Genomic DNA, 56,705 nt, shown 5'->3' with positions numbered 1-56,705 from the left:
GAATTTGCTCAGACCGGCTGGCTGGCTTACCCGCCGCTTTCGGGAATTGAGTACAGTCCGGGCGTTGGCGTCGATTACTGGATTTGGGCACTTCAGCTCTCCGGTGTCGGTACAACCCTGACCGGTATCAACTTCTTCGTGACCATTATCAAGATGCGTGCCCCTGGCATGACCATGTTCAAGATGCCGGTATTTACCTGGGCATCTCTGTGCGCCAACATCCTGATTATTGCATCATTCCCAATTCTGACCGTCACCATCGCGCTGCTGACCCTGGACCGCTACCTGGGCACCCATTTCTTTACCAACGATATGGGTGGCAACATGATGATGTACATCAACCTGATTTGGGCCTGGGGTCACCCGGAAGTGTACATCCTGGTTCTGCCGGTCTTCGGTGTGTTCTCCGAAATCGCAGCAACCTTCTCGCGTAAACGTCTGTTTGGTTACACCTCACTGGTGTGGGCAACCGTGTGTATTACCGTTCTGTCGTTCATCGTTTGGCTGCACCACTTCTTCACCATGGGTGCTGGCGCGAACGTAAACGCCTTCTTCGGTATTACGACCATGATTATCGCAATCCCTACCGGGGTTAAGATCTTCAACTGGCTGTTCACCATGTACCAGGGCCGTATCGTGTTCCACTCAGCAATGCTGTGGACTATCGGCTTCATCGTCACCTTCTCCGTGGGTGGGATGACCGGTGTACTGCTGGCGGTACCGGGTGCTGACTTCGTTCTGCACAACAGTCTGTTCCTGATTGCGCACTTCCATAACGTTATCATCGGTGGTGTGGTCTTCGGCTGCTTCGCTGGCGTAACCTACTGGTGGCCAAAAGCGTTCGGTTTCACCCTGAACGAAAAATGGGGTAAACGCGCATTCTGGTTCTGGATCATCGGCTTCTTCGTTGCATTTATGCCGCTGTACGTGCTGGGCTTCATGGGTATGACCCGTCGTCTGAGCCAGCAGATTGATCCACAGTTCCACCCAATGCTGATGGTTGCAGCGGGCGGTGCCGTGCTGATTGCTTGTGGTATCGCGTCTCAGCTGATTCAGTTCTACGTTTCTATTCGCGACCGCGATCAGAACCGTGACCTGACCGGTGACCCATGGGGTGGCCGTACGCTGGAGTGGGCAACCTCTTCTCCACCACCGTTCTATAACTTCGCTATTGTGCCGCAGGTCCATGAACGCGACGCATTCTGGGAAATGAAAGAAAAAGGTGAAGCGTACAAGCAACCTGCTCATTACGAAGAGATCCACATGCCGAAAAACAGCGGTGCGGGCATTGTTATTGCCGCCTTCGCAACGGTATTTGGCTTCGCAATGATCTGGCACATCTGGTGGATGGCGATTGTTGGCTTCGCCGGCATCGTAATCAGCTGGATTGTGAAGAGCTTTGACGAGGACGTAGACTACTACGTACCAGTCCGTGAAGTCGAAAAACTGGAAAACCAGCATTTCGATGAGATTTCTAAAGCGGGGCTGAAAAATGGCAACTGATACTTTGGCGCACTCTACTGCCCACGCGCATGAACATGCGCACCACGATACAGGACCGACGAAAGTCTTCGGTTTCTGGATCTACCTGATGAGCGACTGCATTCTGTTCTGCTGTCTGTTCGCAACGTATGCCGTTCTGGTGAACGGCACTGCGGGCGGCCCGGCCGGCAAGGACATCTTTGAACTGCCGTTCGTTCTGGTAGAAACCGCGCTGCTGCTGTTCAGCTCCATCACCTACGGCATGGCGGCTATCGCCATGTACAAAAACAACAAGAGCCAGGTTGTCTCCTGGCTGGCGTTGACCTGGCTGTTTGGTGCTGGCTTTATCGGGATGGAAATCTATGAATTCCATCACCTGATTATGGAAGGCTTCGGGCCGGATCGTAGTGGCTTCCTGTCTGCGTTCTTCGCACTGGTCGGGACCCACGGTCTGCACGTAACGTCTGGTCTGATCTGGATGGCAGTACTGATGTTCCAGATCTCCCGTCGTGGCCTGACCAGCACTAACCGCACGCGTATCCTGTGCCTGAGCCTGTTCTGGCACTTCCTGGACGTTGTGTGGATCTGTGTGTTCTCTGTTGTATATCTGATGGGGGCGATGTAATGAGTCATTCAAACGATCATGGCGCTTCCCACGGTAGCGTAAAAACCTATATGACAGGTTTCATCCTGTCGATCATTCTGACGGTGATCCCGTTCTGGATGGTGATGAGCGGTTCTGCGTCTAAGCCGGTTATTCTGGGTGCAATCCTGGTAACCGCGGTGATTCAGATTCTGGTGCATCTGGTTTGCTTCCTGCACATGAACACCAAGTCCGATGAAGGCTGGAACATGACGGCTTTCATCTTTACCGTGATTATCATCGCTATCCTGGTAGTCGGTTCCATCTGGATTATGTGGAACCTTAACTACAACATGATGGTTCACTAAGAGCGGCGAGTATGTTTAAGCAATACCTGCAAGTCACGAAACCAGGCATCATCTTTGGCAACCTGATCTCCGTAATTGGGGGGTTCCTGCTGGCCTCTAAAGGCAGCATCGATTACACCCTCTTTATCGCTACGCTGGTCGGTGTGTCGCTGGTTGTTGCATCCGGTTGTGTATTTAACAACTACATCGACATGGATATCGACAAGAAGATGGAAAGGACTAAAAATCGGGTGCTGGTTAAAGGCCTGATCGCCCCTTCCGTCTCGCTGGTGTACGCCACCTTGCTGGGTATTGCTGGCTTTATGCTGCTGTGGTTTGGCGCTAATCCTCTGGCCTGTTGGCTGGGGGTGATGGGGTTCGTCGTCTATGTGGGCGTTTACAGTCTGTATATGAAACGCCACTCCGTCTACGGAACGCTGATTGGTTCTCTCTCCGGCGCTGCGCCGCCGGTGATTGGCTACTGCGCCGTCACGAACGAGTTCGACAGCGGTGCGCTGATCCTGCTGGCTATCTTTAGCCTGTGGCAGATGCCGCACTCCTATGCCATCGCGATTTTCCGCTTTAAGGATTATCAGGCAGCGAACATTCCGGTTCTGCCGGTCGTGAAGGGCATTTCCGTGGCTAAAAACCACATCACGCTGTACATCATCGCCTTTGCCGTGGCAACGCTGATGCTCTCTCTGGGCGGTTACGCCGGGTACAAATACCTGGCGGTAGCGGCTGCGGTGAGCGTCTGGTGGCTCGGCATGGCCCTGCGCGGCTACAAAGTGGAAGATGACAAGGTCTGGGCACGTAAGCTGTTCGTGTTCTCCATTGTCGCTATCACTTCGCTGTCGGTGATGATGTCCGTGGATTTCATGGTGCCTGATTCACACAACCTGCTGACTTACGTCTGGTAAGTCACACCAGGTGAATAAAAGGGTGCTTCGGCACCCTTTTTTATTCATCGAATCCATTAATAACGCATGTAATATTTGTTAAATAACCCTTTATTTACCCCGCCCCTTCCCCGCACTACACTATGGCCTGCTTTTGAATTGAGGTGGTAATGAACGATTATAAAATGACGCCAGGCGAATTGCGCGCGACCTGGGGTTTAGGGACTGTTTTCTCGCTACGGATGCTTGGCATGTTTATGGTCCTGCCTGTTCTGACCACGTACGGCATGGCGCTACAGGGTGCCAGCGAAGCGCTGATTGGCCTGGCGATTGGCATCTACGGTCTGGCTCAGGCGGTATTTCAGATCCCGTTTGGCCTGCTCTCGGATCGGGTTGGCCGCAAACCGCTGATTGTCGGCGGCCTGCTTATTTTTGTGCTCGGCAGCGTGATAGCCGCCCTCTCCCACTCCATCTGGGGAATTATTCTTGGTCGCGCCCTGCAGGGCTCTGGTGCGATTGCCGCCGCCGTGATGGCGCTGCTGTCAGACTTAACCCGTGAGCAGAATCGCACCAAAGCGATGGCGTTTATCGGCGTGAGCTTTGGCGTCACTTTCGCGATTGCGATGGTGCTCGGGCCTATCATCACCCATAAACTCGGTCTGCATGCCCTGTTCTGGATGATTGCCGTGCTGGCGACCGTCGGTATTGCGCTGACCCTTTGGGTGGTGCCGGACAGCAAAAACCACGTCCTTAACCGTGAATCCGGGATGGTGAAAGGCTGCTTCAGCAAAGTGCTGATGGAACCGCGCCTGCTTAAACTTAACTTCGGCATTATGTGTCTGCACATCCTGCTGATGTCGACCTTTGTCGCCCTACCCGGTCAGCTTGCCGCCGCGGGCTTCCCTGCCGCGGAGCACTGGAAAATCTATCTGGTGACCATGCTGATTTCGTTCGTCTCGGTCGTGCCGTTCATCATCTACGCCGAAGTGAAACGCAAGATGAAGCGCGTCTTCATTGGCTGCGTGGCGGTGCTGCTGATTGCCGAGATTGTGCTCTGGGGATCCGGCCCGCACTTCTGGGAACTGGTGGCCGGCGTGCAGCTCTTCTTCCTGGCCTTTAACCTGATGGAAGCCCTGCTGCCATCGCTAATTAGCAAGGAGTCCCCGGCCGGCTATAAAGGCACAGCAATGGGGATCTACTCCACCAGCCAGTTTATCGGCGTGGCTATCGGGGGCTCGCTCGGCGGCTGGGTGGACGGCCTGTTTGATTCGCAAACCGTGTTCCTCGCAGGCGCACTGCTGGCGATGGTCTGGCTGCTGGTCGCCAGCAGCATGAAAGAGCCGCGCTACGTCAGCAGTCTGCGGGTCGAAATTCCTGAGGATGTAGAGATTACCGACGCGCTAAAACAACGTCTTGAGGCAACAGAGGGGGTAAGTGAAGTGCTTATTGCCCCACAAGAGCGCAGCGCTTACGTCAAAATAGACAGTAAAGTGACTAACCGCTTCGAAATCGAGCAGGCTCTCAAAGCCTGAAAAAATGCCCGGTAAAACCGGGCATTTTTGTCTTAATCGCGGAAGTTCTTGAACTGGAACGGCTGCCCCAGATCGCCGCCACGTACCAGCGCCATAACGGCCTGCAGGTCATCGCGGGATTTACCGGTCACACGAATTTCTTCACCCTGGATTTGCGCCTGAACCTTCAGCTTGCTGTCCTTGATGAGCTTAACGATCTTCTTCTGAACCGTGCTCTCAATACCCTGCTTCAGTTTGGCTTCGACAAACCAGTTTTTACCGCTATGCACAAACTCGTCTGGTACATCCAGTGAGGTGCCTTCAATACCGCGTTTAAGCAGCTTGGCGCGCAGAATATCCAGCAGCTGGTTAACCTGGAAATCAGATTCGCTCAGGACCTTAATGGTCTTATTCGCATCGTTCAGCTCGAAAGTTGCCTCAACGCCACGAAAGTCGAAACGTGACTCAACTTCACGGCTTGCGTTTTCAACGCCGTTGCGGACTTCCTGGATATCAACTTCGGAAACAATATCGAAAGATGGCATCTTTTCTTCTCCCTTCATTTTTGTTGCGTTGCATAATACCCGCTACAAGGCAGATACCCCAAATAATTCGAGTTGCAGCTATCCCTGGCCGCTCACGTGAGGAAACACCGCACAGATGTCACAGGGTTTACTCAACAGAAGCTTAGCTGACGGCGCTATACTTAGGCCGTAACACCTGGCGCAGTTGCAGGTGAGGAGGAACAATGAAAATTACAGTGCTCGGATGCGGAGCCCTTGGACAGCTATGGCTGACCGCGCTTTGCAAGCACGGACATGAGGTACAGGGCTGGCTGCGCGTGCCCCAGCCCTATTGCAGTGTGAACCTGATTGACGAAGACGGAAGTATATTCAACGAATCACTCACCGCGAACGATCCGGATTTTCTGGCGCAAAGCGATCTGCTGCTGGTCACGCTCAAAGCATGGCAGGTATCAGATGCGGTAAAGACGCTGGCCGCGCAACTTCCCCCAGACTCCCCTATCCTGCTGCTGCATAACGGCATGGGAACCATTGATGAGCTGAAAAGCATCCCGCATCCCTTGTTGATGGCGACCACCACGCACGCTGCACGCCGCGATGGCAACATTATCGTGCATGTCGCCAGCGGCGTAACGCACATGGGCCCCGCCCGTACGCAGGATGGTGACTACAGCTATCTGGCGGATGTTCTGCAGAAGGTGCTGCCGGACGTGGCCTGGCATGACACTATCCGCCCGCAGCTGTGGCGCAAGCTGGCGGTTAACTGCGTGATCAATCCGCTGACGGCGCTGTGGAACTGCCCGAACGGGGAACTGAAAAATCATCCGCAGGAAATTGCCACCCTGTGCGCGGAGGTCGCCTCGGTTATCGAACGTGAAGGCCTGCATACCTCGGCGGAGGATTTACGCTATTATGTTGAGCAGGTAATTGAAAGTACTGCAGAAAACATCTCCTCGATGTTGCAGGACATTCGGGCATTACGCCACACAGAGATTGATTACATCACGGGCTATTTGCTTAAACGCGCCCGCGCCCACGGCATTGCCGTGCCGGAAAATGCCCGTCTGTATGACCTGGTTAAACGTAAGGAGAGTGAATATGAGCGCGTCAGCACTGATCTGCCTCGCCCCTGGTAGCGAAGAGACAGAAGCCGTCACCACCATTGATTTGATGGTGCGCGGCGGCATTAACGTGACCACCGCCAGCGTCGCCAGCGACGGTAATCTGACCATCACCTGTTCACGGGGCGTAAAAATCCTCGCCGATGCACCGCTTGTGCAGGTGGCCGACGGGGATTACGACATCATCGTACTGCCGGGCGGCCTGAAGGGCGCGGAGTATTTTCGCGACAGCCCGCTCCTGGTCGAAACCGTCAGGCAATTCCATCTGTCGGGGCGCATCGTTGCGGCAATTTGTGCCGCAGCCGGCACGGTTCTGGTGCCGCATAACATTTTCCCAATCGGTAATATGACCGGTTTCCCGGGACTGAAAGAGACCATTCCTGAAGAGCAATGGGTGGATAAACGTGTGGTCTGGGATCCGCGCGTCAATCTGCTCACCAGCCAGGGGCCGGGTACCGCGATCGATTTTGGACTGAAGATTATCGACCTGCTGGTCGGGCGTGAGAAAGCCTACGAGGTGGCGTCGTCGTTAGTGATGGCGGCGGGGATTTATAATTTTTACGAAGCGTAGCGTGTAAAGAAAGCCGGGTAAGCGAAGCCGCTACCCGGCAAACGGTTAAGGGCGATAGACCTTCACATTTGCAAAGCCCTGCTCGCGCAGATACAGTGCCTGCAGACGGCTCATCACCCCGCGCTCGCACCACAGCAGATACGTTTTGCTCTGGTCGAGATCGCCGAATTTGGTGCTCAGCTTGTAGAACGGCAGGGAAACCACGTCCACGCCTTCAACCTGCAGCGGTTTGTCATCCTGTTCATCAATGGAACGGATATCCAGAATCGCGTCGTTGGCACCGAAACCGCTGACGGTTTCAACTTCAACCACTTCCTGCTCGGTCTGCTGGGCAATCTCGCGGATATCGATGTTGGTCGCTTCCGCCACCACCTTCTCCAGAATGCCGAAATCGAAGTTCTCTTCTTCGGCTTCGATTTTCGCCTTTACCGCTTTGACGGTCGGGCTTTTTGAGATCACACCGCAGTATTCCGGCATGGTGCGGGCAAAATCTTCGGTACCGATTTTGCGCGCCAGATCGATGATGTGCTCTTTATCGTAGGAGATCAGCGGACGCAGGATCAGGGTATCCGATACGTTGTCGATAAGACGCAGGTTGGTCAGGGTCTGGCTGGAGACCTGGCCCAGCGCTTCACCGGTGACCAGCGCCTGCACGCCGTAGCGCTCCGCCACTTTGGACGCTGCACGCACCATCATGCGTTTCAGCACCACGCCCATCTGACCGTCGTCCACTTTTTCAAGGATTTCGCCGACCACTGGCTCAAAGTTGATCGCCACAAAACGCACGCGGTGGGAGCTGCCGAAGCGGTTCCACAGATAGTGCGCAACCTGACGCACGCCGATTTCATGCGCCGCACCGCCCAGGTTAAAGAAGCAGTAGTGTACGCGGCAGCCGCGGCGCATCAACATATAGCTGGAAACACCGGAGTCGAAACCGCCGGAGATCAGCGACAGGACATCTTCCTGCGTGCCGATTGGGAAACCGCCGATACCTTCATAACGGCCTTTCACCAGCAGCAGGCGATCGTTTTCGATCTCCAGGTTAACGGTCACGTCCGGGTTAGTCAGGCGCACGCGCGCGCTCTCAACGTGCTGATTGAGGCCGCCACCCACATAGCGCTCCACTTCAATGGAGCTAAACTCATGCTTACCACGACGCTTCACGCGCACGCAGAAGGTTTTGCCTTCAATCTGATCGCGGTACTGCACCAGCGCTTTTTCAAAAATGTCATGCAGGGAGGTGTAAGGAACGTCTTCCACTTCCAGAATATGGTGAATGCCCGGAATACGGGTCAGCGCGTCGCGAATATCCTGACGTTTGTTTTCATCTTTCGCGCGAACCTCAACGTGGTCCCAGTGACGCACCACGGCGAGCGTTTCGTCGTAGTGTTTTAATACGTTACGAATGTTCCCGGTGAGAATTTTAATAAAGCGCAAACGCACAGATTGGCTTTTGATGGTGATTTCAGGGAACAATTTAATGATAAACTTCATGGCGGCAATGTTTCTTAGGCAAGCTTAAGGCTTGTAATGGAAAATGAAATATACACAAAATCATTCAGGTGGCATCAACGCGGCGAGTCACAGCCCCCCGCAAGCTTACGCGAGTAAGTAACGGAAAGGCGCAAACGTAGCCCAAACAGAGACAACCTGAAGGATGACGTGTATAGCAGCCCACACCCGTGGCTGCATCCAGGCGCGCAAGTATATCATCTTCACGCCGCTCCTGTGCACATTGCGCGTTATTTGATAATTGCCCCGAGTCCGTTACCATGTCGGGGCTGAGAATATAAGAGTCAATTCACTATGCCGAAGAAGAACGACGCACCGGCCAGTTTTGAAACTGCGCTGAGTGAGCTGGAGCAGATTGTCACCCGCCTTGAGAGCGGCGATTTACCGCTGGAAGAGGCGCTCAATGAATTCGAGCGCGGCGTACAGCTGGCGCGCCAGGGGCAGGTCAAACTGCAGCAGGCCGAGCAGCGCGTGCAGATCCTGCTGTCCGACAGCGAAGACGCTAAAACTACGCCATTCACACCGGACGCCGAGTAAATGGATTTCGCCAACGAGCTTCAGGCATGCGTCGCGCGTGCCAACGATGCGCTGCGCCGTTTTATTGAGCCACAGCCTTTTCAGAACACTCCACTGGTTGAAGCCATGCACTATGGCGCACTCTTGGGTGGAAAGCGCCTGCGTCCGTTTCTGGTCTACGCCACGGGCAATATGTTTGGCATCAGCGCTAACACGCTGGACGCCCCGGCGGCGGCCGTTGAGTGCATCCATGCCTACTCGCTGATCCATGATGATTTGCCAGCCATGGACGACGACGATCTGCGTCGTGGCCAGCCTACCTGCCACATCAAGTTTGGCGAAGCGAATGCCATTCTGGCGGGGGATGCCCTGCAAACCCTGGCGTTCTCGATTTTGAGCGATGCGCCGATGGCCGAAGTGGCCGACCGTGACCGTCTGTCGATGATCTCTGAACTGGCAATGGCCAGCGGCGTCGCCGGTATGTGTGGCGGTCAGGCACTGGATCTGGAAGCGGAAGGACGTCAGGTTAATCTGGAACAGCTGGAGCGTATTCATCGCCATAAAACGGGCGCATTGATTCGTGCAGCCGTTCGTCTGGGCGCCCTGAGCGCGGGTGAACAGGGGCGCAAAGCCCTGCCGATACTGGACAGATACGCAGAAAGTATCGGTCTGGCATTCCAGGTTCAGGATGACATTCTGGATGTGGTGGGCGATACTGCAACATTGGGTAAACGTCAGGGTGCGGATCAGCAGCTTGGCAAAAGTACCTACCCCGCCCTGCTGGGTCTTGAGCAAGCCCAACGTAAAGCCCGGGATCTGATAGAGGATGCCCGCCAGTCGCTGAATCAACTGGCCGCGCAATCACTGGATACTTCGGCACTGGAAGCGCTAGCGGACTATATAATCCAGCGTGATAAATAAACACACTATCTCGATGAGCCTTTGATGAGTTTTGATATTGCCAAATACCCGACACTGGCGTTAGTTGACTCCACCCAGGAGTTACGCCTGTTGCCGAAAGAGAGCCTGCCGAAGCTGTGCGATGAGCTGCGTCGCTACCTGCTCGACAGCGTAAGCCGCTCCAGCGGCCATTTCGCCTCCGGGCTTGGCACGGTAGAGCTGACCGTGGCGCTGCATTATGTCTATAACACGCCGTTCGATCAGCTCATCTGGGATGTCGGCCACCAGGCCTATCCGCATAAAATTCTGACCGGACGTCGCGATAAAATTGGCACTATTCGTCAGAAAGGCGGCCTGCATCCGTTCCCATGGCGTGGCGAGAGCGAGTACGACGTATTAAGCGTTGGGCACTCCTCCACCTCAATCTCTGCGGGTATCGGTATTGCGGTGGCAGCCGAAAAAGAGAATAAACAGCGTCGTACCGTCTGCGTCATTGGCGACGGGGCGATCACTGCCGGAATGGCCTTTGAGGCCATGAACCACGCGGGCGATATCAAGCCAGACATGCTGGTTATCCTTAATGATAACGAAATGTCGATTTCCGAAAACGTGGGCGCGCTGAACAACCATCTGGCGCAGCTGCTCTCCGGCAAGCTTTACTCCTCGCTGCGCGAAGGCGGCAAAAAAGTCTTCTCCGGCGTACCGCCAATCAAAGAACTGCTTAAACGCACCGAAGAACACATCAAAGGCATGGTCGTGCCGGGTACGCTGTTTGAAGAGCTGGGCTTTAACTATATTGGTCCGGTGGACGGGCATGACGTTCTGGGGCTTGTCACCACGCTGAAAAACATGCGTGACCTGAAAGGCCCGCAGTTCCTGCATATCATGACCAAAAAAGGCCGTGGATACGAACCGGCGGAAAAAGATCCCATCACCTTCCACGCGGTACCGAAATTCGACCCGAGCAGCGGTTGCCTGCCCAAAAGCAGCGGCGGCATGCCGAGCTATTCAAAAATCTTTGGCGACTGGCTGTGTGAAACCGCCGCTAAAGACAATAAGCTCATGGCGATCACCCCGGCCATGCGTGAAGGTTCTGGCATGGTGGAGTTCTCCAAAAAATACCCGGACCAGTATTTTGACGTTGCCATTGCCGAGCAGCACGCGGTGACCTTTGCGGCAGGCCTGGCGATTGGCGGTTATAACCCGGTTGTCGCCATTTATTCCACCTTCCTGCAACGCGCCTACGACCAGGTGATCCATGACGTTGCCATCCAGAAGCTGCCGGTCCTGTTTGCTATCGACCGCGCAGGCATTGTGGGTGCTGACGGCCAGACGCACCAGGGGGCATTTGATCTGTCGTTCCTGCGCTGCGTCCCGGATATGGTCATCATGACGCCAAGCGATGAGAACGAATGTCGTCAGATGCTGTTTACCGGCTACCACTATCAGGATGGCCCTAGTGCGGTGCGCTACCCGCGCGGCAATGCCGTCGGCGTTGAACTGCAGCCGCTGGAAAAACTGCCGATAGGTAAAGGTCTGGTGAAGCGTCGCGGTGAGAAAGTGGCGATCCTGAACTTTGGTACGCTGATGCCGGAGGCCGCGAAAGTGGCTGAAGCGCTGAATGCGACCCTCGTGGATATGCGCTTTGTGAAGCCGCTCGACGAGACCCTGATCCTGAGCATGGCGGAATCTCATGACGTGCTGGTCACGCTGGAAGAAAACGCCATCATGGGCGGTGCGGGCAGCGGCGTAAACGAAGTGCTGATGGCTAACCGTAAAGCCGTGCCGGTACTGAACCTTGGTCTGCCGGATCATTTCATTCCACAAGGCACCCAGGACGAAGCCCGTGCGGCGATTGGCCTGGATGCGGCCGGCATTGAGTCGAAAATCCGTTCCTGGCTTGCCTGATCCCTCCCCTTTTCCGCTCCTGCTATGCTTAAACGTATTGTTTAAAAAAGCAGGAGCGGAACCATGCAATACACGACATTAGGAACAACAGACCTTCAGGTTTCCCGACTTTGCCTGGGATGCATGACCTTTGGCGAGCCAGACCGGGGAAATCACGCCTGGACGCTGCCGGAAGAGAGCAGCCGCCTTATCATCAAACGCGCACTCGACGGCGGGATTAACTTTTTTGATACTGCCAACAGTTACTCCGACGGCAGCAGCGAAGAGATTGTCGGCCGCGCCCTGCGCGATTTTGCCCGCCGTGACGATGTGGTCGTCGCCACCAAGGTATATCACCAGGTGGGTGATTTGCCTGAAGGTCTTTCCCGTGCGCAAATCCTGCGATCCATTGATGACAGCCTCCGGCGCCTGAATATGGATTATGTCGACCTGCTGCAGATCCACCGCTGGGATTACAACACGCCGATTGAAGAGACGCTGGAAGCCCTTAACGATGTGGTTAAGGCCGGGAAGGCGCGTTACATCGGCGCATCATCTATGCACGCTTCGCAGTTTGCCTCAGCGCTTGATCTTCAGGCGCAGCACGGCTGGGCACGGTTTGTCACCATGCAGGATCACTACAACCTTATCTATCGCGAAGAAGAGCGCGAGATGCTGCCGCTCTGCTATCAGGAAGGCGTAGCGGTGATCCCATGGAGTCCCCTGGCGCGCGGACGCCTCACCCGACCATGGGGAGAGACCACCGCCCGCTCGGTGTCGGATGCGTTCGGTAAAACCTTATACGAAGGTACGGAAGCCAGCGATGCGTTGATCGCCGAGCGTTTAGCGGGGATTGCCGATGATACCGGTGCCACGCGTGCGCAGGTAGCGCTGGCGTGGCTGCTGAGCAAACGCGGAGTCGCGGCACCGATTATCGGTACATCGCGGGAAGAACAGCTGGACGAGTTGTTGAGTGCCGTTGATTTAACGCTGACGCCTGAGCAAGTCGCCGAACTGGAAACGCCGTACCAGCAGCATCCGGTGGTCGGGTTTAAGTAAGCCCTCGCCCTGCCCGTCTCCCAAAAGGAGAGGGAACAAAACCCCTCGGCCGGGTAAGCGCAGCGCTACCCGGCAGACGAATCACGCAAAGTGGTCGTAACCCTTCCAGTCAAGCGTAACCGGCGCGCCATCACGCACAAATTTCAGCCCTTCACTTTCCGGCATAATCTGTCCGATACAGGTAAACTTCGCCCCAAGGTGAGCTAGCGCCACGTCCAGCGTTCCCCGGTTCAGTTCCGGTACGGTAAAGCACAGCTCATAATCTTCGCCGCCGGAGAGCGCCCAGCGCAGAGCCTGCTCAGGTTCCACATGGCGAAGCAATGGCTCTGACAGCGGGAACAGATCCAGATCTACGCGCGCGCCCACACCGCTGGCTTTCAGAATATGGCCGAGATCGGAGATAAGCCCGTCAGAGAGATCGATAGCCGAGCTTGCCCGCTCGCGCAGCGCCTGGCCGTGCAAAATACGCGGCGTTGGGCGCAGATGGCGTTTCACCAGATATGCCGCATCGTCGGCATCCTTGACGCGTAAGCGGTCCTGGAGGATCGCCAGCCCTGCGGCGCTGTCGCCCGGCGTGCCGGTCACGTAGATCCAGTCACCCGGCTTTGCGCCCGAGCGTTTCAGCGCCCGGCCCAGCGGGACATAGCCGTGGATCGCAAGCGTCATCGACAGCGGCCCGGCAGTGGTGTCACCGCCAATCAGCTGCATATCGTAGTAGTTGAGCTGATCAAACAGCGCATCGCTAAAGGCTTCAAGCCAGTCTTCATCCACCTCGGGCAACGTCAACGCCAGCGTCAGCCACGCGGGATCGGCGCCCATGGCCGCTAAATCGCTTACGTTGACCGCCAGCGCTTTATACGCCAGATCGGCGGGATCGATATCAGGTAAAAAATGACGTCCGCACACTAAGGTGTCGGTGCTGATTGCCAGCGTCTGTTTTTCGGGAATATTGAGAAGTGCGCAGTCATCGCCAATGCCGGTTTCAACATCAAGACGAGAGGTTCTGACACGGTCGAAATAACGGGCAATCAGGGAGAATTCGCCGCATGCCATACGTTATGCCTCAGCAAATTAAATAAAAAAACCGGAGCCGCACTGCCCGGCAGGCAATGCAAAACTCCGGTTTGCGGATCACTTTTTGTGGGGACGGATCGCAGGTGCGGCTTTATCCAGCACGCCGTTTACAAATTTATGGCTGTCTTCAGCGCCGAAGGTTTTCGCCAGTTCGATCGCTTCGTTGATGGCCACTTTGTACGGCACATCATCACGTTTAGACAACTCAAACAGCGCGATACGCAACACTGCTTTCTCAACCTGACCCAGCTCTTCGAGCAGACGGGACAGGTATGGCTTCATCAGACCATCGAGATACGCGCTATTAGTCGCCACTCCCGACAGCAGTTCACGGAAGTACAGAACGTCAACGTCTTTCACGTCCTGTTCTGACAGGAACTGGTATTCAACATCAGCGATGTCGTTCTGGGACAACTGCCAGGAGTAAAGTGCCTGGACGGCACATTCACGGGCGCGGCGACGAGCAGCAGGTTTCACGGAATTCCCCTTACAAAAAAATCAGGCCTTAATGGCTTTCAACACATTGATCATTTCAAGCGCGGTCAGTGCAGCTTCTGCACCTTTGTTACCGGCTTTGGTACCAGCGCGCTCAATGGCTTGTTCAATACTTTCGGTAGTCAGCACGCCAAACGCGACAGGAATTTCTGCATCCTGCGCAACGTGTGCCAGACCATTGCTTGCACCGCCTGCAACGTATTCGAAGTGTGCAGTGCCGCCACGAATAACGGTACCCAGCGCAATCACCGCGTCGTATTTACCGGTTTTCGCCAGCGCGCCCGCTGCCAGTGGCAGTTCATAAGCACCTGGAACCCAAACAACGGTAATGTTGTCATCTTTAACCTGGCCGATACGTTTCAGGGCGTCAATGGCACCTTCCAGCAGGCTGTCGTTGATGAAGTTGTTGAAACGCGCAATGGTGATGGCGACGCGAGCGTCCGGGGTAGCTACAGCAGCTTCAATAATGTTCATACTCTTCCTTTACGGGTTCATTTGGCCCCGCAGGGGGGCGGATTTTATCATAATACTTTGCGCACTGCTTCCCTATTTCAGGAGCAATTACGCTGGCGTTAAATGGAGGCAGACATCCGGGCCCACCGGACGAATCTCGCTAAATTTGAGTTTCGGTGCATCACCAAGTTTTTCAAGACCCGGCAGCACAAACAGACCACGCGCATCGTTACCCAACAGTTTAGGTGCAACGTAGACAATCAGCTCATCCACCAGCCCGGCCTGCAGCAGCGCGCCGGCCAGCGTCGGCCCCGCTTCTACCCAGATACTGTTCACCTGTTGCTTACCAAGCAGCATCATCAGCACCACTAAGTCGAGGTGCCCGTTATGCTCTGGCACCATGATGCTGCGTACGCCTTGCGGCCATTCACGCGCATCGTCATGCATGCGTGCAATCCAGGTTTCGCCCGGCTGTTGCACGATGCGGTGCGCTGGCGTGATGCGATTCTGGCTATCGATGACAATACGCAGCGGCTGACGCAGGTTTTCCTGCGGGTAGCACGCCTGGGTATCGGCATTCAGTTCATCCCAGCGCACGGTCATGGCAGGATTATCAGCCAGAACCGTTTCACTGCTGGTGAGGATAGCATGGCTTTGCGCGCGCAGACGTTGCACATCGCGCCTTGCCTGCGCAGAGGTGATCCACTGGCTCTCGCCGTTCGCCATCGCCGTACGACCATCCAGTGAGGCCCCAAGCTTAAGCTGAATGTACGGGAACCCGGTGCGCATGCGCTTCAGGAAGCCTTTGTTGATCGCCTCAGCATCCTGCATCATCAGGCCGTGACTGACGTCAATCCCTTCCTGCTGCAGTCGATACAGGCCGCGTCCGGCAACCTGCGGATTGGGATCCTGCATCGCCGCGACAACGCGCGCGACACCCGCCGCAATGAGTGCTTCGCAGCACGGCGGGGTACGGCCGTGGTGGCTGCAGGGTTCCAGCGTCACGTAGGCCGTTGCACCGCGCGCCTTTTCGCCGGCCATACGCAGGGCATGAACTTCGGCATGGGGCTCACCGGCACGGTAGTGAAACCCTTCGCCCACGATCTCGCCATCGTTGACAATGACGCACCCGACGTTAGGGTTGGGATGGGTGGTAAAACGACCGCGCTGCGCCAGCTTCATGGCTCGCGCCATGTAAATCTCATCCTGCATGAGCTTAATCCTGTAAGCGGGCGATCTCTTCGCCAAACTCTTTGATATCTTCGAAACTGCGGTACACAGAGGCGAAGCGGATATAGGCGACCTTATCGAGCTTTTTCAGTTGCTCCATCACCAGGTTGCCAATCATCTTGCTTGGCACCTCGCGCTCACCCAAACCACGAAGGTACGATTTTATGTGGTTTAACGCCATTTCGACGTCATCTGCACTGACAGGGCGTTTTTCCAGCGCCTTGAGCATCCCGCTGCGCAGTTTCTCTTCGTTAAACGGCTCACGCACATCGTTACTTTTTACCACGCGCGGCATTACCAGCTCTGCAACCTCAAAGGTCGTGAAACGCTCGTTGCACACCAGACATTGCCGGCGGCGGCGTACGGAAGACCCTTCGCCCACAAGGCGAGAGTCGATAACTTTGGTATCCACAGCGGAGCAGAATGGGCAATGCATACGGTATCCCTGTTATGTGGTTAACTGATTTTCATTTTACCCTGATCTGGCCTGACAACAAAGGAAGAGCTTTTTGAGACAAAGGATCTATGCCTGTTGATGCGATGCTGGCTACCATTACGGAGATCCGTTATTTCAAGGAAATAAACGCAATGACAAGACGTTACCTGAAAATATTGCTGGTGGGGAGTCTGTTTACCCTTAGCGCCTGTGCACAGCAAACCGAAGTCCGTCAAATGAAACAAAGCGTGAATACGCTCAATACCGCGATGGACAAACTGAACAAAGAAACTGTGAAGATCACCCAGCAAAACGCGCTGAATGCCAAATCCAGCAGCGGGGTTTATCTGCTGCCCGGGTCTAACACCCCGGCGCGCCTTAACAGCCAGATTGGCACGCTGAAAATGTCGCTGGTTAACGTGGCGGCCAATGCGGATGGTACTCGCGCAACATTACGCATTCAGGGGGAATCCAACGATCCTCTGCCAGCCTTTAGCGGCACCGTCGAGTGGGGGCAGATTCAGGGCACCACCGAGAACTATCAGGAAGTGAACGTGAAGAGCCAGCTGTTCACCGCACCCGCCAGCGTGCTGGCCCCGAGCGATGTTGACATTCCGATCCAGCTGAACGGACTTACGCCGGATCAGTTAGGTTTCATCCGCATTCACGATATCCAGCCCGCCGCGCAGTAATCCCCTTTCAGCGGAGTGCAATGTCACTCCGCTAACATTTACAATCCGCAAAGATTGGCAACAGAAATCATTGCCGCTACAATCCCCGCCGTTTAAAGTACGCAAACGTGAACGCAATCGATTACGCGTGTGAGAGATATGTGAAACAACACATATTTTTGTGAGCAAGGATTCCTATAATAGGCTCCGCAGAAACACGAAATATTTAGAAACGCAATTCGCGCATTTTTCACTCCCGGAAGGGAATTTCAATCAGTGGCATGATTATGAAAAAAACATTACTCGCGGCTGGCGCCGTGCTGGCACTCTCCTCCACTTTCACTGTTAACGCAGCGGAAAACGATAAACCACAATACCTCTCCGACTGGTGGCACCAGAGCGTTAACGTGGTCGGCAGCTATCACACCCGTTTCGGACCACAGATCCGCAACGATACCTACCTGGAGTACGAAGCCTTCGCCAAGAAAGACTGGTTCGATTTCTACGGCTATATGGATGCACCGGTCTTCTTCGGCGGTAACACCGATGCGAAAGGTATCTGGAACCACGGTTCCCCCCTGTTCATGGAGATCGAACCCCGCTTCTCCATTGATAAGCTGACGGGCACCAGCCTGGCGTTTGGTCCATTCAAAGAGTGGTACTTCGCGAACAACTACATCTACGACATGGGCCGTAACGCGTCCGGTCGTCAGAGCACCTGGTATATGGGTCTGGGTACCGACATCGATACCGGTCTGCCAATGAGCCTGTCCCTGAACGTCTATGCGAAATACCAGTGGCAGAACTACGGTGCCGCGAACGAAAACGAGTGGGATGGCTACCGTTTCAAAGTGAAATACTTTGTGCCAATTACCCAGCTGTGGGGCGGTAACCTGAGCTATATCGGTTTCACCAACTTTGACTGGGGTTCAGACCTGGGCGACAACGACTTCCGTGATCTGAACGGTAAGAAAGCGCGTACCAACGACTCCATCGCCTCCAGCCACATCCTGGCGCTGAACTACGATCACTGGCATTACTCCGTTGTTGCGCGTTACTGGCACAACGGCGGTCAGTGGAACGATGACGCAAGCCTGAACTTCGGCAATGGCGACTTCAGCGTACGTTCTACCGGTTGGGGTGGTTACCTGGTTGTCGGTTACAACTTCTGATGTGAAAGAAGGCAAAAACGGACAAAGCCAGCTGATATGCTGGCTTTTTTATTGCTTCACCTTACGCAGAAAATCCGCCAGCGATCGCTCCGCGCTTTCGCTAAAACGCCTCTGCGTGAGCGTAATATTCAGACACCTGTCGAGCCGGAAGCAGCGGTAGTCATCTCGCCGTTCACACCACGCGGCCAGCAGCCAATGCTCTCCCCAGAAGAACAGCCCCAGCGGCTGAATGTCGCGCCATGTCAGATGCCCGGCTTCATCACGATAATGCAGCGCCAGTACGCACTGGGCAGAAATAGCCTGATGAATAACATCAAAGTCGCTGCGCGAATGCGGCTGAAGCGCAATATCCGGCGCATATATCCGCGTCTGCTCCGCCTTACGTCGGCTCTCCTCGGGCAGGATCGCCAGCACCTTCTCCTGCGCCGACTCAAGCTCACGCGAGAGCGAGTCGCCGCCCCAGGTTTTCAGCAGACGGATGGCGACCATCAGCGCTTCAGATTCTTTGTTCGTCAGCATCAGCGGAGGTAAGTCAAAACCGGACATCAGCCGATAGCCGCTTCCCGCCTCCCCTTCCACCGGCACGCCGGAAAGCGACAGGTCGCGGATATCACGGTATACGGTCCGTTCCGATACGCTCAACCTGTCCGCCAGATGCGCTGCCGTTGTCAGACGCCTGCCTCTCAGGATCTGCACAATCTGAAACAAACGGTCAGCGCGTCGGGTCATATCGTATTCAGCTCTCAGGCAGGTTGATGGAGGCCGACGCGATTACCTTCGCTGTCGGTAAACAAGGCTATGGTGCCAATGCCACGCGGCAATTCCAGCGGGCCAAACACGCACTCGCCACCCGCAGACGCGATGCGATCGAGCGTTGCCGCCAGGTTGTCAGTATGCAGGTAAATAATAGCGCCCTGTACGGACGGTGTAATGCCCTCAAATTTTGCCAGCGCGCCGCCGGTGGCCGGATCGTCATGCGGGAAAACGGCTAACTCAGCCACATCCATCTTCTCTCGTCTCAGCTGTACCTGCATCACGGGCTCATAAAATTTGATAGCGCGATCCATATCGGCGACCGGAATTTCAAACCAGTTAATTACACTCTTCATACATCCTCCTGCCTGTTGTTTGGGTTCGAAAAGAGTCTACGACAGGGCTCCTGACAGCATACTGTCAGGAGTGTTTGGCAGGAGCAGATAAAAAAAATCCCGGTCAACAGACCGGGATTTCGGGAACGAACGACACGTCGTCTTACGGCAGAATAGACGGCTGATCCGCCCCTTCTTTCTCGACTTTCTGCTGGAGCAGGTGCTCGCGCTTCATGCCAAGTTTCAGTGCCAGTGCGGAGGCGACGTAGATAGACGAAGCCGTACCGATAGAGACACCGATCAGCATGGTCAGCGAGAAGCCTTCCAGTACCGGGCCACCGAAGAGGAACAGCATCAGGATCACCATCAAGGTGGTTCCGGATGTGATCAACGTACGGTGCAGCGTCTGGGTCAACGACACGTTAAAGATTTCGTACGGCGTACCGCGACGGATCTTACGGAAGTTTTCACGAATACGGTCAGATACCACGATACTGTCGTTCAGTGAGTAACCGATAACGGACATCAGGGATGCCACGATTGTCAGGTCAATCTCAATGTGGAACAGAGACAGTATGCCCATGGTGATCACCACGTCGTGCGCCAGGGCGATAACCACACCCGCCGCCAGTCGCCACTCAAAGCGGAAACCGACATACACCAGAATGGAGATCAGAGCCACCAGCAGCGCCATCGCACCGGTTTGCGCCAGGTCAGCACCTACGCTTGGCCCGACGAACTCGATACGCTTAACCGTCGCATGCTGGTTGGTTGTTTCGTTAACCACGTTAACAACCTTGCTGCCCAGCTCCTGGCTGCCGTTCGCATCGTGCACCGGCGGCATACGCACCATGATGTCACGGCTGCTGCCGAAGTTCTGCAGCAACGGCTCTTCAAAGCCCGCTTTCTGCAAAGACTGGCGCATCTGGTCCATATCGACCGGTTTTTCCAGGGAGATCTCAATTACCGTACCACCGGTGAAATCAAGACCCCAGTTAAAGCCTTTCACGCCCATCACGATAAGGGAGAGGATCAGCAGTAAACCTGAAATGCCGAAAGCCCAGTAGTCCCAGCGCATAAAGTCCCAGACTTTACGGCCGTGGTTCAATTGTTCAACAGTATATTCCTGTGCCACAACGCACTCCTCAGATAGACAGCTTTTTGACGCGCTTGCCGCCATACAGCAGGTTCACGATGGCACGGGTGCCGACAATAGCGGTAAACATTGACGTTGCAACACCGATACCGGTGGTGATCGCAAAGCCTTTGATAGCGCCAGTCCCCACTGCATACAGGATAAGAACCTTAATCAGTGTTGTTACGTTCGCATCGAAGATGGAGCTGAATGCCCCTTTGTAGCCTTCGTCAATCGCCTGCTGAACAGAGCGACCGTTGCTTAACTCTTCTTTGATACGTTCGTTTATCAGTACGTTGGCGTCGACCGCCACCGCAAGGGTTAAGACGATACCGGCAATCCCCGGCATGGTCAGCGTCGCCCCCGGCAGCAGAGACATGATGCCGATAATCAGCACCAGGTTCGCAACCAGTGCGCTTGTCGCAATCAGACCAAACTTCTTATAGAAGAAGATCATGAAGAGGATGGAGACCACCAGACCGGCCAGACACGCTTCCAGACCCTGCTTGATGTTTTGCATCCCCAGCGTTGGACCAATGGTACGTTCTTCAACAATCTGAATCGGTGCAATCAGCGCACCGGCACGCAGCAGCAGCGAAAGCTGACGCGCTTCGTTCGGGTTGTTGATACCGGTGATACGGAAGCTGTTACCCAGACGAGACTGGATGTTGGCGATGTTAATCACCTCTTCCTCTTTCACCAGCACCGCGCGGCCGTTTGCATCTTTCTTACCGCTGTCTTTGTACTCCACAAACAGGGTCGCCATCGGTTTACCGATGTTGTCCTTGGTGAAGTTAGACATGATGTTACCACCCGCGCTATCCAGCGAGATGTTAACCTGCGGCTGGTTGTATTCGTCCTGGCTGGATGTGGAGTCGGTGATGTGGTCACCGGTCAGGATCACGCGTTTGTACAGCACAACTGGCTGACCTTCGCGGGTCTGTTTCACTTCCGAATCACCCGGAATACGGCCAGCGGCGGCAGCGGACTGATCGACGTTGGAGTTAACCAGACGGAATTCCAGCGTGGCAGTTGCCCCCAGAATCTCTTTCGCACGTGCCGTGTCCTGAATACCCGGGAGTTCCACCACGATACGGTCAGCACCCTGACGCTGTACCAGTGGCTCAGCAACCCCCAGCTGGTTTACACGGTTACGCAGAATATTGATGTTCTGCTGAACGGCGTATTCACGGGCTTCTTTCAGGCGAGCATCGGTCATCACCGCGCGCAGCTGGTTGCTGCCCTGAGAGGTGATCACGAGGTCACGGTGACGTTGAGTCAGGTAATCTACAGCCTGATCGCGCGCCGCGCTGTCGCGGAACGTGATGCTCATACCGTAGTTATCTTCTTTACGAACGGTAGTGTAAGCGATGCCTTTTTCGCGCAGATCGCTGCGCAGGCTGTCGATGTTTTGTTCCTGCAGTTTGCCGAGCGCGGTATCCATATCCACTTCCATCAGGAAGTGAACACCGCCACGCAGGTCAAGACCGAGTTTCATTGGCTCTGCATTCAACGCAGCCAGCCAACGCGGGGTTGCAGGAGCAAGGTTAAGCGCCACGACGTATTTATCACCCAGCACGCCCATCAGCACTTCGCGAGCGCGGAGCTGCGTGTCGGTGGTGTCGAAGCGAGCAAGAATTGCGCCCTCTTCCAGAGCCACAGACTTAGCGGTAATTTTTTCTTCTTGTAACGATTTCTGGACCTGGATCAGCGTTTGCTCACTGGCGGCGACACCGCGCGCGCCAGTGATTTGAACAGCCGGATCCTCACCATACAGGTTGGGAAGCGCGTACAGCAGGCCGACGAGAATCACGGCGACCAGCATGATGTACTTCCACAAAGGATAACGGTTTAACACGGCAGTTCCCTTTGGGAAAAGTTGGGATTACAGCGCCTTCATGGTGCCTTTCGGCAGAACGGCAGCTACGAAGTCACGTTTGATAACCACTTCAGTGGTGTCGTTCAGGGCAATAGCAATGTAGCCACTTTCAGCCACTTTGGTTACGCGACCGACCAGACCACCGTTGGTCAGCACTTCATCACCTTTGGCAATGGAGTCCATCAGCTTTTTGTGCTCTTTGGTACGCTTCTGCTGTGGGCGCAGGATCATGAAGTAGAAGATCAGACCGAACACAACCAGCATCAGAATCAGAGACATCGGGCTGCCCTGCGCCGGAGCACCTGTTGCCGCTACCGCATCAGAAATAAAAAAGCTCATTCAAATTCCCTCATTATTAAAATTAATCAACGTTCAAAGGTGGAACGGTTCGACCCTGACGTTGGTAAAAATCGGTCACGAAGCTCTCTAATTTACCCTCTTCAATAGCCTTGCGTAAACCAGCCATTAAGCGCTGATAATAACGAAGATTATGAATGGTATTGAGACGCGCGCCCAAAATCTCATTGCAACGATCAAGATGATGCAGGTACGCGCGAGAATAATTGCGACAGGTGTAGCAATCGCACTCGGAATCGAGCGGGCTGGTGTCACTCTTATGCTTCGCGTTACGGATTTTCACCACGCCATCGGTCACAAACAGATGACCGTTACGCGCGTTGCGGGTTGGCATAACGCAGTCGAACATATCAATGCCGCGGCGCACACCTTCAACCAGGTCCTCAGGTTTACCCACACCCATCAGGTAACGGGGTTTATCTGCCGGGATTTGCGGGCAGACATGCTCCAGAATGCGATGCATGTCTTCCTTCGGTTCACCCACAGCCAAACCGCCGACAGCGTAGCCATCAAAACCTATCTCTACCAGACCTTTAACAGAGATATCGCGTAAATCTTCGTAAACACTGCCCTGGATAATACCGAACAGCGCATTTTTGTTCTGCAGGGAGTCAAAGCGGTCACGGCTACGCTTCGCCCAGCGCAACGACATCTCCATGGAGCGTTTCGCGTAATCCCAGTCGGCCGGGTATGGCGTACATTCGTCGAAGATCATCACGATATCAGAGCCGAGATCGTACTGAATCTCCATAGACTTTTCAGGATCGAGGAAAATCGGATCGCCGTTGATCGGATTACGGAAGTGTACACCCTGCTCGGTGATCTTACGGATGTCGCCCAGGCTGAAGACCTGGAAACCACCGGAGTCGGTCAGGATCGGGCCTTTCCACTGCATGAAGTCATGCAAATCGCCGTGCAGCTTCATGATCTCCTGACCAGGACGCAGCCACAGGTGGAAGGTATTGCCGAGGATAATCTGTGCGCCAGTGGCTTCCACTTCTTCCGGCGTCATCCCTTTTACGGTGCCGTAGGTGCCCACAGGCATAAACGCGGGGGTTTCCACCACGCCGCGATCAAACACCAGGCGGCCGCGACGTGCGCGACCATCGGTGGTATCGAGTTCAAATTTCATTTTTTCTCCGACGTCAGAAAAACAGTCCAACGTTGTAAAACGGTGCCGCGGACTTATTCCCCGACACGCTCATTCAAAGCCTGCGGATTGTACGTGATAAACATCGCGTCCCCGTAGCTAAAAAAGCGATATTTTTGTTCTACCGCAGACTTGTACGCCGCCATGGTGTGCTGATACCCCGCAAAAGCGGACACCAGCATAATCAGCGTTGATTCAGGCAGATGGAAGTTGGTTACCAGGGCATCAATCACGTTGTACTGATAGCCCGGGTAGATAAAGATCTGCGTATCGCCAAAGAAAGGCTCAATCAGGTCATTTTTGGCGGCCTGCGCGGCGCTCTCAAGGGAGCGTACCGACGTGGTGCCCACTGCCACAACGCGGTTACCGCGTGCTTTGGCGGCCAGAACGGCATCCACCACCTCTTGCGGCACTTCGGCATATTCGGAGTGCATGATGTGGTCTTCGATGCTGTCCACGCGCACCGGCTGGAACGTACCCGCACCGACATGCAGGGTCACGAAGGCCATCTCGATACCTTTCGCGCGCAATTTTTCCAGCAGCGGTTCATCAAAATGCAGGCCCGCCGTCGGCGCGGCGACCGCGCCAGGTTTCTGGCTGTAGACGGTCTGGTACAGCTCGCGGTCAGCCTCTTCGTCCGGGCGCTCGATGTAAGGGGGCAGCGGCATATGGCCGATCGCGTTCAGGATGTCGAGCACCGTGCGCTCGTCATTGAACGCCACCTCAAACAGCGCATCGTGACGCGCGGTCATGGTTGCACGGATGCTCTCATCATCGCCAAGCAGCAGCTCTGCACCCGGCTTCGGCGCTTTAGAGGCGCGAATATGTGCCAGAATACGTTTATCATCAAGCATACGTTCGACCAGCACTTCAATCTTGCCGCCGCTGGCTTTACGGCCAAACAGACGCGCCGGGATCACCCGGGTATTGTTAAAGACCAGCAGATCGCCAGGGTTGAGCTTGTCGAGCAAATCGGTGAAAGTACCGTGCGTCAGCTCGCCCGTCGGCCCATCCAGTGACAGCAAACGACAGCTACTGCGCTCAGGCATTGGGTAGTGAGCAATCAGGGATTCAGGTAGTTCAAAGGAGAAATCGGCGACGCGCATGACGTATACTCGTGACTTAAAAACAGGCGGCATAGTCTAGTGCTCACACCCTTTTGCTGCAACAACTAGCCGCCCCTGGACAAATAAAACGCATGAATTTTCTCGCTCACCTGCATCTTGCTCATCTCGCTGACAGCTCTCTTTCCGGCAATCTGCTGGCCGATTTCGTGCGCGGTAATCCCGCCGACGCGTACTCCGCAGAGGTTGTCGACGGGATTTTTATGCATCGCCGTATCGACGTACTGACCGATAACCTGCCGGAAGTCCAGGAAGCCAAAGCGTGGTTCCGCCCTGAAACGCGGCGCGTCGCACCGATCACGCTCGATGTAATGTGGGACCATTTCCTCTCGCGGCACTGGGAAACACTCTCTCCTGAGATGCCCCTAAACGCGTTCGTGCGCTATGCCCACCAACAGGTGTCCATTATTTTGCCGGATTCGCCGCCGCGCTTTGTGAATCTGAATAACTATCTCTGGTCAGAACGCTGGCTTGAGCGCTATCGCGAGATGGACTTTATACAGAATGTGTTAAACGGGATGGCGAGTCGCCGACCGCGACTCGACGCGCTGCGCGATTCCTGGCATGACCTGGACGCCCACTACGAGGCGCTGGAGACACGGTTCTGGCAGTTCTACCCGCGTATGATGACCCAGGCGAAAAACAAACAGCTATAACAGAAATGCCATTGATAGGTGAAAGCTTGCTGAACGATTGTTAGCGCCTCTTTGTCTTATCAATGAACACTCTCTATACTGGGCGGCGTTGCGTTCCAAATAACCTTAGTATCTACAGGAGAATCACATGGTTCTGGTAACTCGTCCGGCTCCGGATTTTACAGCTGCAGCAGTTCTGGGCAACGGTGAAATCGTTGAAAACTTCAACTTCAAACAGCACACCAACGGTAAAGCGACCGTTCTGTTCTTCTGGCCAATGGACTTCACTTTCGTTTGCCCGTCTGAGCTGATCGCATTCGACAAACGTTACGAAGAATTCCAGAAGCGTGGCGTAGAAGTTGTAGGCGTCTCCTTCGACTCTGAATTTGTACACAACGCATGGCGTAACACCCCTGTCGACAAAGGCGGCATCGGTGCGGTGAAATACGCAATGGTTGCGGACATCAAACGCGAAATCCAGCAGGCTTACGGTATCGAACATCCGGACGCTGGTGTTGCACTGCGCGGTTCTTTCCTGATCGACGCAAACGGCATCGTTCGTCACCAGGTTGTTAACGATCTGCCACTGGGTCGTAACATCGACGAAATGCTGCGCATGGTTGACGCGCTGCAGTTCCACGAAGAGCACGGTGAAGTGTGCCCGGCTCAGTGGGAAAAAGGTAAAGAAGGTATGAACGCGTCTCCGGACGGCGTTGCTAAATACCTGTCTGAGAACGTATCCAGCCTGTAATCGGCACGGTTTACGGAAAAGGCCCGCATTAGCGGGCCTTTTTGTTTTGTACGATCTCACTTTCACACGTTAAAACGCGAAGCACGAGCACCCCAGCACGCCCCAGAATGCCTGGTCATCAGATACCGGGATATCCGATTGCCGCGCAATGCCGTGCGCATGGCCATGCACCCCGCAGCTACCAATGCACTGGTGCATCTGTACCACCGCCCCCACTTTACTGGCTGCAGGCGGCGCAGAGCGGTAATGCCCCGGGACTTTCACGACCGGTGACCACGCCGGCACAACCGGGATCGGCGGCGGTGACAGCGGACTGAAATGACCGGCGGCATACACGACCTTGCCATCCACAACGGTCAGCACCGATTCAATGCCCTTGATCTCCTCTTCCGTCACGCTGAAGTAATCTTTCGACAGCACCACAAGGTCCGCAAGCTGCCCTTCAACCAGACGGCCTTTTTTACCCTGTTCGCTGGAAAACCACGCGCTGCCTGCGGTCCACAGCTCCAGCGCTACCTCACGCGGCAGGCGGTTATTGTCGTCATACATCGCCAGGCCGCCGACGGTTCGCCCGGAGACCAGCCAGTAGAGCGCCGTCCACGGGTTATAGCTCGCCACACGGGTTGCGTCGGTACCTAGCCCAACCGGCACGTCCAGTTCCAGCATTTTCGCCACCGGCGGCGTGTGTTTCACCGCCTCTTTGCCGTAGCGGTCGACGAAATATTCGCCCTGGAACGCCATACGGTGCTGTACCGCAATACCGCCCCCCAACGCTTTGACGCGCTCGATATTACGCTCGGTAATGGTCTCCGCATGGTCAAAGAACCAGTGCAGGCCGTTAAACGGAATCTCACGGTTCACCTTCTCAAAGACATCCAGCATCCGGCTGATGGATTCGTCATAGGTGGCATGCAGCCGGAACGGCCAGCGGTTTTCCACCAGGTGGCGCACCACGCGTTCCAGCTCGTCTTCCATCCCTTGCGGCAGATCCGGGCGCGGCTGGAGGAAATCTTCAAAATCCGCCGCCGAGAAGACCAGCATCTCTCCTGCCCCGTTCGCACGATAAAAGTCTGTGCCCTGCCCCGGTTTGAGCATATCGGTCCAGCGCTCAAAATCCTCCAGCTCCTGTTTAGGGCGCTGGGTGAAGAGGTTGTAGGCAATACGCACCGTCATCTGCTCTTTGGCGTGCAGTTCGGCAATCACCTCGTAATCTTCCGGGTAGTTCTGGAAGCCGCCGCCGGCATCAATGGCGCTGGTCAGCCCCAGACGGTTAAGCTCACGCATAAACTGGCGCGTGGAGTTAACCTGCTGCTCAATGGGGAGTTTCGGTCCTTTTGCCAGCGTGGCGTAGAGGATCATCGCGTTAGGTTTAGCGATCAGCAGCCCGGTCGGGTTGCCGTGGTTATCACGCACAATCTCCCCGCCCGGCGGGTTTGGCGTCTCTTTGGTGTAGCCGACAGCTTTCAACGCAGCGCGGTTAAGCAGGGCACGATCGTAGAGGTGCAGGACAAACACCGGCGTATCCGGTGCCGCCTCGTTAAGCTCTTCGATGGTCGGCATCCGGCGTTCGGCGAACTGAAACTCGCTCCAGCCGCCCACCACCCGAACCCACTGAGGTGAAGGTGTACGATCGGCCTGATCTTTCAACATCCTTAGCGCATCCGCCAGCGACGGTACGCCTTCCCAGCGCAGCTCGAGGTTGTAGTTCAGCCCGCCGCGGATCAGGTGCAGGTGCGAATCGTTAAGCCCGGGGATCACCGTACTTCCCTTCAGATCGACAATCTGCGTTCCCTGTGTCGCATAGCTCATAATGCGATCGTGGTTGCCCGTCGCCAGGATCTTGCCGTTAGCAATAGCCACCGCTTCCGTGAGCGGCTTTTCGCGATCGAGGGTATGGATCTTACCTTTGGTTAAGATCAGTGTGGCAGTTTGAGACATAACGTACTCCTTTCAGCCGAATCAGGCTTTTTTGAGCCATCCGGCAAACAGACGGGTCACGATGGGCATCCACAGCCAGACCACCAGCGCGACCACACAGGCATCGTTAATCAGATGCAGCAACAACGTACCTTTCAGGCCAGGAAGCAACGCACCGGTGACCAGCGGTACCAGGTTGGTACTGGGAAAGATAACCAGCAGGGTAATGAGAAACTGTTTCCACTGTTTAGGCTTACGCACGTGAGGCTCCGGTGGGGTAAACCAGAACGCCGCCTCGGTACGCACTTCGGTTTTATCGCCTTCCGCCAGCAGCGGTTCAATCTCTTTTACCAGCGCATTACGGGTATCGGACTGGGTCCACGCAGAGAGGTGTTCGAGGGTGTCGAAACGGATTATCACCGTCCACAGATGTTGTCCGTCGGTCGGGCGGATGACGTTCGCGCCAAGATGTCCCGGAAATTCCGCCGCGATGGGCATGATCTTACCCAGCCACTGTTCGTATCGCTCAGCCTGACCCGGCAGCAAGGTGTGGGTGATCACCAGCGTGACATGCGATGTGTGCGCCATAATAGTTTCCTGGTCATTAATGGGCGGGAGAACCCCGCCCTGAAAGGTTTACGCTTTGCGTTCTGGCGCGCCGTGAACGAGGGTGTAGGCATAGTCAACGCCCATGCCATAAGCACCGCTGTGCTCACGGACCAGGTCCATGACCGCGTCGTAAGTGCCTTTGCGAGACCAGTCGCGCTGATACTCAAGCAGCACCTGCTGCCAGGTCACAGGAACCGCGCCCGCTTGAACCATACGGTCAATCGCACGTTCATGGGCATCTACGGAGGTACCGCCGGAAGTATCGGTCACTACATAAACTTCAAACCCTTCATCCAGAGCCATCAGCGCCGGGAAGGTCAGGCAAACTTCGGTCCACAGGGCTGAGATGATAAGTTTCTTGCGGCCCGTTGCTTTCACTGCCGCAACAAACGCATCGTCTTCCCAGGAGTTCATAGAGGTACGTTCAATCGGTTTAACCGCCGGGTGAACCGCCAGCAATTCTGGCCAGATGTATCCGCTAAAGCTTTTTGTTTCGACAGAGGTGTAGATAACCGGAACATCAAAAATTTTGCCTGCTTTTGCCAGAGCCACCGTATTATTCTTTAATAACTGACGGTCAATATTTGCCACGCCAAAAGACATTTGCGGTTGGTGATCGATAAAAATCAGTACGGAATTGGACGGGTCAATCAGTTCACGAATAGACATAAAAGTACCTTTTAATCAATGTGTTAAAAGCCAACGTTTTGGTGTGCTATATGAGAAAGGGCCCTGACTGATAAAGCAATTTGAGTATAGCGAGAATTGATTGAGCGGATAGTAAAGATATTTGTCCCCTCTGTTGAAATTAACCGAACAACTTAGGGGAATTTTCAGCAACCGGGAAATAAACCGGTTGCTGATGACGATTAATTTCCGAACCAGACGGAGGCGGAAATGGCCGGTAAGGAGAGAATGCCTTCCTGAATCGTGCCTTTACCCTCTTTGCGTTGCCACGCCTTCACGTGCAGCAACGGAGAGTCATCCAGCACCACTTCACAGGCTTCTCCGCGGTTGATGGCGACCAGCACGCGTTGCTGGTTGTAGACGCGGGCAAACACCACCACGTTATCGTGGGCATACACCACCTGACAGCCACCGTAACGCAGCGCCTGGTTCTGTTTACGAAGCTTAGCCAGACGCTGGTACAGGCTGAGCAGCGCATTGTCCTGCTTCGCCGGGTCCCAGGAGAAGGTTTTGCGGCAGAAGGGATCGTTGTTCCCCTCCAGCCCCACCTCATCACCGTAGTAAATGCACGGCACGCCAGGCCAGGTGAAGAGCCAGGTAACGGCCAGCGGCAGGCGCGCCACATCCCTGCCAAGCAGGGATTTAAAACGTGCGGTATCGTGGCTGTCCAGCTGGTTAAACATCCGCAACTGCTGCTGATGCGACAGGCTGGCGCGGTAGTTATCCATCCATGCCATACAGGTTTCGGCGTCGATATGCTGCGGATCGTAGGAGATATCGGTGTTCGCCAGAAATCCCCATAGCGGGAAGGTAAAACCGCGGTAGTTCATGGCCGAATCTTCTGCATCGGCTTGCAGCCACTGGCGCGCATCGCCAAAATGCTCGCCAAAGACAAAGGCCTCCGGCTGCGCGGCTTTCGCTGAGCGGGTGATACCTGCAACGTGCTGAAGGTTATTACGCGCTCCGCCCGCTTCACCCAGCATATGCACCACGTCAAGACGCCAGCCGTCCATGTTCCATGGCGCCTTAAGCCAGTGGCGGACAACGCTGTCTTCACCGCCGTAGATTTCGTTGACCAGAGAAGGCGACTGGAAATCCAGCTTCGGCAGGCTTGGGTAGCCCAGCCAGTCCAGCGCGTAGCCCTCTTCATTAAAGCTGTACCAGTTACGCTGCGGCGAATCCGGGTTATGGCATGCCCCGCTCATCGACTGGTTATGACGGTCAAACCACGCGTGCGAATCCCCGCTGTGGTTGAACACGCCGTCCAGAATCAGGCGCATCCCTTCGTTTTTAGTGTTCTGTCGCAGGCGCAGCAGCGCCGCATCGCCGCCAAACTGCTCATCAACATGACGATAATCTTCGGTGTCGTATTTATGCACGCTCGGGGCTTTAAACACCGGGTTAAGGTACAGCGCCGTCACGCCCAGTTTTTTCAGGTACGGGAGTTTTTCGCTGATCCCGTCGAGATCGCCACCGTAAAACGTCGAGCCACCCGCCTGCGCGGTCAGCGGTTCATCCCATGCTTTGAGGATAATGTCGTGACCTGCTGCGTGGTGGTAATAAACCTTGTCCTGGTCTGCAGTGCGCTTTTCGCTGCGGGCAAAGCGGTCCGGGAAAATCTGGTAAAACACCTGATCGTTAACCCATTGCGGGCCATTGTCCGGGTAATCGACGGCAAATTGCTCCAGCCGGGCCGGCGGAAAACGGCTAAACCCCTGCGGGGTAAACCACAGCTGGCGGTTATTCCACAGCAGTTTAAAACTGTAGCGACGACGCGGCTGTCCACGGGTTAAATCGATGTTTGCCCGCCACGCCGTGATCCCGGGCTGCGGCTGGCTGCGCTGCTTATGCATTTTCAGCGCGGTCTCTTCGTTATCAATTTCGGCGCGTAGCGTCACGCGTTCAGGCTGATTTTCCCCCGCCAGCCAGAGCGTAATCACAAGGTTGTCTTTGTTTTGCTTAACAAATGGGGCAACCGGAAGGTGCCAGGCGTTTAACATCACGAATCCCCTTTGATGAAATTGACGTCACCTTGCCACAGGGTGGTTAAGGTTAGCTCATCATGACGAGGTTTATTGAGGGAGGAGGACGGGGGAGGAGGCATCAGCGTGAGCGGATGCCTCCTTCCAGTCCCTCTGCGGGGAGAGGGAAGATTACTGTGCCTGCGCCAGCTGACGGTCGCGGCGGCATTTGAACATCCAGCCCAGCAGCAGCAGGACGATCCACGCACAGCCCACGTAAAGGGAGATACGGGTATCCGGATGATAGCCAATCAGGGCGATGATAAAGACCAGGAAGACCAGACCGACAGCGGTTGTCACCACCCCACCCGGCACTTTGAACTTCAGCGCTTTCGCCTCTTCCGGTGACAGACGGCGACGGAACGCAATCTGCGACAACAGGATCATGATCCACACCCACACGGTCGCGAAGGTCGCCAGCGACGCAATCACCAGGAACACATTCTCCGGCATGATGTAGTTCAGGTAGACCGACAGCAGCAGGGCTACGGTCATCACCATTACCGTCACCCACGGCGTGCCGCGACGAGAGGTTTTGGCAAACACCTTAGGCGCACTGCCCTGCTCCGCCATTCCGTGCAGCATGCGGCCCACGCCAAAGACGTCACTGTTGATTGCCGAAAGCGAGGCGGTCAGCACCACAAAGTTCAGGATGCTGGCGGCAAACGCGATGCCCATATGCTGGAAGGTCAGCACAAACGGGCTGCCGTTAGTGCCCACCTGGTTCCACGGGTAGATGGACATAATGACGAACAGCGTCCCCACATAGAACACCAGAATACGCATTGGCACTGAGTTGATGGCGCGCGGAATGGATTTCTCCGGGTCTTTCGCTTCCCCGGCGGTAATGCCGATAATCTCGATCCCGCCGTAGGCAAACATGACCATCTGCAGCGACATCACCATACCGAGCCAGCCGTTGCTGAAGAAGCCGCCGTTGCTCCAGAGGTTATGGATCCCCGTTGGCTGACCGCCGTTGCCGATACCCCAGATGATGATCCCGAAGCCCGCGATAATCATGATGATAATGGTGGCAACTTTGAAGAAGGAGAACCAGAACTCCAGTTCACCAAACACCTTCACGCTCATCAGGTTGACGGCACAGATGATCAGCACCACGCTCAGCACCCAGATCCAGTGCGGAACCGCGGGGAACCAGACGCCCATGTAGATGCCAAAGGCGGTAACGTCGGCAATAGCCACAATCAGAATTTCGAAGCAGTAGGTCCAGCCGGTGATGAAGCCCGCCAGCGGGCCTAAGTTTTCCTGCGCATAGCGCGAGAACGAACTGGCAGACGGATTGTGAACCGACATCTCCCCGAGGGCGCGCATGATAATATACGCGGCCACGCCACCGATGATGTAGGCCAGCAGAACGCTGGGACCGGCCATTTTAATGGCATCTGCCGAGCCATAAAAAAGACCGGTACCGATAGCGGATCCCAGCGCCATAAAGCGAATGTGGCGGGTGCTGAGTCCACGTTTGAGTTTGTTAGTGCTTTCCATTTAAATCTTGCCATTCAACTCGAAAAAAACAAAAAACCACGGGGCCTTAAGCCCCGTGGTTAAACAGTTTGTTGCCGTTGATTAATGGGCGTTCGATGCGACCTGACGCCCTGCAGCACGATCCCAGATAATGGCCAGAACCAGTGCAACAACGGTAGGCATCAACCAGGCCAGGCCTTGCTCGGACAGCGGCAGACGCTGTGTCCAGGCTGGCAGTATTTGCGCAAAGGCGGATGCTTTAATCCCGTCAAGGATACCAAAAATCAGGCTGATAAACATGGCTGGCGCAATAATTCGCGACGAGTTGTTCCACCACGGGCGGGTGAAGCTCAGCACCACCAGCACAATACACGGCGGATAGATGGCCGTCAGCACCGGGATAGAGACCTGAATCAGGTGGCTCAGACCGAGGTTTGACACCGCCATGGAGAAGATGCCCAGGATAAAGACCAGCGTGCGGTAAGAGAGCGGCAGATACTGAGCAAAGAACTCAGCGCAGGCGCAGGTCAGCCCCACGGCGGTGACAAGGCACGCCAGGAAAATCAGTACCGCCAGCAGCAGGCTACCCGCACCACCAAAGGTGTGCTGTACGTAAGCATGGAGGATCGCCGCGCCGTTGGCATTTTGATCGACCAGTATGGCGCTATCTGAGCCCAGGCGGAACAGCGCCAGGTACAGCAGCGTCAGCCCCACACCGGCCATCAGGCCAGCCCAGATGGTGTAGCGAGTCAGCAGACGCGCTTCCGTTACGCCGCGGGAACGTGCGGCATTCACGATAACAATACCAAACACCATTGCGCCCAGCGTATCCATCGTCAGGTAGCCGTTCACAAAGCCGTTGGAGAACGCGGCGTTTTTATAGGCGTCCATCGCATCGCTAATCGGGCCTGCGGGCCAGACGATGGCCGCAACCGCCAGCACAATCAGCGCCACGATTTTCAGCGGAGCCAGGAAGTTACCCACGGTATCCAGCAGCTTGCCCGGATAGAGGGAAACCAGAATCACAATCGCGAAGTAGATCAGGCTGTAGATAAACAGCGGCATCGCGCCATCGCCAGTGAGCGGGGCAATCCCCACTTCGAAGGATACGGTCGCGGTACGCGGGGTCGCAAACAGCGGGCCAACGGCCAGATAACAGACGGTCGCCAGCAGAATGCCGGCCACTTTGCCAATCGGGGTGCTGAGGCTATCAACGCCACCACCGACTTTCGCCAGCGCGACGACGGTCAGTACCGGCAGACCCACAGCAGTAATCAGGAAACCAAACGCAGCGGTCCAGACGTGTTCACCCGCCTGTAAGCCAACCATTGGAGGGAAAATGATGTTGCCTGCGCCAACGAACAGCGCAAATGTCATAAAGCCCAGCGCGATGATGTCACGCGATTTTAAGTGATGGGTCATAAAACCTTACTGCCTGTGGATGTGGTGTTGAAAACATTGAGATTTTCGCTATCCCTGACGGGACGATACAGCGGAAAATTTGCTCAATTTCAGCGGGATATGCTCCCGTCCTGGCGTGGAGAAGAATAGTTTTTCGATTTACCACGCAAATACAGTCGGTATGACAGTATCTGGGGCGCAATTTAAACGCTTATAACGTTTAAAGGCAAGATGGGATCGTGAAACCAGAACAATATGCCAGCATCAAAAATCAGATCAGCACAATACGCTAATTATAAGAAAAACCCATGGCTAATCATGCGAACAAAAAACAGCCAGCCGTATAATATTCAGCCGCGTTTCGCTTGACTGCAAAGCAAACGGGCCAGCAAACGCTGGCCCGTGGAAAGGTAAACTGACACGCCTGTCGTCAGGCGATCTTTTTGGCAATTAATCGTTCCGGGATAACGAAACTGAAGCGGGTTCCCTTACCCAGCGTGCTTTGAATATCGAGACGGCTTTCATGATGATTCACCGCGTGTTTCACAATAGCCAGCCCCAGACCGCTGCCGCCGGTCTGCCGTGAGCGCGCTTTATCCACCCGGTAGAAGCGCTCGGTCAGACGCGGGATGTGTTCAGGTGCGATCCCCGGCCCGTTATCCTCTACGCTGAACTCAGCGCCCGTTGGCGTGCGCTGCCAGCGCACCACGATATCCGTCCCCGCTGGCGTATGATTCACCGCGTTATACACCAGATTGGAAATGGCGCTGCGCAGCTCATCTTCGCTGCCAAGCACCTTGAGCGTGTTGTCGACCTCGAAGGTCAGCTGATGCATTTTATGGCTTAACGTCTGCGCTTCGCGCTCCACCACCCGCAGCATCATCGGCACATCAATGGTGTCATTCAATGCCAGCGAGGGGGCGGCCTCAATTTTCGAGAGCGTCAGCAGCTGTTTCACCAGCCCTTCCATACGGTGCGTTTGTTCACGCATCGTATGCAACGCTTTCTCGCGCGGCGCGCCTTCCAGCGTTTGCTCCTGCATCATCTCCAGGTACCCCTGAAGCACCGTCAGCGGAGTGCGTAATTCGTGGCTGACGTTGGCAAAGAAGTTGCGTCGCGCCCCTTCCAGCTGGTGCATCTGGGTGACATCACGGGCAACCATCAGCCACTGCTGGTCGCTGTAAGGCATCACACGGATTTCCAGATGGCGCCCATTATTGAGCTTCAGGTTGTGGGGGCGGGTAAAATCACGCTTTTTCAGGTACAGCGTGAACTCGGGATAACGCAGAAGGTTGAGGATGTTCTGGCCATTATCGTCCGGCCAGCGCAGGCCCAGCAGCTGTTGCGCGAGGCCGTTACACCAGAAGATCGTCCCTTCTTCGGTCGTCAGAATGACAGCATCCGGCAGCGACTCAGCGCCGCTACGGAAGCGTTTGATCAGGCTTCCCAGCTCCCGACGCCGCTTTTTGTTACGCATCTGCATCTGGTGCAGACCGTACAGCAGCGGCTCCCAGCTTCCGCTTCCCGGCGGAGGCGTCATACTTCGGTCAACCCACAGCCACCACGAGAGGCGCAGCAGGTTCCAGAAATGCCAGATCAGAAGCCCGGTAACCGACGCCAGCAGAAACCACGGCAAATATCCAAGAAAGGCCCCCAGAATGAAGGCCGGAATACAGCATAAGATCAGTTCAAAGACGAGCCTTTTCCATGACAGACGTTCCAGCACGCGTCACACTCCTGTCATTGTTCAGAAACGGGTTGAAAAACGATAACCCGTGCCGCGGACCGTCTGCACCATGCGATCGTGGCCGCTCAGTTCCAGCGCTTTTCGCAGGCGGCGGATATGTACGTCAACCGTCCGGTCTTCGACATACACGTTAGTTCCCCAGACGTTATTCAGCAACTGTTCGCGGCTGTATACGCGCTCCGGGTGAGTCATAAAGAAATGCAGAAGTTTAAATTCGGTAGGCCCCATATCGAGGGGATTTTCACCGGTCATGACGCGGTGTGAGGTAGGGTCAAGGCTCAGTCCCTGCATCTCAATCACCTCTTCCACCGCCATCGGTGAAATGCGGCGCATCACGGCTTTAATGCGGGCAACCAGCTCTTTCGGTGAGAACGGTTTGGTAATGTAATCGTCCGCCCCCGTTTCCAGACCGCGTACGCGATCCTCTTCTTCACCGCGCGCCGTGAGCATCACAACCGGTATGTCGCGGGTTAGCGCTTCACGTTTCAGGTGTTTGATAAACTGCAGCCCGGAGCCGCCAGGCAACATCCAGTCGAGCAGAATCAGATCGGGCCAGGGTTCATTCAGCTGGTTCACCGCGCTGTCATAATCTTCCGCCTCAACCGGCTGGAAGCCATTTTGCTCGAGCACGAAGCACACCATTTCACGAATCGGAGCTTCATCTTCTACGACCAGAATACGTCTCGCCATACTTTGCCCTGTTTTATCTTATTTAAGTTACAAGTTTGTAATGCGGCGTCATTATGCGTCAGATTTATGACAGATTTATGAAAAACAGTACCACTATAAAGGGCAAACTGTTGTTTTATTACAGCGGTTATTTTCTGTTCCCTGACAGTTTATAATCCTGCTTTCTCTTTTTCGCCACGGATCAGCAATGCGCATACTACACACCTCTGACTGGCATCTGGGTCAAAATTTTTACAGCAAAAGCCGGGCGGCTGAACACGAAGCGTTCCTGAACTGGCTGCTGGATACGGCCCGCTCTCATGAGGTAGACGCCATTATTGTAGCGGGTGACATCTTCGATACCGGCTCGCCCCCCAGCTATGCGCGCGAGTTATATAACCGTTTTGTCGTCAATCTGCAGCAAACGGGCTGTCATCTGGTGATTGTTGCCGGCAACCATGATTCCGTCGCAACGTTAAATGAATCCCGCGATATTCTGGCGTTCCTCAATACTACCGTGGTGGCCAGCGCAGGACATGCGCCGCAGATCCTGAAAAAGCGCGACGGGACGCCGGGTGCGGTACTGTGTCCGATCCCATTTTTACGCCCGCGCGATATTGTCCAAAGCCAGGCGGGGCTTTCCGGCGCTGAAAAACAGCAGCATTTGCTGCAGGCTATCACCGACTATTACCACCAGCAGCATGCCCAGGCCTGTGCCCTTCGCGGTGACCAGGCGATTCCGGTGATTGCCACCGGGCACCTCACCACCGTTGGGGCCAGCAAAAGCGACGCGGTGCGTGACATTTATATTGGCACGCTGGATGCTTTCCCGGCACAAAACTTCCCGCCCGCGGAGTATATTGCCCTCGGGCATATCCACCGGGCGCAGGTTATCGGCGGCTGCGAGCACATTCGCTACTGCGGCTCGCCCATCTCGCTGAGTTTTGATGAGACCGGCAAAGCCAAAAGTGTCCATCTGGTGAGCTTTAGCGACGGCAAGCTCAGCGCCGTTGACACGCTGGAAGTGCCCGTCACCCAGCCGCTGGCGGTGCTGAAAGGCGATCTGGACGCCATCACCGCCCAGCTTGAACAGTGGCGCGGCGTGGAACAAAACCCGCCGGTCTGGCTGGATATTGAGATCGCCAGCGCCGACTACCTGCATGATGTACAGCGTAAAATTCAGGTACTCACGGAAGACCTGCCGGTAGAGGTGCTGCTGGTGCGCCGCAGCCGCGAGCAGCGCGAGAAAATTCTGCTCGGCGCTCAGCGCGAAACGCTCAGCGAACTCAGGGTGGAAGAGGTCTTTGAACGCCGGCTCTCCCACGAGGAGATTGACGACGCGAAACGCGCACGGCTGAACGAGCTGTTTACGCACACCCTGCATGCCCTGAACGATGAGGAAGAAAACGCATGAAAATCCTCAGCCTGCGTCTGAAAAATCTCAACTCACTGAAGGGTGAGTGGAAAATCGATTTTACCGCGGAGCCGTTTGCCAGCAACGGACTGTTTGCGATTACCGGGGCTACCGGCGCAGGGAAAACGACCCTGCTCGACGCCATTTGTCTGGCGCTGTATCACGAAACGCCGCGTCTGCAGAAAGTCTCCCAGGCACAAAACGATTTGATGACGCGCGACACGGCCGAATGCCTTGCCGAAGTTGAGTTTGAAGTCAAAGGTATTGCCTATCGCGCTTTCTGGAGTCAGAACCGCGCGCGAAATCAGCCCGACGGTAATCTTCAGGCCCCACGCGTCGAGCTGGCACGCTGTGAGGACGGTAAAATTCTGGCCGACAAAGTGTCGGATAAACTGGAACAAACGGCCGCCCTCACCGGGCTGGATTATGGCCGTTTTACCCGCTCAATGCTGCTCTCTCAGGGGCAATTTGCCGCCTTCCTCAATGCCAGACCTTCCGACCGCGCCGAACTGCTGGAAGAACTGACCGGAACCGAGATCTACGGTCAGATTTCCGCCATGGTGTTTGAGAAACACAAAGCCGTACGTAACGCCCTTGAGGTGTATGAAGCACAGGCTGCAGGCGTCGTGTTGTTGAGTGAAGAGCAACAGCAGCAGTTACAGCAAAGTTTGCAGGCACTTACTGACGAAGAAAAAACGCTGCTGGCGCAACAGCAGAATCAACAGAAAGATTTTCAGTGGCTTACGCGCAATGACGAGCTCATACGTGAGCAGCAGCGCGTTGCCACCTTGCAGCAACAGGCGCAACAGGCACTGACCGAGGCTGCGCCCGAGCTGGCAACGCTCCAGCTTGCTCACCCCGCCGCCCAGCTGCGACCACTGTGGGACAGCCAGCAAGAGCAAACCACCCGGCTGGGGCAAACGAAGCAGCGCATTGTTGAAGTAAATGCTCGCTTACAAGCAAAAACCGCGCTGCGCTCGCGTATCCGTAATACGGCCCAGCGTAGCCATGCACAACTGCAGACCGACCTTACGGCGCTGGCACAGTGGCTGGCAGAGCACGAGCGTTATCGTCAGTGGGGCCAGGAGATAGCAGGCTGGCGCGCCCATTTTGCACAGCTGAATCGCGATAAACATCAGATCGCCACGCTTTCCACGCGCATTGCTGAATTACGCCAGAAGCTGACAGAGATGCCGGAAAACGCCCTGACGCTCACGGCTGACGAGGTCAGCGTGGCGATGGAGCAACAGGCTCAGTCACGGACTTTCCGCCAGCGGCTGATGTCGCTTCAGGCCCGTTATCTGCCGCTGCAACAGCGTCTGCGCCAGAGCGGTGAAAGCCTGCAGAAAGCCCAGGCAGAGCAGGTAAAACTCAATGAAACGCTGACGCTGCGTCGCCAGCAGTACAAAGAGAAAAACCAGCATTATCTGGATCTTGAAACGCTCTGCAGACAGGAAGAGAAGATTAAAAGTCTGGAGGCAGAGCGTGCGCAGCTGCAGGCGGGACAGCCCTGCCCGCTGTGCGGCTCAACCTCGCACCCGGCGGTCACTGCCTATCAGGCGCTGGAGCTGAGTGCCAACCAGCAGCGTCGCGACCAGTTAGCCAAAGAGGTCGCTGCGCTTAAAGAGGAAGGATTGTTAGTTCTCGGCCAGGTGAATGCCCTGACCCGGCAGATCCAGCGTGAGACAGACGACGCTCAGACGCTCTCTCAGGAGGAGCAAGCGCTCACTAAAGAGTGGCAATCCGTTTGCGCGTCCCTGAATATCACTCTGAATATTCAGGAAGATATTGCCCCGTGGATGAACGAACAAGAGCAGTATGAGCGTCAGCTTTACCAGCTGAGCCAGCGTCTGACGCTGCAGCAACAGCTGAATGAACAGGACGCGCAGGCGCGTCAGTATCAACAGCAGCTGACGGCCACGCGCCAGGCGCTGGAAACGACCCTGCTGACGCTGTCACTCAACGTCCCGGAAGAAGGCACAGAGGCTGCCTGGCTGAACGAACGAGAAACCGAGTTCGCACAGTGGCAGGAAAAACACACTCAGCATGGCGTCATGCAGGAGCGCATGACGGCTCTGATGCCGCTGCTCGACACCCTGCCCGCCACAAACGACACAGAAACCGAACCGGCCATTCCTGATAACTGGCGCGAAACGCACGACGAATGCGTTTCTCTTCAGAGCCAGCTTGCCACATTGCAACAGCAGGAAAGCCTCGAAAGCGAGCGACTGCAGCACGCCACGACGCATTTTACCGCCGCATTGACCGCAAGCTGCTTCGCCGATCGGGAGGCCTTTCTGGCTGCACTGCTTGATGAAGAGACCATCCGCCGTCTTGAACACCGTAAGCAGACCCTGGAAAACCAGCTTCAGCAGGCAACCGCGCTGTTCGCACAGGCAAACCAGCAGCTGCAGGCTCATCAGACGCAGCGACCGGAAGGGCTGGAACTCGACGCGCCAACCCTGCAGTTGCAGCTACAGCAACTCGGGCAACAGCTTCGGGAGAACACCACTCATCAGGGTGAAATCCGCCAGCAGCTTAAACAGGACAGCGATAACCGTCAGCACCAGCTGGCGCTCATGCAGCATATTGAAGAGGCCGCGCGGCTGGCCGATGACTGGAGCTATCTGAATTCGCTGATAGGTTCCAGCACCGGCGACAAGTTCCGTAAGTTTGCCCAGGGGCTCACGCTGGATAATCTGGTCTGGCTTGCCAACCAGCAGCTAAATCGCCTGCACGGGCGCTATTTGCTGCAGCGCAAGGTCAGCGATGCGCTGGAACTCGAAGTGGTGGATACCTGGCAGGCGGACGCGGTGCGCGATACCCGTACCCTCTCCGGCGGCGAAAGCTTCCTTGTTAGCCTGGCACTGGCGCTGGCGCTTTCCGATCTGGTGAGCCACAAGACACGCATCGATTCGCTGTTCCTGGATGAAGGCTTCGGCACGCTCGACAGCGAAACGCTGGATACCGCCCTCGATGCGCTCGACGCGCTGAACGCCACCGGGAAAACCATTGGCGTGATTAGCCACGTCGAGGCGATGAAAGAGCGGATCCCGGTGCAGATCAAAGTGAAGAAGATTAACGGGCTGGGGTATAGCAAGCTGGATAAGGTGTTTGCGGTGGAGTGAGGGTGCCCTGCATAAGGGCACCTTCATCCCGCCCCCTCTCACGTAGGGAGAGGGAGAATGGCTATAGCGGCCAGAGCCACGCGGCGCCGCGCACGCCGCTGGAGTCCCCATGCACCGCTTTGCGGATCGGGGTTTCACACTCGCCGCCGAAGACCCACTGCTTCACCAGATTCGGTACCGTGGCATATAAACGGTCGACGTTGCTCATCCCGCCGCCGAGCACAATCACGTCAGGGTCAAGGATATTCACCACGTGCGCCAGAGATTTCGCCAGCCGCATTTCATAGCGGCTGAGAGCCAGCTCAGCCACCGGATCGTGTTCCCCGACCCGATGCATAATCTCGTTCCCCTTGAGTGGCTGGCCACTCAGGCGGTGGTAATCGGTGGCAAAACCGGTGCCGGAGATAAACGTCTCAATACAGCCCTGCTTGCCGCAATAGCACGGCACCTCGGCGCGGTATTTAAGTTCATCTTCATCCATCCACGGCAAGGGGTTATGTCCCCACTCGCCCGCCGTACCGTTGCCGCCAATATGGGCACGCCCGCCCAGGGCCACACCTGCGCCACAGCCGGTCCCGATAATGACCGCAAAAACGGTCTGGGCCCCTGCGGCGGCACCGTCAATGGCTTCGGAGACGGCCAGACAGTTGGCGTCATTTGCCAGACGCACTTCCCGGTTCAGGCGCTGACTTAAATCTTTATCAAAAGGCTGACCGTTGAGCCAGGTGGAGTTGGCGTTTTTAACCACCCCGGTATAGGGCGAGATTGAGCCCGGGATCCCCATCCCAACGGTGCCGGTCTGCCCTGTCGCCTGCTCAGCCATGTCGACCAGCCGGGCAATCGTCTCGATAGTCTGGTGATAATCATCGCGCGACGTAGGCAGACGGTGGCGGAACAGTTGCTCCCCCTGCTCGCTCAGTGCGATGACTTCTGTTTTGGTGCCGCCCAAATCAATCCCAATACGCACAAGACACTCCTCATTATTTTGATTATCAACAGAGTAGAAGCCCGCTTCCCGATTAGCAATGCAAGCGATGCGACAATTCGTTATCATGCCCGCTGATTTAACGACAAGGCCGTGGAAATTATCATGCTGTGGTTCAAAAATTTGATGGTTTACCGTCTCAGCCGCGACGTTTCGCTGCGTGCAGAAGAGATGGAAAAACAGTTAGCCGCTTATAGCTTTTCCCCTTGCGGTAGCCAGGATATGGCAAAAACCGGTTGGGTTCCTCCAATGGGTTCACAAAGCGATGCATTGACCCACGCCAGCAGCACGGGTCAAATCATCGTCTGCGCCCGCAAAGAAGAAAAAATTCTGCCCACACCGGTGGTCAAGCAGGCGCTCGAAGCGAAAATTTTCAAGCTTGAAGCCGAACAGGGCCGCAAGCTGAAAAAAACCGAAAAAGATTCGCTGAAAGACGAAGTTCTGCACTCTCTGCTGCCGCGCGCCTTTAGCCGTTTCAGCCAGACAATGATGTGGATCGATACCGTTAACGGGCTAATCATGGTGGACTGCGCCAGCGCCAAAAAAGCGGAAGATACGCTGGCCCTGCTGCGCAAAAGCATCGGATCGTTACCGGTCGTTCCGCTGGCGCTGGAAACGCCGATTGAACTGACCCTGACCGAATGGGTGCGCAGCGGTACAGCGGCCCAGGGCTTCCAGATCCTTGATGAAGCCGAGCTCAAAGCCCTGCTCGAAGATGGCGGCGTGATCCGCGCGAAAAAGCAGGATCTGGTGAGCGACGAGATCGCCGTACACATTGAAGCGGGCAAAGTGGTGACCAAACTGGCACTCGACTGGCAGCAGCGTATTCAGTTTGTGATGTGCGATGACGGCTCGGTGAAGCGTCTGAAATTCTGCGATGAGCTGCGCGATCAGAACGAAGATATCGATCGTGAAGATTACGCCCAGCGCTTTGACGCGGACTTTATCCTGATGACCGGAGAGCTGGCAGCGTTAATTCAGAATCTGGTAGAAGGCCTCGGCGGCGAAGCGCAGCGGTAATGCCTGCAGTGACCCTCTCCCGGCAGGGAGAGGGAATAAAACGTTTTATTTCAGGTAGCGGCACAGATAAGAGGTCGGTTCAGCAACCTGCAGATGGAATTCGCTGTGGCCAGGGACGTTGAACGCTTGTCCGGCAGAGTAAACTTTCCATTCTGTTTCCCCCGGCAGCAAGACGTTGAGCGCACCGCTGATCACCGTCATCTCTTCAGCTTCGGCTGTACCAAAGGTGTATTCCCCTTCAGCCATAACGCCGACACTGGCGCGGCCAGTGCTGCTGCTGGTAAAACCAATGGATTTCACTTTACCGGAAAAGTATTCGTTACTTTGAAGCATGAACTGGCCCTTATATTTTTAGATAAAAATTCACTATAGGGGCCATGATCATCACCTGTCACGCAAAATCATTAGATCAACAGCTCTGCGGCCAGCCGGGCCATCAGAACATTGGACAACAGCACCGGGACATCCAGCGCCTTTTGCAGTAAATCACGGTGGTGCTGGTGGAATCCAAGGCAGTCCAGAATCAACACATCGGCCCCTCTCTCCAGCAGTTCCCGTCCTGCCTCAATCAGCGCGGCCTCGCTGTCCCAGAAGGGATTGGCCAGCGCATACAAAGGCTTTTTTTCGAGTACGTGCCATTTTGCCGTCTGGTTGTCCATGAGCTCTTCAATGGGAACAATGACCCCCACCTGATGCCCGTCAACAATGGAGGCCACCAGCGGCGGAATGATCCGCATCGGCTCCAGCAAAATCGCATTACGCGCGATGAGTCCCTTAACAGGTGCAGTACTCATCAGTAAAATAACGTCATAGCCTTGATTATCGAGCACTTCTATTACGCTCTGCAGCGAGCGCTCGATTTTCTGACGCGAAACATGCGCCAGTTTACCGTCACTTAATAACGTCGCCAGGGGATCCTCCCCCGCCTCTACAGCGTAGTCTTCCATGACCTCTTCCCGACTCATCTTCCCCAGCAGGCTTAGATGCGTTATCTGTTGTTCAGATACATGCTCGGTTAAGAGCGGTAACACTTCGCTTACAGGGACCACACCAATAGTGAGGATCGCCAACGTCGCCTTCATCTTCATCGCCTTCCATTACCGCTAAATCTTTCACACAGGTACAGGCTCACTACGCTGCACAGTTCGTTTTTTCAACAAAACAGCACCAAGCGTAGCAGGTGATCCCCATCGCGAAATGTAAAGATCGCCTGCCCGTTACGGAGTTACCTGTAATAACTAAATATTAACTCCTGCTTAACATTTGCGATGAGTAAAAAGTGTGATTCAGGCACGGTATTTAGCCCTTTAGGAATTCATTCACGACTTATCAGGATCTTCGTAGCGCCGTTTGGCATCCAGCGCTTCCTGTTCAGTTTCATGTTCACTGATCAGAGAGTCTGGTTTGGGGTGATCGGCACGCAGCTGATACCAGGTGACGGTTTGATCGCCATTGCCTTTTTCAACGGTAACGATGCGTGCTTCACGTGGATAGGGAGGTCTGGTTGGCATAGCTCATCCTTTTTTTATGTCTGAGCTATAAGTATAGACGCCGCTTAGCTGGCACAAGCCAAACGCAGGGCGGTAATAATCTGAATTACCACGTCCTCGGGTGAAGCGGAAGCATCCACAACGTGGTGTGCCGCTTCGCGGTATAACGCATCGCGTTCGGCCAGCACTTCGCTCACCTCTTCGCTGAGCGGCCGGGAGGTCAGCGCAGGACGTTGTCCCTCTTCCGGAAATGCTTCCAGCCGCCCTACCAGGGCCGAAACGGGTGCACTGAGGTAGATGACAATCCCTTTCTCGCGCATAAAGCGACGGTTACACTCGGCGAGAACAATGCCGCCACCGGTTGCGATAACAGCAGACGGCGTGGTGACCGCCTTCAGCGCGGCCGTTTCACGGGCGCGAAAGCTCTCCCACCCCTCTTGCTCAACGATTTCCGCGATGCTTTTCCCGGCTTCGGTTTGCAGCCAGTGGTCGGTATCAACAAACTGACGATCGCACGCGCGTGCCAGTTCCAGGCCAACGGTGGTTTTCCCACAGCCGCGGGGGCCAACTAAAAAGATGGGTTGGGTCATAACCAGGTGTTCCCCTTGATGCCGGATGGCCGAAGAGCGTAAAGAAATAATTGCAGAAGATGTTGCGTTTACTTTACTGCAAAGCGGTACGGGATGACAACCCTGCGGAGGCCATACTGTACCACAAAGTGACAATGGTTATCATTACGCAGTGCGACGCTTGACTTCGAGCAGCCACTTATCAAGCTCTGCGGCGAACTGCTGGCGATCGCGCTGGGACAGGCTGTCTGGCCCGCCGGTCTGCACGCCGCTGGCGCGAAGCGTATCCATAAAATCACGCATGGTGAGTCTTTCACGAATGGTCGCCGGCGAATAACGCTCCCCTCTCGGGTTCAGCGCCGCCGCTCCCTTTTCAATCACTTCCGCGGCCAGCGGGATATCCGCCGTGATCACCAGATCCTCGGGACTACACAGACGCACAATCTCGTTATCCGCCACGTCAAAGCCAGCCGGAACCCGCAACGCGCGAATAAATCGGGAAGGCGGTACGCGAATATTCTGGTTCGCCACCAGCGTAAGCGGCATCTGCACGCGCTCGGCCGCGCGGAATAAAATCTCTTTAATCACATTCGGACACGCGTCCGCATCAACCCAAATCGCCATATTGTCTCCCCATAATGATTCTGCCGACTATTGTCGCCTGCATTTCGTTGTTAAGCTATCAATCCGAGAAAACAACGCATAATGACGGAGAATCGTGATGGATAAGAAAATCGGGTTTATCGGCTGCGGTAACATGGGCAAAGCCATCCTGGGTGGCCTGATCGCCAGCGGACAGGTGCTGCCGGGTCAGATTTGGGTCTACACCCCATCACCGGACAACGTCGCCGCGTTACGCGATCGGTACGGGATCAACGCAGCCGAAAGCGCCCAGGAAGTGGCTCAGGTAGCCGATATTGTCTTTGGCGCCGTCAAGCCGAACATCATGATCAAAGTGCTGAGCGACATCACCACCAGCCTGAACAAAGAGACACTGGTCGTATCGATTGCCGCGGGCGTCACGCTCGATCAGCTGGCGCGCGCGCTGGGTCATGACCGTAAAATCGTACGCGCTATGCCGAATACCCCGTCACTGGTCAACGCCGGCATGACCTCCGTCACGCCTAACGCGCTGGTGACGTCGGAAGACGTGGCGGATGTCCTGAACATCTTCCGCTGCTTCGGTGAAGCGGAAGTCATTGCCGAATCTATGATCCATCCGGTAGTGGGAGTGAGCGGTTCAGCGCCTGCGTATGTCTTTATGTTTTTAGAAGCGATGGCCGACGCCGCGGTGCTTGGCGGTATGCCACGAGCGCAGGCGTATAAATTCGCTGCACAGGCCGTGATGGGCTCTGCCAAAATGGTGCTGGAGACCGGTAAGCATCCGGGTGAACTGAAAGATATGGTCTGCTCGCCTGGCGGAACCACTATCGAGGCGGTGCGGGTGCTGGAAGAGCGCGGCTTCCGTTCGGCCGTTATTGAAGCGATGACAAAATGCATGGAAAAATCAGAGAAACTGAGTAAATCCTGATTATCTGAGCCGGACGTCAGGCAGCCACCTCGGTGCGGCCGCGTCCGGCATTTTTCGCCTTATACAGCGCCACATCGGCCGCTTTTAACCACTCCCGATAGTGCCCGAACTGCGGTCCCCAGGGCGCGACACCGACGCTAATACGCAGAGATTCCTTGGGCGCACACGGTAACGACAGCGTTTCCAGCCGCTCATGTACGCGTGACATCACGGCGATGGCACTGTCAGCCGCCGTCCGGGACATGATCACCGCAAACTCATCCCCGCCAAAACGGCCTATCGCATCCCCGGAACGCACCGTTAGCTGCAGTTGCCGCGTCAGGGCGATGATCGCCTCATCACCCACATCGTGGCCCCAGGTGTCATTGATATTCTTAAAATGATCGATATCGATAAGCAAAATCGTGGCGGTGCAGTGGTTGCGGCGACAGTGTTCAAATTCATTTCTCAGCAGCACTTCCCAGTGCCGGCGATTAAAGACGCCGGTCATGCCGTCGCGGGTACTCATCAGCTCCAGCCGCCGTTTATGCTCTGCAAGCCTGATGGCAGTACGATGGCTGAGCCAGGCAAAAAGCATCGGATACAACACCAGCACGGGAAGCGTTAGGCCCCATGCCAGAGGCTCCGGGTTAAAGACAGCCACCCGGCCCACGACGGGGAGCGTCACCAGGGAAGACAGAAGGGTTAACATCATGCCGGTAAAAAACAGCCGACAACCGCCGGACCCCATCATGTTCATTCCCACCATCATCAGCAGCGCTGCCGTAGGTAGCGCATTGATCCCCATCATGCCGATCCAAAGCCCGGCAATAATGGCATCAATCTTCAGATTAAAATGTTCCTGCAGATGAGGAGAAGCAGCGCGGCAGGACCACTGCCAGGCGAAATGGGGCCAGATAAATGCCCACCCCACCAGGAACAACCACCAGACGCCGGATACAGAAAAGGTGACCAGCACACCAGAGAGGGGGAAGAACATCGCTGCCAGTCCGACAACCCGCGCCAGCCGGGCTCGCCGGGCAAACGGGATCCCGGAACGGTGGGGGTCATCCTGAGAAAGGGTCATATTCCACTCTTCCCGAATGCGCTTTATGTTGTAATAAGATTCATCATTCATCATTTTTGGGAATATTCTGAAATATTTCCCAAATTATAGAGAGGGGGCTTACGGGGAAAGTATGAAATTTCGGGTGAGCCGCCGGGGCCACTCACCCGATAGGACTACACGTTTTTCTTCAGACAGGCACTCATGAACTTGCTGCGATCGTCGCCTTTGAGGGACTGTTCGGTTGCTTTCGCATTACACTCGCGCATTTTTTGCTGCTGCGGCGTCAGGCTTTTCTCACCCGGTTTTGCGGCACCGTTTTTGAGGCAACCGCTCATGTAGGTCTTACGGGCATCGCCCTTCAGGCTCTGCGCAGTCGCCTGTTGATTACAGGTGGTCATGCGTTGCTGCTGCGGCGTTAATGTTTTCTCTTCCGCGTTCGCCGATGAGATCAGGAACAGACCCGAGAGCAGAGTAACCAGTAATGTTGTTTTCATTGCACCATCCTTTTGTGAACATTCACTGTAAGTCTGGTTCGTGACAGGAAAAAAACCACCCGGCAGATGTAATTTCCGCCGGGCTTTTATTATTTCAGCCCCAAAGCCGCTTTCATGGTGTAGAACAGATCTGTTTGATCGGTCAGCCCTACCACGTTTGCCGCATGCGGACCGTATGCTGCGATGCGCAGCTGGGTTCCGGTATGCTCCATGGACTCTTCTTCAGAGTTGCCATAGCTCAACACCATCACCGCGCCATCTTTGGTGTTCAGCGCCTGCGTCAGGCCCGGTGCTTTGGTATCCGCTGGGATGATCTGGCTGGCGTGCGCATGGTCTGCGGTAACGACCACCAGGGTATTGCCGTCTTTCTTCGCGAACTCAAGCGCCTTCTGCACTGCTTCGTCCAGATCGACCGTCTCGCCAATCTGACCGCACGGGTTAGCCGCATGATCCTGTTTATCGATAGACGCGCCTTCCACCTGCAGGAAGAAGCCCTTTTCACTCTTGCTCAGCAGTGAGATCGCTTTATCGGTCATCGCCGCCAGCGTCGGGATGCTGTCGGTACGTTTTGGGTTTGGCGTACAGGTTACGGCAGGCTTATCAATGTTGCCGTGGTAGGACGCTTTTGGCCCTTCCCAGCGCACCGGCATATTGCCATCAGAGAAAAGACCCAGCAGCGGTTTATCCTGGCTTGCTTCAGTAATCGCCGCCAGAGAAGATGCATCGCTCACCAGCTGATAGCCGCGAGCCTGCGCCTGCTCACGCAGCGTTTTGCCCTGCCATTCGCCCGCCGTTGCGGTTTCCGCGAAGGTTTTCGCCCCGCCGCCCAGCGTCACGTCAGGACGTGCGTTCAACAGTTGTTCCGTAATCGAGCCTTTGCCGCCCTTTTCCAGCGCGTTAGTCGGGCATTTTTCGCTGGTCACCGACGGGCCGTAGCATTTACGCGAGGTGACATGAGCCACCAGCGCCGCTGGCGTTGCATCCTGAAGTTCAGCCGTAGAGACGTTGCCGGTAGCCAGTCCCGCCGCTTTAGCCATCTCCAGAATGGTCTGGTGATCTTTTTCGTGAATATCCACACCCAGCGCACCATTATAGGTTTTCACACCCGTGGACCACGCCGTGGCAGAGGCAGCAGAATCCGTCACGTAATCGGGTTTACCGGTTTTTTTATCCAGCGCGTAATGGGTATATTGTCCGGTGAGAGGCAGTGCGTCGATACCTTTAAAAAATCCGCCCGCGCCTTCGGCATAATTTCGTGCTGCCGTTATTTCGGAATCGCCCATCCCGTCGCCAATCAGCAGAATAATGTTTTTAGCGGGTTTCTCATTCAGCGAAGCGCGAATGGCGGCGGTTTGATCTTCAGTCAACCGGCGCGCGCCGCCAGGCTGGGTGATATCCCCTTTGGCCGCACGATTATCCAGCACGCTGGTATTGTGAGTGTCGGCATAAATAGCGGGTGACATTAACAGGGGAAGTAATGCGATGAAAAGTGCGCTCTGTTTCAATTTATTTTCTCCATGTACAAATACATAAAAAATAAAACAGAGCGACTATAGGCATCCTGCATGACAATTCTATGACACGCCGTCAGGTTCCGTGATGGTTTAGTTGCGAGGATGCCTTAACAGCTTTTTTACGTACTGGCGGAGCATTTCAGCATCCTCAACCGGCACCTGGGAATCGGGTCTGACGCTTTCCAGCGCGCCTTCAACGTTCTCAATCAACGTCTGTTGTTCGTTTTTCGCCATTTGTCGCAGCAGCGCGGTGACCACAATTTCCAGCGCTTCAACCTGGGCGACCAACTCTTTTGACTCTTCTTCCTTTTGTGCAAGCTTGACCAACAACTCAGCAATGAGATTTTTCATGGTGCTATTTCCTTATCCGTTTTGTCTGAACTTAGCATTCTGAATCCATTATGCAAAGAGAAGAAATTTATTATGTTATGCAAAAGTGATGCGGCAGGAAAAATAGATTCCTCGCGGCTTTCAGCGAAACGTTTTTCTATAAAAAACGCCGCATTTAGTTATATAAAAATGCGGCGACCATAAGAATATATAATACATCTACGAAACGGTTATCGCGCCGACTTCGCCTCCGCCATTTGTCTGCGACGACGCAGTGCAATAGCCAGTTGAATAATATTTATCAGCACTACAATAGCGGTAGCAGCAAATACCCAACGGAAACCGGCCATTGCCGAAACAGCGGCTCCCATAAGCGGACCGGCAACGTTACCTAAATACATAAACGACTGGTTATAGCCAAAAATACGGCCCGTTACCTGGTCACTGGAATATTTCACCAGCAATGTTTGCACCGCGGGTAACATCGCACCATCGGCAAAGCCCAGCAGAAACCGCAGCACGCCAAGCTGAAACGGAGAAGTGACAAACGACATTGCGAAAAAGAGCACCACCGCAAAAATCAGCGTGGCCATCAGGATACGCGCCGTGCCGATCCTGTCGCCCAGTTTTCCAAGGCGTGGCGCCGAAATGAGGGCTGATACGCCCGGGACGGCGGCAATCATCCCGCTGAGGAAAGCAATATTATTGCTGTCTGGCTCCATCGACTTAATAAACAGCGCCAGAATCGGGCCGACCGAACCGTTGCAAAGCTGGATCACCATGGTGGTCACAAACAGGCTGATCATCAGGCCCGGATAGGGCAGCGAGGCGAAAACGGCCTTGCCGCTCAGGCGTTCAGCTTTGCTGATGACGGGGCGTCCTCCCTCTTTAATGAGGAAGAGCGTGACCAGAAAACTGACCACCAGCAGGATGGCCGTAATGATAAACACCGCGCGCAGCCCCACATGATCGGCGAGGAAGCCCCCTAGCAGCGGGCCGCCAATGACCCCGCTTATCTGAGCAGTAGAGAGCGTACTCAGCGCCCAGCCGCTGCGTTCACGGGGCACCTGCGAGGCCACCAGCGCCATGGCATTCGGAATATACCCGGACGTCAGCCCCATCACCGCTCGCAGGAAAAAGAGCTGCCATACGTTAGTGGCAAAGGCCTGCAGCAGAATGGCTATCGCCATCCCCAGCGATGCGCGCAGCAGCATCAGCTTGCGCCCTTTGCGGTCGGCCAGACTGCCCCACATCGGCGAGACAATGGCAGAGACCAGAAACGTGACGCTGAACGTCAGACCTGACCACATGGAGAGCGCTTCATGGGAGGTGACTCCCAGCTGCGACACGTACAGCGGCAGGAAGGGCAATATCTGGCTGATGGCCAGCCCGGTAAAGAAGCACCCGAACCAGACCGAGATGAGATTAACTTTCCAGGATTCCATAAAAGAAATAGTCTTCATTTTTAGGCGAATTCGCCGACAGATTAGCAAGTTACGCGTTATGACGTCGCACCAGAGATGCGCACTTGCCGACTTTGGTGTTTTATCTTCCCAGTCATCATATTTGTGAAATAAGTCACAAATCATCCATTTTATGACGGAATATTATGCTTCAGCGGCAGAGACCGAAACCGCGCATCCCCAGGTGAAAGTGGCTGGCATGGGCGGCGTTATACTCTGGCCCCAGGCTGTTACCGTAATAGCTGCAGCTCGCCGCCAGCATGCCTTTCAGCCATGGCTGCGTTTTTGTCGCCTTCCAGCCGTTTTGTACCGTGACCTTCTCACCGTTTGCCAGCCCAAACGCCGTGATATCCAGCGCCTCTGCCGTAGCATGTTCACTGCGTCGCGCGTCGGGGCGATGGTAAATGTTGCGGCAGGCAAAGCTGCCGAGATGCTCAATACGCGTCAGCTCACTTCCCGTATAGCTTCTGGTGAGTGGCCGGGCCTGCTGGCTGATAAACAAGGCAGAACTGAGCGCCAGCGGGCAGCTCGCAAGGAAACTGCTGTTCAGGCTGACCGGACCGAAGTTACGTACCCGGACGACGTTACGGAGTGGACACTCCCCACCGCTGTCTGCGACCGGTTGTGTGCGGATAAGCGCGCGTTGATTGGCCTGCGATAACAGGCTCGTGCACGCCTGGGGCGTTAAGTTCCGAAGCTTATACTGGGTAATGCGGCCTGGCGGGTCGTCGAGATGTAGCGGCGTGAAAGGGTTGTAGTAAGACGGCAACCAGCGATACCCCACCGTTGCGACAGCCGCAATAATGAAAACGGTCAGCAGAGTTTTTCCTTTCACGCTCCACCCTTAACATTCCCCAAAACATTATGGCAGAAGGCCGCGAAACCCGCTGGGCATCGTGGTATGTTATTGGTTTTTCGTCAGACTGGAAGAGAGTGAGATGGCAAAGCAGCGCGTAGGTATTGTCTTTGGGGGAAAATCAGCGGAGCACGAGGTTTCATTGCAATCGGCCAAAAATATCGTCGATGCAATCGATAAAAGCCGTTTCGACGTGGTGCTGCTGGGCATAGATAAACAGGGGCAATGGCATGTCAACGATGCCAGCCAGTATCTGTTAAATGCTGACGATCCGGCGCATATCGCCCTCAATCCTTCTGCAATCAGCGTCGCGACCGTACCCGGCGTGGTGCAAGGGCAACTCATCGACGCCGGTAATGCGCAGTCTCTTGCCCAGATTGACGTGGTCTTCCCTATCGTTCATGGCACCCTTGGCGAAGATGGTTCGCTGCAGGGGATGCTGCGCATGGCCAACCTGCCGTTTGTCGGTTCTGATGTGCTGGGTTCCGCTGCCTGCATGGATAAAGACGTCACCAAGCGCCTGCTGCGTGATGCGGGGCTGAATATTACGCCGTTTGTCACCCTCACCCGCGCCAACCGTGACCAACACAGCTTCGCTCAGATTTCCGGTCAGCTGGGCCTGCCGCTGTTTGTGAAACCCGCAAACCAGGGTTCTTCCGTCGGGGTCAGCAAGGTGACAAGCGAAGCGCAGTTCACGCAAGCGGTCAGCCTGGCGTTTGAGTTTGACCATAAAGTGGTGGTTGAGCAGGGCATCAAAGGCCGCGAAATTGAGTGCGCCGTGCTGGGCAACGATTTCCCACAGGCAAGCACCTGCGGTGAAGTGGTGTTAAACAGTGATTTCTACTCTTACGACACCAAATACATTGATGATAAAGGCGCCCAGGTTGTCGTGCCTGCAAATATCGATCCGGCAATCAACGATAAGATCCGCGCGATCGCGATTAACGCTTATCAGACGCTCGGCTGCAGCGGCATGGCGCGCGTGGATGTGTTCCTGACGCCTGAAAACGAGGTGGTGATTAATGAAATCAACACCCTGCCGGGCTTCACCAACATCAGCATGTATCCCAAGCTGTGGCAGGCCAGCGGGCTAAGCTACTCAGCACTCATCACCCGCCTGATTGAACTGGCGCTGGAGCGTCATGCTGCGGACAGCGCCCTGAAAAGCTCCGTAAACGGTTAATCGGGACTCTTCGCCGTTTCCGTCTCATCCGCTGTCGTCTCTTCAGGACGACGGCGGATAATCATCCCCGCCAGCCAGAAGCTGATAACCCAGGTCACCAGACCCACGGCATACGTTTGCCACCCTTTTGCTTCAAATCCCAACAGCCCCACGACACCGTTAAGAATAAAGATCAGCCCGATAGCAAAGGCGTAGTAATGCCAGTCACGGCGTAGTTTGGAAGTGAGCTTCATGACAACTCCGGCAGGAAAAAAAGATATCCTCTCACAGATTTATGACGAGGTCTGTGGCAGATGCGGAAATTCTGAAACACGCTGTTGTTTCAATTAAGTTAAGAAATTGTGATGCGCTGCAGAATTCGACAATCCAGGAGAATTCCTTAGGGTAAATTAACACGATTCTGATATTGACAAATGCTATGACCTGTCAAACTCACCTTGTAAGACGCATATAAAACAGAGTGATTTATCGGGAGGTCGTGATGGCTGACTTTACATTGTCGAAACCGATTTTTGGCGGTAAACAACCAAAAACCTCCACGGCGGGTAATATCGCTTATGCCCTGTTTGTCTTGTTCTGTTTCTGGGCGGGTTCGCAGCTACTCAATATGCTGGTTCATGCACCAGGAGTCTATGAACACCTGATGCAGGTGCAGGATAACGGACGCCCGCGAGTGGAAATTGGTTTTGGCGTAAGCACCCTGTTTGGCCTCATTCCTTTCCTCGCAGGGTGTATGATTTTAGGCGTTGTGGCATTAGTACTGCGTTTTCGCCGTCGCTTTTAAAGCCCCATACAGCGAGCCCGGCGGTCATCCACGCGTTTTGCGAACCAGGCGGTTGTCAGGTTACGCGTGATCTTCGGGCTTTCCAGCTGAATACCCGGCAGGATTGCCCTCGGTAATGTTTTCCCACTTTTCTGTTCTGCAAGCGTAAAGACTTTCTTGTACAGATCGGTTTTCTCAAACGCCAGACTATCGCCTTTCTCAAGCTGATGGCGAATGTCGCTGTCACTCATGCCAAGCCTGTTCGATAATTTCCGCACCGCCCGCTCCGTGGTGCCAGCCTCGCTGCTGCCATAGGCAATAAGATCGCCATCCAGTGCCAGCTTCACGCCGCTCGCGCGGCTGACCGCATTCTGAAATGCCGCGTTACGACTGGCATACCAGCCCGCGTTAAAGTCCGCAAAGCGGTACAGCGGCTCACTGTAATTCGCCGGATAGTTCAGCAGATGATAAGTGCCGAACCACAGGCCGCCACGCAGGGAGAAGACCTCCTGACGCACCGTACCGTCGATTTTCCACGGGTAGCCGTCGGTATGCTTTTCCGCAAAGGCAATGCTGACCTGCATCGGCCCGCCGGTGTGTACCGGGTTAAGTGAGCCAAACAGTGTCTGCCCCATCGGCACCATGCTGATGAAATCATCAAAGATGGCGCTGAGCTGTTTCTCGGTTTTTACCGTGTCCAGCCGTTCGCTGTAGCTTTTTCCATTTGGCGAGGTGATTTTAAACGCGGTATGCACGAGAAATATCGGGATATGCATCGATTCCGCACGGCGGTCGATCTCTTTCCAGGCTATTTTGTTCAGACCCGGCACGACCGGGTCTGACTGGTACATTGATTCCTGCTGCGCCACCGCCAGTACCGAGCAGATGTTCTCCTCGGTAGGGGCAATCTTCTGGCTTTCAAAGGTTTTTGCCAGCGCATCCGCCCATGCATTGCGATCTTTCACGCTGGCGGGCATTTTTTGCCGCACAACGCTTGCCACATCAACAGGCTTCTCCCCTTCTTTAAGCGGAGCAGCCCCTTTTTCGGCACACCCCACCAGCACCAGAGCGGCCAGTAAGGACAACGGTAACGCACGCGGTACGGCAAAGGTCATAGCAACTCCCTGTATTAGCTAAATGTATTGGTGACTTCCTGCAGTTCCTGGCCGTCCAGCTCACGCTCAAAGCTGCGTAAACGTTTATAGATGGACATCAGTTCCACCAGCGTGGTCCAGGAGCTGATCAGATACTGGAATGAGCCACGCACCTGACCAAAAACGTTTGTTATCTGAGTCATCAGACCGAGCGTAATCGTACCCGCAACGATGGACGGGAACAGCAGGAACAAACCGAAAACGTTATCGACCTGCAGATACAAAATGCGCGCAATATTGAAATACATATAGTGGAAGTAGAGACGGAAATAGTTGCGACGCACGGCACCAAACAGCTCACGTACGGTTGGTGGCGAGGCGCGGTTAGCATCATCTTCACCGTAGACCAGCTCTTTACGATAAGCCGCTTCCACGCGTTGATTTTTAAACTCCAGACCCGGCAGCTTAATCCCGACCACCGCCAGCAGCCCCGTCCCCATCAGAGACCAGACAATCGCCGCAATCACCAGCCCATACGGCAGATGACCGACAAGAGGCAGATCCGGCACGTGAGCCGAGAGCGTCACCAGCACCGGCAGGAAGGCAATCAGCGTCATGATGGCGTTGATAAAGCTGACGCCCATGTCTTCAAGGGTGGAGGCAAAACGCATGGTGTCTTCCTGCACACGCTGTGCTGCACCTTCGATATGACGCAGGTGTTGCCA

Annotated in this window: 58 protein-coding genes (2 of these 58 running past the window's edge); 21 read left to right on the top strand and 37 right to left on the bottom strand. The window is 55.3% G+C overall.

What is annotated here, in order from left to right; all coding sequences use genetic code 11:
• The 5 genes from cyoB to BH714_RS00800 all read left to right on the top strand — a co-directional run.
• On the top strand, positions 1–1,503 hold the 3' portion of the coding sequence (cyoB, locus tag BH714_RS00820) for a cytochrome o ubiquinol oxidase subunit I (protein ID WP_014168864.1). The gene continues 489 nt to the left of window position 1, outside the view; 1,503 of the gene's 1,992 nt are visible here — the last part of the coding sequence; its start codon lies beyond the left edge, outside the window; its stop codon occupies positions 1,501–1,503.
• Entirely contained in the window at positions 1,493–2,107 is a 615-nt protein-coding gene (locus BH714_RS00815; protein WP_014168863.1) for a cytochrome o ubiquinol oxidase subunit III, read from the top strand. Before cyoB ends, BH714_RS00815 begins: the two co-directional genes overlap by 11 nt.
• Positions 2,107–2,433: a cytochrome o ubiquinol oxidase subunit IV gene (locus BH714_RS00810; protein WP_006176899.1), complete on the top strand. Its 327-nt coding sequence runs from the start codon at positions 2,107–2,109 to the stop codon at positions 2,431–2,433. Before BH714_RS00815 ends, BH714_RS00810 begins: the two co-directional genes overlap by 1 nt.
• Before the next feature lie 11 nt (positions 2,434–2,444).
• Positions 2,445–3,332 (top strand): heme o synthase, encoded by an 888-nt coding sequence (gene cyoE, locus BH714_RS00805; RefSeq protein ID WP_014168862.1) that lies wholly within the window; start codon positions 2,445–2,447, stop codon positions 3,330–3,332.
• Between the two features lie 149 nt (positions 3,333–3,481).
• The gene (locus tag BH714_RS00800; protein WP_020885214.1) at positions 3,482–4,843 is read left to right on the top strand and encodes an MFS transporter; all 1,362 of its coding nucleotides are present in this window, start codon (positions 3,482–3,484) and stop codon (positions 4,841–4,843) included.
• 32 nt (positions 4,844–4,875) lie between these two features.
• Here BH714_RS00800 and BH714_RS00795 read toward each other — a convergent pair whose 3' ends face one another.
• Positions 4,876–5,367, bottom strand: coding sequence for a YajQ family cyclic di-GMP-binding protein (locus BH714_RS00795; RefSeq protein ID WP_040016786.1), 492 nt, complete (start codon positions 5,365–5,367; stop codon positions 4,876–4,878).
• A 203-nt stretch (positions 5,368–5,570) separates the two neighbouring features.
• Here BH714_RS00795 and panE point away from each other — a divergent pair, with 203 nt between their 5' ends.
• Together panE and yajL are read left to right on the top strand one after the other, a co-directional pair.
• The gene (gene panE, locus BH714_RS00790) at positions 5,571–6,482 is read left to right on the top strand and encodes a 2-dehydropantoate 2-reductase (protein ID WP_014168859.1); all 912 of its coding nucleotides are present in this window, start codon (positions 5,571–5,573) and stop codon (positions 6,480–6,482) included.
• A complete protein-coding gene (gene yajL, locus BH714_RS00785; protein ID WP_020885217.1) occupies positions 6,445–7,038 on the top strand; it encodes a protein deglycase YajL in 594 nt (197 codons plus the stop codon). Before panE ends, yajL begins: the two co-directional genes overlap by 38 nt.
• 45 nt (positions 7,039–7,083) lie before the next feature.
• Here yajL and thiI read toward each other — a convergent pair whose 3' ends face one another.
• A complete protein-coding gene (thiI, locus tag BH714_RS00780) occupies positions 7,084–8,532 on the bottom strand; it encodes a tRNA uracil 4-sulfurtransferase ThiI (RefSeq protein ID WP_014168857.1) in 1,449 nt (482 codons plus the stop codon).
• 312 nt (positions 8,533–8,844) lie between these two features.
• Between thiI and xseB the strand changes: the two genes are divergently transcribed.
• From xseB to BH714_RS00760, 4 genes are all read left to right on the top strand, one after another.
• Entirely contained in the window at positions 8,845–9,087 is a 243-nt protein-coding gene (gene xseB, locus BH714_RS00775) for an exodeoxyribonuclease VII small subunit (RefSeq protein WP_008503331.1), read from the top strand.
• Positions 9,088–9,987, top strand: a complete 900-nt coding sequence (ispA, locus tag BH714_RS00770) for a (2E,6E)-farnesyl diphosphate synthase (RefSeq protein ID WP_014168855.1) — start codon at positions 9,088–9,090, stop codon at positions 9,985–9,987.
• 24 nt (positions 9,988–10,011) lie between these two features.
• Entirely contained in the window at positions 10,012–11,874 is a 1,863-nt protein-coding gene (gene dxs, locus BH714_RS00765; RefSeq protein WP_032677513.1) for a 1-deoxy-D-xylulose-5-phosphate synthase, read from the top strand.
• Positions 11,875–11,937: 63 nt separating this feature from the next.
• Complete coding sequence (locus tag BH714_RS00760) at positions 11,938–12,912, top strand: aldo/keto reductase (protein WP_032677512.1); 975 nt, start codon at positions 11,938–11,940, stop codon at positions 12,910–12,912.
• Positions 12,913–12,993: 81 nt separating this feature from the next.
• On the opposite strand, the gene thiL is transcribed toward BH714_RS00760, so the two are convergent.
• The 5 genes from thiL to nrdR form a co-directional block, all read right to left on the bottom strand.
• The gene (thiL, locus tag BH714_RS00755; RefSeq protein WP_020885221.1) at positions 12,994–13,965 is read right to left on the bottom strand and encodes a thiamine-phosphate kinase; all 972 of its coding nucleotides are present in this window, start codon (positions 13,963–13,965) and stop codon (positions 12,994–12,996) included.
• A gap of 78 nt (positions 13,966–14,043) precedes the next feature.
• A complete protein-coding gene (gene nusB / locus BH714_RS00750; RefSeq protein WP_006809908.1) occupies positions 14,044–14,463 on the bottom strand; it encodes a transcription antitermination factor NusB in 420 nt (139 codons plus the stop codon).
• Positions 14,464–14,484: 21 nt separating this feature from the next.
• Positions 14,485–14,955 (bottom strand): 6,7-dimethyl-8-ribityllumazine synthase, encoded by a 471-nt coding sequence (gene ribH / locus BH714_RS00745; RefSeq protein WP_006176874.1) that lies wholly within the window; start codon positions 14,953–14,955, stop codon positions 14,485–14,487.
• Between the two features lie 87 nt (positions 14,956–15,042).
• Entirely contained in the window at positions 15,043–16,146 is a 1,104-nt protein-coding gene (ribD, locus tag BH714_RS00740; RefSeq protein ID WP_040016784.1) for a bifunctional diaminohydroxyphosphoribosylaminopyrimidine deaminase/5-amino-6-(5-phosphoribosylamino)uracil reductase RibD, read from the bottom strand.
• 4 nt (positions 16,147–16,150) lie between these two features.
• Positions 16,151–16,600: a transcriptional regulator NrdR gene (gene nrdR, locus BH714_RS00735; RefSeq protein ID WP_008503337.1), complete on the bottom strand. Its 450-nt coding sequence runs from the start codon at positions 16,598–16,600 to the stop codon at positions 16,151–16,153.
• Between the two features lie 152 nt (positions 16,601–16,752).
• On the opposite strand from nrdR, the gene BH714_RS00730 reads away from it, so the two are divergent.
• Positions 16,753–17,292, top strand: coding sequence for a SadB/YajI family lipoprotein (locus BH714_RS00730; protein WP_025204974.1), 540 nt, complete (start codon positions 16,753–16,755; stop codon positions 17,290–17,292).
• 266 nt (positions 17,293–17,558) lie between these two features.
• Entirely contained in the window at positions 17,559–18,443 is an 885-nt protein-coding gene (locus BH714_RS00725) for a nucleoside-specific channel-forming protein Tsx (RefSeq protein ID WP_025204975.1), read from the top strand.
• Between the two features lie 48 nt (positions 18,444–18,491).
• Here the strand turns inward: BH714_RS00725 and BH714_RS00720 are convergent, their stop codons facing one another.
• The 7 genes from BH714_RS00720 to queA all read right to left on the bottom strand — a co-directional run bounded on the left by BH714_RS00720 (position 18,492) and on the right by queA (position 25,158).
• Positions 18,492–19,172, bottom strand: coding sequence for a helix-turn-helix transcriptional regulator (locus BH714_RS00720; RefSeq protein WP_014168847.1), 681 nt, complete (start codon positions 19,170–19,172; stop codon positions 18,492–18,494).
• Between the two features lie 14 nt (positions 19,173–19,186).
• On the bottom strand, positions 19,187–19,552 hold the full coding sequence (locus BH714_RS00715) for a VOC family protein (RefSeq protein WP_020885224.1): 366 nt from the start codon (positions 19,550–19,552) through the stop codon (positions 19,187–19,189).
• 142 nt (positions 19,553–19,694) lie between these two features.
• Positions 19,695–20,666, bottom strand: a complete 972-nt coding sequence (gene secF, locus BH714_RS00710) for a protein translocase subunit SecF (protein ID WP_020885225.1) — start codon at positions 20,664–20,666, stop codon at positions 19,695–19,697.
• A 10-nt stretch (positions 20,667–20,676) separates the two neighbouring features.
• Positions 20,677–22,524 (bottom strand): protein translocase subunit SecD, encoded by a 1,848-nt coding sequence (gene secD, locus BH714_RS00705; protein ID WP_014168844.1) that lies wholly within the window; start codon positions 22,522–22,524, stop codon positions 20,677–20,679.
• Between the two features lie 27 nt (positions 22,525–22,551).
• Positions 22,552–22,884, bottom strand: a complete 333-nt coding sequence (yajC, locus tag BH714_RS00700; protein WP_000007630.1) for a preprotein translocase subunit YajC — start codon at positions 22,882–22,884, stop codon at positions 22,552–22,554.
• Between the two features lie 22 nt (positions 22,885–22,906).
• A complete protein-coding gene (gene tgt / locus BH714_RS00695; RefSeq protein ID WP_020885227.1) occupies positions 22,907–24,034 on the bottom strand; it encodes a tRNA guanosine(34) transglycosylase Tgt in 1,128 nt (375 codons plus the stop codon).
• A gap of 53 nt (positions 24,035–24,087) precedes the next feature.
• Positions 24,088–25,158 carry a tRNA preQ1(34) S-adenosylmethionine ribosyltransferase-isomerase QueA gene (gene queA, locus BH714_RS00690; protein ID WP_032677507.1) on the bottom strand — a complete coding sequence of 357 codons (1,071 nt, stop codon included), beginning with the start codon at positions 25,156–25,158 and terminating at the stop codon, positions 24,088–24,090.
• A gap of 92 nt (positions 25,159–25,250) precedes the next feature.
• On the opposite strand from queA, the gene acpH reads away from it, so the two are divergent.
• Positions 25,251–25,832, top strand: a complete 582-nt coding sequence (gene acpH, locus BH714_RS00685) for an ACP phosphodiesterase (RefSeq protein ID WP_025204983.1) — start codon at positions 25,251–25,253, stop codon at positions 25,830–25,832.
• Positions 25,833–25,959: 127 nt separating this feature from the next.
• Positions 25,960–26,562 (top strand): peroxiredoxin, encoded by a 603-nt coding sequence (locus BH714_RS00680; RefSeq protein WP_014168840.1) that lies wholly within the window; start codon positions 25,960–25,962, stop codon positions 26,560–26,562.
• A gap of 69 nt (positions 26,563–26,631) precedes the next feature.
• Here the strand turns inward: BH714_RS00680 and BH714_RS00675 are convergent, their stop codons facing one another.
• From BH714_RS00675 to phoB, 8 genes are all read right to left on the bottom strand, one after another.
• Positions 26,632–28,500, bottom strand: a complete 1,869-nt coding sequence (locus tag BH714_RS00675) for an amidohydrolase (protein WP_040016783.1) — start codon at positions 28,498–28,500, stop codon at positions 26,632–26,634.
• 21 nt (positions 28,501–28,521) lie between these two features.
• The gene (locus BH714_RS00670; protein WP_014168838.1) at positions 28,522–29,067 is read right to left on the bottom strand and encodes an antibiotic biosynthesis monooxygenase; all 546 of its coding nucleotides are present in this window, start codon (positions 29,065–29,067) and stop codon (positions 28,522–28,524) included.
• A 48-nt stretch (positions 29,068–29,115) separates the two neighbouring features.
• Positions 29,116–29,757 (bottom strand): hydrolase, encoded by a 642-nt coding sequence (locus BH714_RS00665; protein ID WP_014168837.1) that lies wholly within the window; start codon positions 29,755–29,757, stop codon positions 29,116–29,118.
• Positions 29,758–29,957: 200 nt separating this feature from the next.
• The gene (gene malZ, locus BH714_RS00660; protein WP_040016782.1) at positions 29,958–31,775 is read right to left on the bottom strand and encodes a maltodextrin glucosidase; all 1,818 of its coding nucleotides are present in this window, start codon (positions 31,773–31,775) and stop codon (positions 29,958–29,960) included.
• 153 nt (positions 31,776–31,928) lie between these two features.
• Complete coding sequence (gene proY, locus BH714_RS00655) at positions 31,929–33,302, bottom strand: proline-specific permease ProY (protein WP_014168835.1); 1,374 nt, start codon at positions 33,300–33,302, stop codon at positions 31,929–31,931.
• 81 nt (positions 33,303–33,383) lie between these two features.
• Complete coding sequence (gene brnQ, locus BH714_RS00650) at positions 33,384–34,703, bottom strand: branched-chain amino acid transporter carrier protein BrnQ (protein WP_014168834.1); 1,320 nt, start codon at positions 34,701–34,703, stop codon at positions 33,384–33,386.
• A 409-nt stretch (positions 34,704–35,112) separates the two neighbouring features.
• A complete protein-coding gene (gene phoR, locus BH714_RS00645; protein ID WP_040016781.1) occupies positions 35,113–36,408 on the bottom strand; it encodes a phosphate regulon sensor histidine kinase PhoR in 1,296 nt (431 codons plus the stop codon).
• A gap of 21 nt (positions 36,409–36,429) precedes the next feature.
• Positions 36,430–37,119: a phosphate response regulator transcription factor PhoB gene (gene phoB / locus BH714_RS00640; protein WP_008503265.1), complete on the bottom strand. Its 690-nt coding sequence runs from the start codon at positions 37,117–37,119 to the stop codon at positions 36,430–36,432.
• A 187-nt stretch (positions 37,120–37,306) separates the two neighbouring features.
• Here phoB and sbcD point away from each other — a divergent pair, with 187 nt between their 5' ends.
• Together sbcD and sbcC are read left to right on the top strand one after the other, a co-directional pair.
• Positions 37,307–38,512, top strand: a complete 1,206-nt coding sequence (sbcD, locus tag BH714_RS00635; protein ID WP_020885234.1) for an exonuclease subunit SbcD — start codon at positions 37,307–37,309, stop codon at positions 38,510–38,512.
• A complete protein-coding gene (sbcC, locus tag BH714_RS00630) occupies positions 38,509–41,640 on the top strand; it encodes an exonuclease subunit SbcC (RefSeq protein WP_040016780.1) in 3,132 nt (1,043 codons plus the stop codon). Before sbcD ends, sbcC begins: the two co-directional genes overlap by 4 nt.
• A 61-nt stretch (positions 41,641–41,701) precedes the next feature.
• On the opposite strand, the gene mak is transcribed toward sbcC, so the two are convergent.
• Positions 41,702–42,607 (bottom strand): fructokinase, encoded by a 906-nt coding sequence (mak, locus tag BH714_RS00625; protein ID WP_040016779.1) that lies wholly within the window; start codon positions 42,605–42,607, stop codon positions 41,702–41,704.
• Between the two features lie 123 nt (positions 42,608–42,730).
• On the opposite strand from mak, the gene rdgC reads away from it, so the two are divergent.
• A complete protein-coding gene (rdgC, locus tag BH714_RS00620) occupies positions 42,731–43,645 on the top strand; it encodes a recombination-associated protein RdgC (RefSeq protein WP_014882739.1) in 915 nt (304 codons plus the stop codon).
• A 45-nt stretch (positions 43,646–43,690) separates the two neighbouring features.
• Here rdgC and ppnP read toward each other — a convergent pair whose 3' ends face one another.
• The 5 genes from ppnP to BH714_RS00595 form a co-directional block, all read right to left on the bottom strand.
• A complete protein-coding gene (gene ppnP / locus BH714_RS00615) occupies positions 43,691–43,978 on the bottom strand; it encodes a pyrimidine/purine nucleoside phosphorylase (RefSeq protein WP_014168827.1) in 288 nt (95 codons plus the stop codon).
• Positions 43,979–44,049: 71 nt separating this feature from the next.
• Positions 44,050–44,727 (bottom strand): AroM family protein, encoded by a 678-nt coding sequence (locus BH714_RS00610; protein ID WP_040018997.1) that lies wholly within the window; start codon positions 44,725–44,727, stop codon positions 44,050–44,052.
• A 237-nt stretch (positions 44,728–44,964) separates the two neighbouring features.
• Positions 44,965–45,156 (bottom strand): protein YaiA, encoded by a 192-nt coding sequence (gene yaiA, locus BH714_RS00605; protein ID WP_013095817.1) that lies wholly within the window; start codon positions 45,154–45,156, stop codon positions 44,965–44,967.
• A gap of 44 nt (positions 45,157–45,200) precedes the next feature.
• The gene (gene aroL / locus BH714_RS00600) at positions 45,201–45,725 is read right to left on the bottom strand and encodes a shikimate kinase AroL (protein ID WP_020885238.1); all 525 of its coding nucleotides are present in this window, start codon (positions 45,723–45,725) and stop codon (positions 45,201–45,203) included.
• A 144-nt stretch (positions 45,726–45,869) separates the two neighbouring features.
• Positions 45,870–46,328 carry a YaiI/YqxD family protein gene (locus BH714_RS00595; protein WP_014168823.1) on the bottom strand — a complete coding sequence of 153 codons (459 nt, stop codon included), beginning with the start codon at positions 46,326–46,328 and terminating at the stop codon, positions 45,870–45,872.
• Between the two features lie 97 nt (positions 46,329–46,425).
• Between BH714_RS00595 and proC the strand changes: the two genes are divergently transcribed.
• A complete protein-coding gene (gene proC, locus BH714_RS00590) occupies positions 46,426–47,235 on the top strand; it encodes a pyrroline-5-carboxylate reductase (RefSeq protein ID WP_020885239.1) in 810 nt (269 codons plus the stop codon).
• Between the two features lie 16 nt (positions 47,236–47,251).
• Here the strand turns inward: proC and adrA are convergent, their stop codons facing one another.
• From adrA to BH714_RS00560, 6 genes are all read right to left on the bottom strand, one after another.
• Positions 47,252–48,355, bottom strand: a complete 1,104-nt coding sequence (gene adrA, locus BH714_RS00585; RefSeq protein ID WP_040016778.1) for a diguanylate cyclase AdrA — start codon at positions 48,353–48,355, stop codon at positions 47,252–47,254.
• A 101-nt stretch (positions 48,356–48,456) separates the two neighbouring features.
• Complete coding sequence (psiF, locus tag BH714_RS00580) at positions 48,457–48,777, bottom strand: phosphate starvation-inducible protein PsiF (protein ID WP_014168820.1); 321 nt, start codon at positions 48,775–48,777, stop codon at positions 48,457–48,459.
• A gap of 89 nt (positions 48,778–48,866) precedes the next feature.
• Positions 48,867–50,282 (bottom strand): alkaline phosphatase, encoded by a 1,416-nt coding sequence (gene phoA, locus BH714_RS00575; RefSeq protein ID WP_025204997.1) that lies wholly within the window; start codon positions 50,280–50,282, stop codon positions 48,867–48,869.
• 99 nt (positions 50,283–50,381) lie between these two features.
• Positions 50,382–50,642 (bottom strand): anti-adapter protein IraP, encoded by a 261-nt coding sequence (iraP, locus tag BH714_RS00570; protein WP_014168818.1) that lies wholly within the window; start codon positions 50,640–50,642, stop codon positions 50,382–50,384.
• Positions 50,643–50,851: 209 nt separating this feature from the next.
• The gene (locus tag BH714_RS00565; RefSeq protein WP_020885242.1) at positions 50,852–52,066 is read right to left on the bottom strand and encodes a multidrug efflux MFS transporter; all 1,215 of its coding nucleotides are present in this window, start codon (positions 52,064–52,066) and stop codon (positions 50,852–50,854) included.
• 169 nt (positions 52,067–52,235) lie between these two features.
• Entirely contained in the window at positions 52,236–52,919 is a 684-nt protein-coding gene (locus BH714_RS00560) for an extensin-like domain-containing protein (RefSeq protein ID WP_032681579.1), read from the bottom strand.
• Between the two features lie 103 nt (positions 52,920–53,022).
• Between BH714_RS00560 and ddlA the strand changes: the two genes are divergently transcribed.
• Positions 53,023–54,123 carry a D-alanine--D-alanine ligase gene (gene ddlA / locus BH714_RS00555; protein ID WP_040016777.1) on the top strand — a complete coding sequence of 367 codons (1,101 nt, stop codon included), beginning with the start codon at positions 53,023–53,025 and terminating at the stop codon, positions 54,121–54,123.
• On the opposite strand, the gene BH714_RS00550 is transcribed toward ddlA, so the two are convergent.
• Positions 54,120–54,356 (bottom strand): DUF2754 family protein, encoded by a 237-nt coding sequence (locus BH714_RS00550; RefSeq protein WP_020885245.1) that lies wholly within the window; start codon positions 54,354–54,356, stop codon positions 54,120–54,122. The two genes, ddlA and BH714_RS00550, sit on opposite strands and share 4 nt — an antisense overlap.
• A 248-nt stretch (positions 54,357–54,604) precedes the next feature.
• Here BH714_RS00550 and BH714_RS00545 point away from each other — a divergent pair, with 248 nt between their 5' ends.
• Complete coding sequence (locus BH714_RS00545) at positions 54,605–54,907, top strand: DUF2755 family protein (protein WP_020885246.1); 303 nt, start codon at positions 54,605–54,607, stop codon at positions 54,905–54,907.
• Here the strand turns inward: BH714_RS00545 and BH714_RS00540 are convergent.
• Both BH714_RS00540 and sbmA read right to left on the bottom strand, forming a co-directional pair.
• Positions 54,904–56,001 carry a DUF1615 domain-containing protein gene (locus BH714_RS00540; protein ID WP_040016776.1) on the bottom strand — a complete coding sequence of 366 codons (1,098 nt, stop codon included), beginning with the start codon at positions 55,999–56,001 and terminating at the stop codon, positions 54,904–54,906. The two genes, BH714_RS00545 and BH714_RS00540, sit on opposite strands and share 4 nt — an antisense overlap.
• A 14-nt stretch (positions 56,002–56,015) precedes the next feature.
• Positions 56,016–56,705 carry the 3' portion of a peptide antibiotic transporter SbmA gene (gene sbmA / locus BH714_RS00535; RefSeq protein WP_014168811.1) on the bottom strand. 531 nt of this gene lie beyond the right edge of the window, so 690 of the gene's 1,221 nt are visible here — the last part of the coding sequence; its start codon lies off the right edge, out of view — the gene reads right to left on this strand; it ends in the stop codon at positions 56,016–56,018.

This window comes from Enterobacter ludwigii, from assembly GCF_001750725.1.
Classification (GTDB): domain Bacteria; phylum Pseudomonadota; class Gammaproteobacteria; order Enterobacterales; family Enterobacteriaceae; genus Enterobacter; species Enterobacter ludwigii.
The sequence above is the reverse complement of the archived record's forward strand: the minus strand, read 5'-3'. Positions and strand labels throughout refer to the sequence as shown.

What these genes read in the sequence shown, in the direction of transcription:
- BH714_RS00815 (WP_014168863.1), top strand. Translation starts at nt 1,493, where the DNA reads ATGGCAACTGATACTTTGGCGCACTCTACTGCCCACGCGCATGAACAT.
- BH714_RS00810 (WP_006176899.1), top strand. Translation starts at nt 2,107, where the DNA reads ATGAGTCATTCAAACGATCATGGCGCTTCCCACGGTAGCGTAAAAACC.
- cyoE (WP_014168862.1), top strand. Translation starts at nt 2,445, where the DNA reads ATGTTTAAGCAATACCTGCAAGTCACGAAACCAGGCATCATCTTTGGC.
- BH714_RS00800 (WP_020885214.1), top strand. Translation starts at nt 3,482, where the DNA reads ATGAACGATTATAAAATGACGCCAGGCGAATTGCGCGCGACCTGGGGT.
- BH714_RS00795 (WP_040016786.1), bottom strand. Translation starts at nt 5,367, where the DNA reads ATGCCATCTTTCGATATTGTTTCCGAAGTTGATATCCAGGAAGTCCGC.
- panE (WP_014168859.1), top strand. Translation starts at nt 5,571, where the DNA reads ATGAAAATTACAGTGCTCGGATGCGGAGCCCTTGGACAGCTATGGCTG.
- yajL (WP_020885217.1), top strand. Translation starts at nt 6,445, where the DNA reads ATGAGCGCGTCAGCACTGATCTGCCTCGCCCCTGGTAGCGAAGAGACA.
- thiI (WP_014168857.1), bottom strand. Translation starts at nt 8,532, where the DNA reads ATGAAGTTTATCATTAAATTGTTCCCTGAAATCACCATCAAAAGCCAA.
- xseB (WP_008503331.1), top strand. Translation starts at nt 8,845, where the DNA reads ATGCCGAAGAAGAACGACGCACCGGCCAGTTTTGAAACTGCGCTGAGT.
- ispA (WP_014168855.1), top strand. Translation starts at nt 9,088, where the DNA reads ATGGATTTCGCCAACGAGCTTCAGGCATGCGTCGCGCGTGCCAACGAT.
- dxs (WP_032677513.1), top strand. Translation starts at nt 10,012, where the DNA reads ATGAGTTTTGATATTGCCAAATACCCGACACTGGCGTTAGTTGACTCC.
- BH714_RS00760 (WP_032677512.1), top strand. Translation starts at nt 11,938, where the DNA reads ATGCAATACACGACATTAGGAACAACAGACCTTCAGGTTTCCCGACTT.
- thiL (WP_020885221.1), bottom strand. Translation starts at nt 13,965, where the DNA reads ATGGCATGCGGCGAATTCTCCCTGATTGCCCGTTATTTCGACCGTGTC.
- ribH (WP_006176874.1), bottom strand. Translation starts at nt 14,955, where the DNA reads ATGAACATTATTGAAGCTGCTGTAGCTACCCCGGACGCTCGCGTCGCC.
- ribD (WP_040016784.1), bottom strand. Translation starts at nt 16,146, where the DNA reads ATGCAGGATGAGATTTACATGGCGCGAGCCATGAAGCTGGCGCAGCGC.
- nrdR (WP_008503337.1), bottom strand. Translation starts at nt 16,600, where the DNA reads ATGCATTGCCCATTCTGCTCCGCTGTGGATACCAAAGTTATCGACTCT.
- BH714_RS00730 (WP_025204974.1), top strand. Translation starts at nt 16,753, where the DNA reads ATGACAAGACGTTACCTGAAAATATTGCTGGTGGGGAGTCTGTTTACC.
- BH714_RS00725 (WP_025204975.1), top strand. Translation starts at nt 17,559, where the DNA reads ATGAAAAAAACATTACTCGCGGCTGGCGCCGTGCTGGCACTCTCCTCC.
- BH714_RS00720 (WP_014168847.1), bottom strand. Translation starts at nt 19,172, where the DNA reads ATGACCCGACGCGCTGACCGTTTGTTTCAGATTGTGCAGATCCTGAGA.
- BH714_RS00715 (WP_020885224.1), bottom strand. Translation starts at nt 19,552, where the DNA reads ATGAAGAGTGTAATTAACTGGTTTGAAATTCCGGTCGCCGATATGGAT.
- yajC (WP_000007630.1), bottom strand. Translation starts at nt 22,884, where the DNA reads ATGAGCTTTTTTATTTCTGATGCGGTAGCGGCAACAGGTGCTCCGGCG.
- tgt (WP_020885227.1), bottom strand. Translation starts at nt 24,034, where the DNA reads ATGAAATTTGAACTCGATACCACCGATGGTCGCGCACGTCGCGGCCGC.
- queA (WP_032677507.1), bottom strand. Translation starts at nt 25,158, where the DNA reads ATGCGCGTCGCCGATTTCTCCTTTGAACTACCTGAATCCCTGATTGCT.
- acpH (WP_025204983.1), top strand. Translation starts at nt 25,251, where the DNA reads ATGAATTTTCTCGCTCACCTGCATCTTGCTCATCTCGCTGACAGCTCT.
- BH714_RS00680 (WP_014168840.1), top strand. Translation starts at nt 25,960, where the DNA reads ATGGTTCTGGTAACTCGTCCGGCTCCGGATTTTACAGCTGCAGCAGTT.
- BH714_RS00675 (WP_040016783.1), bottom strand. Translation starts at nt 28,500, where the DNA reads ATGTCTCAAACTGCCACACTGATCTTAACCAAAGGTAAGATCCATACC.
- BH714_RS00670 (WP_014168838.1), bottom strand. Translation starts at nt 29,067, where the DNA reads ATGGCGCACACATCGCATGTCACGCTGGTGATCACCCACACCTTGCTG.
- BH714_RS00665 (WP_014168837.1), bottom strand. Translation starts at nt 29,757, where the DNA reads ATGTCTATTCGTGAACTGATTGACCCGTCCAATTCCGTACTGATTTTT.
- malZ (WP_040016782.1), bottom strand. Translation starts at nt 31,775, where the DNA reads ATGTTAAACGCCTGGCACCTTCCGGTTGCCCCATTTGTTAAGCAAAAC.
- proY (WP_014168835.1), bottom strand. Translation starts at nt 33,302, where the DNA reads ATGGAAAGCACTAACAAACTCAAACGTGGACTCAGCACCCGCCACATT.
- brnQ (WP_014168834.1), bottom strand. Translation starts at nt 34,703, where the DNA reads ATGACCCATCACTTAAAATCGCGTGACATCATCGCGCTGGGCTTTATG.
- phoB (WP_008503265.1), bottom strand. Translation starts at nt 37,119, where the DNA reads ATGGCGAGACGTATTCTGGTCGTAGAAGATGAAGCTCCGATTCGTGAA.
- sbcD (WP_020885234.1), top strand. Translation starts at nt 37,307, where the DNA reads ATGCGCATACTACACACCTCTGACTGGCATCTGGGTCAAAATTTTTAC.
- sbcC (WP_040016780.1), top strand. Translation starts at nt 38,509, where the DNA reads ATGAAAATCCTCAGCCTGCGTCTGAAAAATCTCAACTCACTGAAGGGT.
- rdgC (WP_014882739.1), top strand. Translation starts at nt 42,731, where the DNA reads ATGCTGTGGTTCAAAAATTTGATGGTTTACCGTCTCAGCCGCGACGTT.
- ppnP (WP_014168827.1), bottom strand. Translation starts at nt 43,978, where the DNA reads ATGCTTCAAAGTAACGAATACTTTTCCGGTAAAGTGAAATCCATTGGT.
- BH714_RS00610 (WP_040018997.1), bottom strand. Translation starts at nt 44,727, where the DNA reads ATGAAGGCGACGTTGGCGATCCTCACTATTGGTGTGGTCCCTGTAAGC.
- yaiA (WP_013095817.1), bottom strand. Translation starts at nt 45,156, where the DNA reads ATGCCAACCAGACCTCCCTATCCACGTGAAGCACGCATCGTTACCGTT.
- aroL (WP_020885238.1), bottom strand. Translation starts at nt 45,725, where the DNA reads ATGACCCAACCCATCTTTTTAGTTGGCCCCCGCGGCTGTGGGAAAACC.
- BH714_RS00595 (WP_014168823.1), bottom strand. Translation starts at nt 46,328, where the DNA reads ATGGCGATTTGGGTTGATGCGGACGCGTGTCCGAATGTGATTAAAGAG.
- proC (WP_020885239.1), top strand. Translation starts at nt 46,426, where the DNA reads ATGGATAAGAAAATCGGGTTTATCGGCTGCGGTAACATGGGCAAAGCC.
- adrA (WP_040016778.1), bottom strand. Translation starts at nt 48,355, where the DNA reads ATGATGAATGATGAATCTTATTACAACATAAAGCGCATTCGGGAAGAG.
- psiF (WP_014168820.1), bottom strand. Translation starts at nt 48,777, where the DNA reads ATGAAAACAACATTACTGGTTACTCTGCTCTCGGGTCTGTTCCTGATC.
- iraP (WP_014168818.1), bottom strand. Translation starts at nt 50,642, where the DNA reads ATGAAAAATCTCATTGCTGAGTTGTTGGTCAAGCTTGCACAAAAGGAA.
- BH714_RS00565 (WP_020885242.1), bottom strand. Translation starts at nt 52,066, where the DNA reads ATGGAATCCTGGAAAGTTAATCTCATCTCGGTCTGGTTCGGGTGCTTC.
- ddlA (WP_040016777.1), top strand. Translation starts at nt 53,023, where the DNA reads ATGGCAAAGCAGCGCGTAGGTATTGTCTTTGGGGGAAAATCAGCGGAG.
- BH714_RS00550 (WP_020885245.1), bottom strand. Translation starts at nt 54,356, where the DNA reads ATGAAGCTCACTTCCAAACTACGCCGTGACTGGCATTACTACGCCTTT.
- BH714_RS00545 (WP_020885246.1), top strand. Translation starts at nt 54,605, where the DNA reads ATGGCTGACTTTACATTGTCGAAACCGATTTTTGGCGGTAAACAACCA.
- BH714_RS00540 (WP_040016776.1), bottom strand. Translation starts at nt 56,001, where the DNA reads ATGACCTTTGCCGTACCGCGTGCGTTACCGTTGTCCTTACTGGCCGCT.